We start from the raw sequence: 57,671 nt of genomic DNA, 5'->3' as shown, positions 1-57,671 counted from the left end.
GGACATGGGTCCGGTGGTCGCCATTGCATCCGCGCTCGGCTTCCTTGCCGCCGGCTGGATCGTCTACGACTCGCTGTGCCGCGTGCTGGGCAACAAGGACAAGGTGCTCGGCATCTGCGTCGGCGTCTATGTGCTGATCGCGGCATGGCTTGCGTGCCACATCTTCGCCGGCCGTGCGGCGTATCTGATTGTCGGCGCGATGCTCGCGACGATCATGTCGGCCAACGTGTTCTTCGTGATCATTCCCGGTCAGCGCAAGATGGTCGACGCGATGCTGAAAGGCGACACGCCGAATCCGATCTACGGCAAGCGCGGCAAGCAGCGTTCGGTGCACAACACGTACTTCACGCTGCCGGTGGTATTCGCGATGCTGTCGAACCACTATGCGATGACCTACACGAACCAGTACAACTGGCTCGTGCTCGCGATGATCATGATGGCGGGCGCACTGATTCGTCAGTTCTTTGTGATGCGCCATCGTGGCCAGGTGCTCTGGTATCTGCCGCTGGCCGGGATCGCGCTGATGTTCGGCGCCCTCTTCTGGACCATGCCGAAACCGGTCGTGCCGCAGGCGGAAGCCGCCAATGCGCCGGCGCTGAAGGTCGCCGACATTGCGCCGATCCTGCAGCAGCGTTGCGCCGCGTGCCACTCCGCGCATCCGACCTTGATGGGCAGCGCACCGTCGGGGGTGATGTTCGATACGCCGGATGAGATCTCGCAGAATGCGCAGCGTCTGTATCAGCAGGCGGTCACGCTGAAGGCGATGCCGTTGGGGAACGTGACGCATATGACCGATGACGAGCGCCAGAAGATTGCGGCGTGGTTTCAGGGTGGGGCGCTGAAGTAATTGGTTAAGGCTGGCCGTTGCGGCAGTCGGCCGGTGTGGTTGGTTGGGAGCAGGTGTGGAGCGGGTTTTTCGCGCGAGCGGGAAACCCGTTTTTCGTTATGCGGGGCAGTGCTTTTAACCGCTGCTCCCGTCAAGGTGACGGCCGGCAAATGTAGCTTTACGACGAGAGCATCAAGACACGTGCAAATTGTATCTCAAGGGCTACAAAAATCCGATTTTTGCGATTTTTTGTAGCCCTTGAGATACAAAATTGAATCAGCATTTTGTGCCTTCTGGGCTACAATAAACATCCAATTCCCGGATTCTGATGCCTTGGAGCCACAAAATGACCACCCTCGCCGATGTCTCGGACATGTTGAAGGAGGTGCGTCGCGAAGCCAGCCTGTCACAGGAGGAACTGGCACGGCGCGCCGGCGTTGCACGCACTACAGTCGCACGAATGGAAACGCTCGCGAAAAATGACATGAGCGTATCCGTACTCGTGCGCTTACTCGAGGCGGCAGGCTACGATCTCAAGGTTATTGCGCACGGCCATGGCCGGACGCTTGAAGACATTCTTGCCGAGCAACGCGCAGCGCCAGGGCCTAACCAATGAAGCTCGATGTTCAGGTTCAAGGCAGGAAGGTTGCCACGCTCTTTCGTGAGCGCGATGACTATGTCCTTCAATATGAGCGGGACGCAGCCCCCAACGATTTCGTCAGTCTGACGATGCCCGTGCGTCAGGAAGCATGGCGCTGGCCACGCGACCTGCATCCGTTCTTTCGTCAGAATCTGCCCGAAGGCTATTTGCTGAGCCTGATTCGGGAACAATTTGGCCCCTTGCTCGACGGCACCGACCTGTCGCTGCTCGCGGTAGTCGGTGCAATGGGGATCGGACGTGTTACCGTGACACCCGAAGGCGTCGCGCCCGGAACCGAGTTGCAGGCATTGGATGTCAAAGATGTCATTCATGGCGACAACACGGTAGAGCATTTCGCCGCGCTGGTTCGCGATTATGCGCGTGCCGCCATCTCGGGCGCTGTGCCCAAATTCATTGCTCCGCAAAGAAGCTCCACTGACCGCCCCGCCTTCGACGGTCCGCTTGGCAAACCCACAATTCGAACAAGCCGATACATTGTCAAAGGTTCGGACGAGAATACGCCGTTCCTCGGGTTCAACGAGTTCTATTCGATGCGCGTGCTCGAACGTCTCGGTGTGGCGCCCGTAGCACGTACACAGATGTCCGACGATGGCCGGGCACTTGTCGTCGAACGTTTCGACGTGAACGAGGAAGGCTTTCCGGTCCACGGTGTCGAGGACATGTGCGGATTGCTCGGCCTACCGCCACATGAGAAATACAACTCGACTACAGAGAAAGTGCTTAATGTCGCGAAAGCCTATTTGCTAGACCGGAACAGCATGCGGCAACAGCTGGAACAATTAGGCTGGCATCTGCTCAGCAACTATCTGGTCCGTAACGCGGATTGCCACACCAAGAACATTGCTCTTTTCTATACGTCTGTCGACGATGTCGCGTTCACGCCGGTCTATGACATAGTGACCACGCAAGCCTATCCGCGCTTCGCGGCAAATCCTCCCGGATTGCCGGTCGATGGCCGTAAAACATGGGCGGCAGGCAAAGCGCTTGAGCGCTTTTTCAACGCCCGGGTCGGCATCGCACCACCAAAATATAGGGCGATGGTGGAGGCCTTATGCGACTCTGCGGTAGCAGTCGGCAACGAACTAATCGAGGCAGCAAAAAACGAGCCGCAATGGCGCGGGGTAGCAAAACAGATGCTGCACGCATGGAACGATGGCATGGAGTCGCTTCGCACCCCGAAGAAAAGCATTCAGTTCAAGAGCCTCATGCCCGTGATCGAAGCAGCCGGTTTTTCCGCGCCAGAGCCTCCGGAACGGTCACGCGAAATCATCGGACAGTCGCCGCTACTTGGTAAACGCGGGCGCACGAAAAGCTGACACTCAATAAAAAACGCCCAAGGCAAATGCCCCGGGCGCTTCGTTCTACCTGCGACTAACCTGCTCGCAACCGGCGCGTCACACGCTACACGATCAAACCATCACCGCGCTCAACGCATCCTCAGTCAACCACAGCGACTCCGCAAGGTCCTGCTCGTTGAGATTGAGCCCATCGCCGCCGCGATCCACCACGATGAAATCGCTCACCTCGCCGAGCGCGATCAGCGGATGGTGCCACACGCCCTTCGCGTAGTTCACGCCTTGCCAGCCGCTCGTGACGAACGCACGAACCTGCGCTGGATCGAGTTCGCCGGCCGGCGCCACCACCACGAGGTAAGGCTTGTCGTTCAGCGGCACAAATGCCTGGCTGCCAAGCGGATGGCGTTCGAGCATCTTCACCTCGAACGGCAGCACGCGCGGCTGACCACGAAACAGGTTCACCAACGTGCGGCCGCCCTCGTCCGTGACGTCCACTTTCGCGAGATCGTGATAGCGGATCGTCGTACCGAGGTTGATCGGAATCTGCTTCGCGCCTTCGAGTTCGATCACGTCGCCGAACGGGGCGAACGCTTCTCTGGTCAACGGTTCGATGGCGAGCGTTTTCATTATGCGAGCGTACCCCACAGACGCAGACGCGAAACCCCGCCATCCGGAATGATGTTAAAGCGCACATGCGTCACTGGACCGAGCGCCACCACTTCGCTTTCGAAGTAATGCTGCTTGTCCATCTGCAGTTTCTGTTCGTCCAGCAGCACCGGCCAGAACATGGCTTGCGTGATCAGCGAGCTGTCGGTGCCGCCCGTCACGTAGGCGGCCTGGATCGAGCAGCGGTCCGGATAGTTGCCCTTGAAGTGCGCGGTATCCACTTCGATCTTTTTGATCACACCCGGTTGCGCCAAAGCGACGATCGCCCAGTCGTTGCCCGGCTCGCGACGGCGGCGCGTTTCCCAGCCGTCGCCCATGTTCACGCCACGGCCCGGCATCAGGATGGTCGACGCCGCGCCGAAGTGCTGGTTGTTCGCGGCGACCAGATACGCGCCGTTCTCCATTGCCGCCAGATCGAACTGCTCGGTGCGGCTCGCGCCGGCCCAGTCCACTTGCGGCTGGCCGTAGACACGCAGACGGGCAATGCCGCCGTCCGGGTAGATGTTGACGCGCAGGTGCGTGTAAGCGTTGGTGTCGCGGACTTCGTGATAGTGGTGGCTATTGCCCTGCAGCGTGGTCGACGGGACGATTTCGGTCCACTGGGTCGACTGACTCGGCTGGCCGTCCACGATCCGCGCCGCTTCCACCGAAGCCGCTGGCGGGAAGTTACCCGTAAAGTGACTCGTATCGAGGTCGAGCCCCTTGATGACGCCCGGACGCGCCAGCTTCACCACGCACCAGTCGTAACCAGTCGTGCGTTTGCGGCGCGTTTCCCAGCCGTCCATCCACTTGCCGTGATCGTCGTACTTGCCCGGAATGAAAACGGCGGGTTCCGGATTCAGCATCCGTTCCTTCGGCGCGAAGAAATCGTCGCTAGCCTCGAGCGCCTGCGCGCCGAGACGCGGGTCCGCCAGGTTCACATAGCGGCGCGTGAAATCCGGTGCGTTGGGGTCGAGAATCGGGAGTGCCATCGTTGTCTTCCTTCCTGTCTGATAGTGCAAAAAAACGCTTCGTTTCGAGAGTCACGCCATGCACGAATGCTCGCGCGTGGTCGCTGATGTTGACGCGCGCTTACGCGTCGATCAGGTCGTCGAGCCTGAAGCGTGCGATACGGTAGATCTGGTCGAGGCTCGCGCGCAATTCGTCGGCGCGGCTGTTGTTCACGCGTGCTTCGAAGTTGGCGATGATGCCGTGGCGGTCATAACCGCGCACCGCGAGGATGAACGGGAAACCGAATTTCTCGCGATACGCGGCGTTCAGTGCGACCAGCTTGTCGAACTCCGCCTGAGTACATTGCGACAGGCCCGCGCCGCTTTGCTCGCGGGTCGACTCCGCTGTCAATTCGCCGCGCACGGCGGCCTTGCCGGCCAGCTCCGGGTGGGCATTGATCAGCGCGAGCTGCTTCGCCTCGCCGGCGGTCTCGACGATGTTGGACATCGTGCGATGCAGTGCGTCGATGCTCGCGAAGGGACGCTGCCCGGCCGCGACCTCCGCGACCCACGGCGAATGCTCGAAAATGCCCGACAGCGCCGCGACGAAGGCGTCGGTCGAGATGCGGTTCAGTTGATCCAGAGTGTATTGCATCGCCTTCATGCCGCAGCCTCGCGGTTGTTTTGCTGGTAAGGATGGTGTTCGCGCCAGTGCCGTGCAATGTCGACGCGCCGCGTCACCCAGACGCGATCGTGCTGTTCGATATGGTCAAGGAAGCGCTGCAGCGCGCGGAAACGGCCCGGGCGGCCCAGCAGACGGCAGTGCATGCCGATCGAGAGCATCTTCGGCGCTTCGTCGCCCTCTTCGTAGAGCACGTCGAACGCGTCGCGCAGGTAGGTGAAGAAGTGATCGGCGGTATTGAAGCCTTGCGGGCTCGCAAAGCGCATGTCGTTGGTGTCGAGCGTGTAAGGCACGATCAGTTGCGGCGTCTTCGCGCCGCCGCTGACTTCGACGTCCATCCAGAACGGCAGGTCGTCACCGTAGTAATCCGAATCGTACAGAAAGCCGCCGTACTCGGCGACGAGGCGATGGGTATTGGGACTGTCGCGGCCGGTGTACCAGCCGAGCGGCCGCTCGCCGGTCACGCGTTCGATCGCCGCCATGCCGAGGCGCATGTGTTCCGCCTCTTGCTCCGGCGAGGCGTCCTGGTAGTGAATCCAGCGGTAGCCGTGGCAGGCGATCTCATGGCCCAGTTCGACAAACGCGCGGGCGAGATCCGGATGACGTTCGATGGCCATGCCGACGCCGAATACCGTCAACGGCAGGCCGCGCCTTTCGAATTCGCGCAGGATGCGCCAGACACCGGCGCGCGAGCCGTATTCGTAGATCGACTCCATGCTCATGTGGCGCGCCGGATAGGCAGCCGCGCCGACGATCTCCGAAAGGAACTGCTCCGAGCCCGGGTCGCCGTGCAGCACGCAGTTTTCGCCGCCCTCTTCATAATTGAGCACGAATTGCACCGCGACGCGCGCCTGTCCGGGCCAGTTTGCCTGCACCGGGTGACGACCGTAGCCGATCAGATCGCGTGGATAGTTCGAGTCGAGTGGCATGGTTTGACGAATGCGTGGTGACAAAAACGGGGTGAAGAAACCTGAAACGCGCCTGAATCTCGCACCGACGCGGGCGGAAACTGCCGGCAATGCCCTTTGAGTCGCCCAGCGTCTGGTGGAGCCAGTGTAGCGAAAACGCCCGGGTGCGCCCATACACCCGGCCAGATAGTGCGTGTCAGACGGGATGTATGTGCGGGGCCGGCCGGCGGGGGGTTCCGGCCTCGGTGGATTGGCGCCTGGTTGGCGCTTAGCTGGTGTTTACCCGGCTTTTTAAAGTCCGAAGCGCGACGGCGGCCGGACCGCATGCGCCTCCGTCGGACTAAACGCTTCGAAGGCGCCGTCATAGCGCTTCAGGAGCGGCCGCGCGTAGTCGCCGCGCTTGGCCGTGCCCAACCGCAACGTGACCAGCGCCTCCACCCATTTCACCGCCGCGCTCACGCCTTCGACCACCGGCACGCCCAGTTCGGCCTGAATCCGCGCGCACAGCTCGGCCATCCCCGCGCAACCCAGCACGATCGCCTCCGAGCCGTCCTCGTCGAGCGCCCGGCGGCACTCGTCGAGAATGATCCGGCGGGCGTCCGAGCCGGGCTGGTCGAGTTCGAGCACGGCCACGTCGGTCGCGCGCACGTTGTTGCAGAACCGCGTCATGCCGTAGCGCTCGGCCAGATGCCAGGCCATGCCGCAGGTCCGCGAGAGCGTCGTGACCACCGAAAACGACGGGGCCAGCACGCTCGCCATGTGCATCGCCGCTTCTGCAATGCCGATCACCGGCCCTCGCGCCAGTTCGCGGGCCGCGTACAACCCGGGGTCGCCGAAGCAGGCAATCACGTAGCCGTCGCAGCCGTCACGCTCGCCCGCGGCAACCTCCGCGAGCAAACCTGGGGTGGCGAGCGCTTCGTCGTAATAGCCTTCGATCGACGGCGGCCCCATGGTCGGGCTGACCGCGATCACCTCGGTGCCGGGGGCGACCACCTCCCTTGCACAGCGCCCCATCGCATCGGTCATCCGCTGCGTCGTGTTCGGGTTGATCAGTTTGATACGCATCTCGAGCTCCTGTTGCGGCCTGCCTGGCGGAAAGTCAGCGCAGGGTCAGCATGCGGTAGAACACGGCACCAAGCGCGGCGCCGATAAACCACGAGAAATTCGCCATGCCGTCCAGCGCCGGCACCATCACGCAGATCACCGCGATCAGCGCCGCAGGCAACAAGGCGGCGACGGCCTTGTAGTTCACGCCGTTGCGGTACCAGTACGTCCCCGTTTCGGAGACGGTGTAAAGATCGTCCAGCACAATTTTTTGTCGTTTCACGAGGTAGAAATCGACGATCAGGACACCATACAAAGGTCCGATGAAGCTCCCGAGCACGTCGAGCGTGTAGTGAATCACCGCTGGGTTGTTGAACAGGTTCCACGGCGTGATGAAAACCGATGCGACTGCCGCCAGCATCCCGCCCATGCGCCAACTGATTAGGCGCGGCGCGACGTTCGAGAAGTCGAAGGCCGGCGAGACGAAGTTAGCCACGATATTGATCCCGATCGTCGCAATCGTAAAGGTCAGCGCGCCGAGAATCACCGCGCTCGGATAGTCGATCCGGCCGACCGTTTCCACCGGGTCCGTGATCAACTGGCCGAACACGGGCAGCGTGGCGGCGGTCGTCACCACGGTCACCAGCGAGAAAGCCAGGAAGTTGACCGGCAGGCCCCAGAAATTGCCCCGCTTGACGCTGCTAAAGCTCTTGCCGTAGCGCGAGAAGTCGCCAAAATTCAGCATCGGCCCCGAGAAATAGGACACCACCAGCGAGATCGCCGTGATCATCACCGGCACGACGCCGAGCCCGTGATATTTGACGCCGCCAAGGTTGATGCCGATGTTTTGCCAGCCGGCGCGCCACACCATATAGCCCGCGAGGATGAACATCACCACGTACACGGCCGGGCCGGCGAAATCGATAAACTTCTTGATCGTCTCCATGCCGTGCCAGAACACCAGTGCCTGCAGCACCCACAGCAACATGAAACCACCCCAGCCGAGCGCGGAAAGGCCCATCAGGCCATGCCGGTGCACGTCCGCATAGGGTAGCAATTGGGGGAAGAACTTGAGCACGACGATCACCAGCGCGCTCGACGCGAGGTAGGTCTGAATCCCGTACCACGCAACGGCGATCAGGCCGCGAATCACGGCTGGAATGTTCGCGCCGAGCACGCCGAAAGTTGCGCGGCACGTGACCGGATAAGGCACGCCGTTCTGCTGGCTCGGCCTCGCGATCAGATTGCACAACACGTTGACGATGGAAATGCCGACCAGTAGCGCGATCAGCACCTGCCAACTGGTGAGGCCAAGGGCGAACAGACTACCGGCGAATACGTAACCGCCGACGCTGTGCACATCCGACATCCAGAACGCAAAAATGTTGTAGGCGCTCCACGTCTGGTGGCGCAGCGGTGCTAGATCTTCGTTATAGAGGCGTTCGCTGTAGCCGGCGGGCACATCGGGATCTCCCGAAGAGCCTTCGCCGCTGAAGCCTGGATTGGCGGGAATAGCGGGATTATGCGGTGCTGCACTGAACTGGGCCATGACTGCTCCTTGGGTGTAGGGACTGGCGATTGCGCATCGACGGGCACTGCATCCGTCACGCGCAGCCCCTTCCCGGTCGGGATGGATCTTGCAGGCATGACGGCACCGCGGTTGTCTCTGTCCCTAGCCGTACACTCATCTGCACAACTAAGCACTTTTTGTTATCGCTTCGCCACTAGCCGCGTCCTTGCGCCGAAGCGTTCTCGCTCATGCATGGTCCATGAGGACGGCCGCATGCAGGCCGTGCGGGCGAATTTCGCCACACCGCCGGTTTGCGATGATTCGTCAGTTCACATTCAGTGCTGCGCGCACATGCGCGCATTCATTACGAGCGTATTGCTTGCGTGCGCTTGCGCGCGTCGAGCGACGCACGCGGCAGGGTCAATCAAGACGCCGCTTGTACCGGCGACGTACCGAACACTTCGTGCAGATCCGCTGCGCCGCGTGCCGGCCGGTCCAGCATCTTCAGTTCGACGCTTTGCAGATGGCGCGACATCAGGGCCGCCGCCTCCTTCGCATCGCCGGCGTCGAGCGCGGCAAGAATTGCTTCGTGGTCTTCGAACGAGCATGGGCTGCGGCCCAACGACTCGTACAAAGCCGAAATCAGGGTTGAGCGCGCAACCAGTCCGTTCAGGCAGTCGCACAAGACAGTATTGCCCGTGAGCGACGCCAGCTCGGTATGGAACTCACCCGAAAGCCGGATCCAGGCCGAAAAATCGCGTGTTTCAAATGCCTTGCGCTCGCGGCCGATCATGCTGCCAAGATGCTTCAGGCGGCGCGGTCCATGCCCGGAGCAGATCCGTTCCACTACCGCCAGCTCGATGATGCGGCGCATCTCGAACACCTCATGGACCTCCTGCAGCGACGGACTCGCGACGAAAGCGCCGCGGTTCGGCTCGAGATCGACGAGCCGGTCTGTCGCAAGTATCGCGAGCGCCTGGCGGATCGGGCCGCGCTTGACGCCGAATACTTCGCACAACTGCGCTTCAGTCAGTTTGGCCCCAGGCGCCAACCGATGCTCGAGGATCGCGGCACGAATGCGCTCGGCAATCGCGTCGGGTTTAGAACCATTCGAGGTGGCTAAGGAGAGGGTCGACATGATGTGCGTTCCGTTATGTTGCCCATCTTAGAATGGACACAATGATTGTCAACAATTTCAATATTGAATTTTCGACAATCGTGGTTCGACACACCGAGGCGCGTGGCTGCATTTTCCCGTAGATGGCCGCCGGGCTCAGTCGTGGCGAGAATTCATGCAGATCGCCCACCTTTTTTCTGAGCTATTTTGTCAACAAAATCCATGTCACTAACGCCGCTCTGGTGTTCCTCGAGGCTTGCCAAATCTGGCCGCTAGTTGCGTTTGCAGTCACAAAAAAAGCGGGCAACGCCCGCTTCTCCCCTTCTCCGCTCCCCTCGTTATCTGAGGTGCGGATAGCCGGACACGGTCAGCTTAAAGCCATGCGCATCGGAGACGAGATGCGCGTCCGCCCCGACAGGCAACGTCAACAGATTAGGAATATGGCCGAACTGCAATCCCGTGATCACAGGAATACCGATCACCGAGCGCACGTGCTCGATCATCGCATTCAGATCGTAGCCGTTGTCATACTCGAACGGCTTACCCTCGGACAAGTCGCCGATCAGCAGAGCCTGCTGCCGCTCGAGGATGCCCGCCTGATGCAGTTGATACAGCATCCGTTCCATCCTGAACGGCTGTTCGTTGATGTCCTCGACAAACAGGATGCCGCCCTCGACCGGCGGCATATAAGGCGTACCGACCAGCGAGGCCAACACGGCCAGATTGCCGCCCCACAGCATGCCGCTGACGTCGACGCTCTGCACCTGGGGCGCGCTTGCCGTGACGGTGAAAGCCGGCTTGGTCAGCGCGTTCCAGAAGTGCTGCATGGTGAATTCGCTGAGTTCCTCCGCGCCGAAATCGCCCAGCAGCATCGGGCCGCCGAACGTCTTCAGCCCGGCTCGCGAGAGCAGCGCCAACTGGATCGCCGTGAAATCGCTGTGACCGACCAGCGCGACGGGCTGGTCGGTCAGCCGGCGTTGCAGGCCCTCGTAGTCGAGCCCGTGCAGGATACGCACGGCGCCGTAACCGCCGCGCACCGCGAGCACGACATCCGGCAGCTTGCGTGACGGATCGGCCAGCCGGTTCAGCTCGGCGGCACGCTCGCCGTCGGTGCCGGCAAAGCGCTGAAAGCGGCGCTCGGTTGCGTTGACGCCCTCGACGCGATGTCCTTGCGCGTGCAACCGATGCAGCGCACGGCGAATCGCCTCCGCGTCATGTGGATAGCCCGAAGGCGCAATCAGTTCGAAAGTGCGATGGGCAATCATGATCGCCAGTGAGGAGGGTGATGGTTCTTAGAGTGGTTCGGCTGCCGGGGGTTCGCCGCGGGCCGCCTCCCGGGCTGCGCGCAACGCGCGCCGCCGCTCGGCAAAGAAAGACTTGAGCGCCGCGGCGCACTCGCTCTCCAGCGCACCGCCCACCACCGTGGTGTGATGATTGAGCTGCGGATTGGCGAACGCGTCCACCACGCTGCCACACGCGCCCGTCTTGGGATCGCGGGCGCCGAACACGACCCGCGCGATGCGCGCATGCATGATGGCGCCGGCGCACATCAGACAAGGCTCGAGCGTCACGTACAGCTCGCAGCCGGGCAAGCGGTAATTTTCGAGCGCCTGTGCGGCAGCGCGCAGCGCGACCATCTCGGCATGCGCGGATGGGTCGTGTGCAGCGATCGGATGATTGAAGCCTTTCGCGATGACTTCGTCGCCGCGGACCAGCACTGCGCCCACAGGCACTTCGCCGGCCGCGCGTGCCTCTTCGGCAGCGGCCTGGGCCAGCTTCATGAAATGGAGATCGCGTTCCGTGAAGGCGACGGGAACGGCTTGCGATGCGTCAGGCAGCGGTGCGCTGTTCGCGCTGAGCTGCTCGCTCACTGCGGCCCCGGCTGACCGGCGGCTGCGCCGGGCGCGCCGCCCAGGTGGCCGGCAGCGTCTGCGGTACGCTCGGAGAGGCGCTCCGCAATCCGCCGGCAGTACTCGCGCGGCAAGACCAGCGGACCGCCGCGCAATGATTCGAGTGCCATGTCGAGCGCCAGCATGCGCGCCTGGAGGCGGCAACGGGTGGCGCGCTCGCTGACCGCATTCAGTTCGTCCTGCAGGTCGCACAGCGCCCGCAGTTGTTCGGCGGCGGGCGGCACGAAACCCGCGTCCTTCAGGATCCGGTTAGCGACGCGCACTTCCTGAGGCACCTGACTATCGTCCTCCTGCGCAAGCGCAACACCCGCTCCCGGCAAATCGTCGAACTCACCGCGCGCTGCCGCGGCGGCTATACGTTGTTCAACTAACGCATCAAGCAATCTCATCTGCAGTCCACTACGTTGCGGCCCACGCATTCTATCAGGGAGCCAGGTGTAAGGATCGACCATAAGGCTGACAATCCCCTCTGATTTTCGGATTCCGGGTATTTGAGGGTCGCAGGGTGCCGCGTCAGGGTAGTGGCTCTTGCGGCAGCTTCGCAGAGCCAAATTTTACGATTTGCTTTCGAATAGTGTCGGTCGCGCTCTCGGGCTGTGGCGTGTTTTGCGAAGATGATGGCGACGGTTTCGCAGGCTGTTACTCGACCGGCGTACACTTGCGCCCCGCCCGCGTAAATTTTTGTATCGGGTGCGCGAACCGCTGTAATCTGCATCTCGCACGCGCCCACTATGCTTCGGGCGCGCGGTGACGCATCGCCGCGCGCCCATCCCGCAGGACTATGACTCCAGATCCAGACCACTCACCCGGGCAGCGCAGTCAAGCAGCAGCCGGCCATGACTCCTCCCAGGCTTTCCCGCGCGACCCGGCCCGGCATCGGGCGCTCGCCGAGGCGAGACGTGCAGCCGGCGACGAGCTCGGCGCAGTCGCCCATCTGATCGCCGCCCACACGCTGGACGCTTATGCGAGCGGCGCTGCCGATGCCCGCGCCTCGAACCTCTGCGACGTCGCAACCGGTTACTTCATGAAAGGCGATCAGGAGATCGCCGCGGCATGGTACGAACTGGTCCTGACGCTCGACCCGAATCTTGCAAGCGCCTGCCAGAACCTCGCTGCGATCCACGCCAGCGCGGGACGCACCGCCGAGGCCAACGTCTGGCGCGAACGCGCTTACCGGCTGCAGCGCGTGTTCGTTGAGCAGGCGCCTGGCCAGACGCGCCGCGTACTGGTGCTGTGCGCAGCCCGCGCCTCGGGCAACGTGCCGTTCGACGCGCTGTTGCCCGGCGCGCTCAACTGCCGGATCAAATACGCCATCGACTATGCGGACGACGCCGAAGACGCCCAGCTCCCGCCGTTCGATCTGGTGTTCAATGCAATCGGTGAACCGGATGTCGCCGCGCCGCTCGCCGCCCGGCTCGAACGCTTCATCTCCGGTCTGAAGTCGCACCCTGTGGCCCACCGTGCCCAGGCGCTGCTCAACCCTCCCGCCGCTGTCGAGCGAACCGCGCGCAACCGGATTCCCGCCTTGCTGGACGATCTGCACGACGTGCAAGTCGCGCAGTGCATCCGCATCGACGCTGCCCCGGCCTCGCCCGAAGCGCTCGCCGCCCTGCTGGCCGAAAGCGGCGTCGCGTTGCCGGTGTTGGCCCGCCCTGCCGCGACTCACGGCGGCGAGGGACTCATTCGCTGCGACGACCTTATTGAACTGCTGGCGAGGCTGCGCGATTGCGAAGGTCCGCAATACCTGAGCGCGTTTTGCGACACCCGCTCCGCCGACGGCTACTACCGCAAGTACCGGATGATTTTCGTCGACCGCGAGCCGTTTCCTTATCATCTGGCCATCTCGCCGCACTGGATGGTCCACTATTTCTCCGCCGACATGGAAGCCCATGCATGGAAGCTGGACGAGGAGCGGCGTTTCCTGGAAGATCCCGCCGCCGCGCTGGGCAAGCGCGCATTGCAGGCGCTTGCCGCGATCGGTCGCCGCCTCGAACTCGACTACGCCGGCATCGACTTCACGCTGCTGCCCGACGGGCAGGTTTTCGTCTTCGAGGCCAACGCCACCATGCTTGCGCACTACGAGCGCAGCACGGGAGCGCTGGCCCACAAGAATCCTTTTGTCCAACATATCGTCGACGCGTTCGAACGGTTGATGAAGCGTCGCACGGCGGCTGAATGAACAATGCAATGAATTTTTCCGGCGGCCCTGGCGCCCTGCCGGCCACGGTGTTGCGCGAGACGCGCGAGGCCATCGAGGCGTTGCCCGAGACCGGTCTTTCGGTGCTGGGGATGAGCCACCGCTCGGCGTGGTTCCGTGGCGTGCTCGACGAAGCCGAGCACAATCTGCGCACGCTGCTCGGCATCCCCGAGCACTATCACGTGCTGTTCATGCAGGGCGGCAGCAGCCTGCAATTCTCGATGCTGCCGATGAATTTCCTGCGCGCGAGCGGCCGCCACGCCGAGTACATCGTGTCGGGTTACTGGAGCGCCAAAGCGCCGGTGGAAGCGCGTCTCGAAGGCGACACGCGGGTGGTATGGGATGGCCGTGGCGACGGCTATCGGCGCCTGCCGGCAGCGCACGAACTGCAACTCTCGCCGCAGGCGGCGTATCTGCATTACGTGTCCAACGAGACCGTCGAAGGACTCGAATTCGCCGATACACCCGGCTTGCACAACGTCCCGCTGGTGTGCGACATGTCGTCGAACCTGCTGGCCGCGCCAATCGATATCGAGCGCTACGCGATGATCTACGCGCATGCGCAGAAGAACCTCGGGCCGGCCGGTGTCACGGTGGTGATCCTGCGCGACGAGTTCGCGCAGCGCGCTAACCAAGGCTTGCCCACCCTGCTCGATTACCGCACCCATATTGCTGCACGCTCGGTCTACAACACGCCGCCCGTGTTCGCCATCTATGTACTGATGCTGGTGACGCGCTGGCTGCGCGACGAGGTGGGCGGCGTGACGAAGATGGCCGACATCAACCGCGCCAAATCCGCCCGGCTATACGGCGCGCTCGATTCAGATTCCGCGTTCTACAGCGTGCATGGCGCACGCGACTGCCGTTCGACGATGAATGTGGCGTTCCGCCTCCCGGACCCGCAACTGGAGGCGCGCTTTCTCGAGGCCGCCGCGCGCGAAGGCTTTCACGGCCTCGAAGGGCACCGCTCGATCGGCGGCCTGCGCGCATCGCTCTACAACGCCGTGACGCTGGAGGCGGTCACGGCGCTAGCGGACTGGCTGGGCGAGTTTCGCCGTCGCGAAGGCTAGGCGGTGCGCCGTCAATGGGCCGACAGGTGCTGGTCGAGGAACGGCACGAAACCATTCTGCGTCGTGACGATCTTCTTGACGCATTCATCGTAGTCCGAACCCATCGAGCGGTCCGGGCCATACATGCCACGGCACTGGGCGTACAGCGTGATGGTCGCGCCATTGCCGTTCGCCACCCGGTTCGCCGAATAGACCGCATGACCCGAGCGGCCCGGCACGTCGGATTCGATCGCCACGGCGTCCGCGCGCACCACCGGCTCTTCCGAATGCTGCGTCACATAGTTCTTCGTCAACTGCCAGGCCTGATCGCATTGCGCCTGATCGCGGCAGGTGACCGTGGCATCCGTCTGAGCCGCCTCCAGAAGACGTTCTGAGCGGGCAAAGTCGTTGTCTCGTTGCGCCTGTTTATCGGCGGAGGACGCGCAAGCGGTGAGCGTAAGCGCAGCGAGGACAGCGAGCGCGGCGGCAAGAGTCGTTTTCACTGGATGAAGATCCTGAGTCGAAGTCGACGGAGATTATAGACAAGTGCGGGACCGGTTCACAGTTGCCCTGATGAGCACGCGATAGCGCTGGCGCGAGTGGCCTGCGTATCGGCGATGCGGGTTCTAAAGATTAGTGTGGTGTGAACGAGGCTGCCAAGGTGGTGGATCCAGGTCGCGCTGTCGAGTAGCCGCGCGCAGGGCTCGTTTGTGGCCCGGCGGCGCGCTATCTGCGCCTCACCTGCGCAAAAGCAAGCGCGATGGAGCCGCGTGCGGAAATCCCGTGCGGCTCGAAGCTGGCCGCTTGCGGGTCGGCTTGACCCAGCGGCGCGTAAAGATCCGGACGGCGAGCCTTCAGCCATTGCTGCCCCGCGCTCGCGCCCGCGAGGCGAGGATCCAGACTGGCCGTAACCAGAGCGCCGTCCGCGCCGGCCCCCTCGGCCAGAATGGCGCCGCACGGATCGACGATCATGCCGGTTCCCGGCGCCGCCTCGTTGTCGACGCTATCCACTCCGTCGCTGAGTACGGCAAACATACCGTTGTCGGCCGCCCGTGCGGGTACCCAGGCTCGCAGCCAGTCCGCTGCATTGTGCCCAACCGGCACGCCTGCCGTGGCACCCGAGCCTGTTACAGCCGCCCTGCCCGCTTTTTCTGCCGAGGCCGGGCGATGCGCCCACTGTTCCGCCGACACCGGCTGCATCGCGCGACCGCCACCGCGCTGCGCGGCGTAGCTACGATGCGGCGCGACCAGCAGCGTGGCCCCCATGAGCGCCGTCATTCGCACATTCTCGATCAGATAGGTATCGCCACCAATCAGGATTCCGATGCGAATCCCCCACACTGTATCGAAGACCGTAAAGCGGTCGCCGCTCACAATGCGCCGATGCTCGAACGCATGCAATTTGCGGTGGCAATGCCGGATGCCGCCCGGCATGCAGACCACGTAGCTATTGAACAGGCGTCCATCCGCTGCCCGCTCGATCATCCCTACACCGGCGGCCACTCCTGTGCGCTCGACGGCCTCGGCCACCGCGCCGAGCGTGGGCCCGTCGAGCGGTTCAGCGAGCGACTCGAGTTCGTCGCGATGCAGCTTCGCGAGGCTCCCATAACCGGCAAGACAGGTCTCCGGAAACACGACGAGACCGATCTCGTCACGAGCCGCACGCGCGAGCCAGCCGGCAATGCGAGCGGAGTTTTGTGCCGCCTCGCCGCGACACGAGCGCAGCGGGACGGAGGCAACGCGGAGCGAGGGAACTGGCAAGGATGACATTGCACAACCTGTTGGAGAAAACAGTCCCATTGGACCGCCCGCCATTCGATAAGTAAAATGAAGATTCTTATCTGTTCGATTACTCATTGGAATGGAACTGAAACTCTTACGCGCCTTTCTCGCCGTAGCCGAACTCCGCCACTTCGGCCACGCCGCCGAGGTGCTGTCGATGAGCCAGCCGGCCCTCAGCAAGCAGATCGCCGCGCTGGAAGAAAGTCTTGGCGCGCGGCTTTTCGAGCGTGGCCGGCATGGCGCCGAACTCACCGCCTTCGGCGCCGGCTTTCTTCCCGACGCCCAGACACTGGTGCGCGACGCGGATGAGATTCATGCACGGGCGCGCGATGCGAGCAGCGGAACGCGCGGTTATTTGCGCGTCGGTCTCGGTCTTTCCACCTTGACGCTCGCACCGCAATTGATTGCCGAGTTCCGCCGCCGGAATCCAAACGTGAGCGTCACGCTGAACGACCTGTCATCGGCCGAGCAAAGCCGCCGGCTGCTTGCCGGCAAGCTCGACGTCGGTTTCATGCGCCTGCCGGCGGACGCGGGGCTGGAGGCGTTCCCGGTGCTGGACGAAACGCTCGGCCTGGCGATACCGAAACATGCGCGCTGGAAACGCATCCCGGCCAACCTCGATGAATTGAACGAGCTGGGATTCGTCGGCGTCACGCGCGGCCGTGGCCCAGGACTGGCTGCGCAGATCGATCGCTGGTGCAGCCTGCACGGTTTTGTGCCACGTGTGATCCAGGAGACCGATGATATCCAGACGGTGCTTGCGGCGGTGGCGGCGGGCGTCGGTGCCGCGTTCCTGCCCTCGCGCACGCAATACCTGCTGCGCGATGCGCGCGTGTTGCCCTTGCGCGGTGAGGGCGCTCAATGGCAGGTCGGCCTCGCGTGGCAGGTTGGGAAGGACAATGCGGTAGTGACACGCTTTATCGAGTTCGCGCGGGCGGCGGCAAAATACCCTGCCTGAAGGAAAGACAAGCGTGTGCAGGACCAGGGGCTGAACCCGCTCGTGCCGCGTGCAACCTCCTCGCCTGAAACTATCGAAGCACCGCGGTTTTAGGGCTTTTCACGCGCTGTGCGGCGCTACGGCGTGCCTTCAGTTTCTTGAACCAGATGACGAGGCCGGTCGCGCTAAGCAACGCCACCATCACGCCCATGAAGCTGACGAGAATGCGTCCCGGCAAACCCAGAATACGTCCTGAATGCAGGGGAAACTGCGCCTGCATGAAGATATCGCCGGCGCTTCCTCGCCCCGGCACGGAACCGCCTACCTGGCGCCCGGTCCACGCGTCCCAGTAGGTCCACGCATTGCCGAGGTGGCCGTCTGCGTATTCGCCGCCCGGCTTGAAGTAGCCCACCCCGTACAGGTTGAGCGCGGCGACTTCAAAGGTCGCGCCCGGCGCGGCGCTTAACTGCATCTTCTGTCCAGCGGCCGCCGCCAACGCGACGATGCGCTCACGGCTCAACTTCGCGGCACCGGCCGGATGCGGCGCAAGCAGTTCAGGGTTGCTCTCGGGCTCGGGCGTCAGATTCGAAAAGAGCGACACGAGCGGACGCATGACTGGCCGCTCGAGGTTCATCCCGATCGACGTCAAGGCAATCACGCCCAGCAGCCCCCACACCCAGACTCCACCCGAACGATGCAGGTCGAACACCAGCGCATAACCGCCGCGCTGGACCCGGAACGCAAACGACTTGCGCCATGTCTTGTAGCTCGGAAACGCCAGCACCAGCGCAATCACGCTATCGAACAGCCAGACGATCGCAACGATCCCCAGCAACCAAACGCCGATGGCGATACCGCTGCCGGTGGTGGGCAGATAAAGCGTGTAGTGGAACTCGTAAAGGAACGGTATCAGGTTGAGTCGCTTGAGCGACAACGCGCCCCATTCGCGGCGGGCCTGAATGCTTCCGGTCGCGGGATCCACCGCGATCTGGTTGAAGCCCAGTTCGTAAGGCTGGCCCGTGGTGGGATCGGGCCGGCCCTGGACGCGCATCAGCAGGGTTCGGCCGGGCACCACGCCTAGCGGCAGATAGGTCACTTGCAGGCGCGGGTTGGCAGCTTCGACCCGGTTGGCGAGTTCCAGTGACGACAACGCGGGCGCAGCAGAACGGGCGTAATAGAACTCGGGGTTCAAGGCCGCATCGAGCTCCAGGTTCCACGCGATGATCGCGCCCGTGAGACCGGACACGAACAGGAACAGCGCCGTGCCGATGCCGAACCAGCGATGCAGGCGGACGAATATCGATCTCATAGGCCTAGCGATGCAGGCATGCAGACGCCGCGCGGCGTCTGCCCCCTTCCCTCAGGCGACGTCGGCGCCTGCATCTAGAACTGCATCGTCGCGCTCACCACGGCGGTGCGCGTCGGCGATGGCGAAACGTAGTAGCCCCAGGCAGTGGTCCAGTAGCGGCGGTTGAACAGATTGTTGATGCCCGCGCGCAAGGTCAGGTCCTTGCCGGCGATCCGCGTGTCGTATCTGCCGCTCAGGTCGTAGGTCACATACGCGGGCACGAACTGGGTATTCGCGGCATCGACGGCCATGTCGCCCACATACTTGCCGCCAAAGGCGAGCGTGAGCGCCTTCAGGTACGACGGGTTGTATTCGATGCGGCCCGTCGCCGTGAAGCGGGGCGCGCCGTAGATGCGCTTGCCTTCGATACTCGGGTCGTCGATGTCGACGGCCTTGGTATCGAGCCACATCACGCCGCCGAGAATGCGCCACTCATTGGTGAGCGCGAGCCAGCCGCTGGCATCGACGCCGGTGTAGCGTTTGGTGCCGCTCTGCACGAAGACGTTGGCGGTATTGGTGTAGTTGTATCCCTGGTCGACGCGGAACAGCGCCAGATTGGCGCCCCACTTCCTGTGATCCGTCTTGAAGCCGACTTCATATTGCTTGCTGCGCAACGGACCATACGTGGCCGGGTAATTGAGGTTGGTGTTGGAGGCGGAACCGCCCTGCTCCAGCGACTCGACATAGCTCGCATAAAGTGTGGAGTACGGATCGGTTTTGAACATCAGCGCGACGGTCGGCGTGACGGGGTCCGCACTGTATTGCGACGTCACCGCGCTGCTCGGCGCGTAGACGTCCTGGCGGAACTGCGTGTAGCGCAGCCCGAGCAACGCGGAGAAGCGCGAGGTGAACTGTACGGTGTCGCTGGCGTAAAGCGCGGCCTGGGTGGTGCGCGACTGGCGGTATAGGTTCTCGCCAATCCCGACCTCGGCATTGCTTAGCAACGAGCTGCCGTATAGATTGCCGGTGCCGAGCGAATAGCCGCTGTTCCAGCCTTCGCTGTTGTCGTATTCGCTGGTCTGGGACTGGAAGCCCGCACCGATAACGACATCGTGCCTGATAGCGCCGGTATTGAACTGCCCCTGCACCATCGCATCGACGTTCTGATAGAAGTAGCGTGTCAACGCGGCATACAGCGTGTTCGAATAGTCGCCTGCGCTATCGGTCACGTAGATCAGGCTATCGGAGTTGGTGCGGTTTTCCTTGGCGAAGCGGTACTTCAGGCTCGCGTGCCAGTTCTCCGAGAGACGATAGTCGAGGCCCGTGCCGAACGAGGCCATCTCCGTCTCGTAGTAGTTCTGCGGCTGCGCGAGGTCCCGGTTGATCGAGCTCGCATCGGGAATACCCAGCCCCGTGCCGAACATCAGGCCAAACAGCGTGCCGTTGGTTTTGCGCTTCTGATAGAACGCGTCGGCACTCCAGGTGAGATCCGGGGTGATACGGAAGTCGAACGCCAGCGACGCCACCTGACGGCGCACGTGACCGTTCGGCTCGGCGGTATTGCCGTCTTCGTTCACCAGATTCAAGCGGTAGCCAAAGCGGTTGTCGTTGCCGAAACGGCCGCCGAGATCCACCTTTTCGCTGAACACGCCGGCCGACTCGTAGCCGACCGAAATGCTGCGGTACGGATCGTCGGTCGGTCGCTTCAGGACATAGTTGACGATCCCGCCCGGCGAGCCGAAGCCATACATGAACCCCGACAGGCCTTTGAGCAGTTGCACCTGCTCGAATGGTTCGAGCGGCAGGTCGGTGTCCCACGACGGGAAACTCTGGCCGTCCACCTTGATGCCGTTCAGGGTGTCGATCGGGAGGCCGCGCACGCTGAACATCGAGTTTTCGCTGACGCGGTTGCTGCTGCTGACCGATGCTGCCGGGTCGTACTTGAAGAGATCGTTGGCGCTCGACGCCATCAGGTCCTCGGCCTCTTCGCTCGTTACCACGTGAGTGGAGAACGGCGTGTCGACCTGCTTGCGCGAACCTAGCGCCCCGGCGCTGACGGTGTCGGTTTGGGTAGCCGGGTCTGCTGTTGCTGTAACGCTGACGGCAGGCAATGTGAGCGCGTCCGTCGCGGCGCTTTGAGCCCAGCCGGGTGTCGACAGCGTCGAGAGCGAAAGGCCGGCACTTGCAAACAGCGCGGCACTGAGAAGCGAGGGGGTGCGGCTCACGCCACGGGCAATGACGGGATGACTGGCGGTAGGCAGGTTCTGCATCTTGTTCGGATTTAGCGCAGACGCAGGCATACGCCCGTGCAGCAAGGCCTGCGCGGGACGGGAGCACTCGTAGCGGTGGTGGTTAAGCGGAATGTATATTTACTGACGCGAATGATAATGCGACTAATTCGCATCTGCAACACAAATCTTGCGAGGAACTTTCGGAACCTGAAAGGGCTTCAGGTCGCGCAGGCTGAGCTAGTTGCGCCGGAGCCCGTGAGCGGGATCGGCTCCGCGGGATTCGCTTCGCGATAACCTGCTAGTTGCACCAGAGCCGCCCGCACCACGTCGGCACGGGCGATCTTGCGTCAAGAGGACAAGCAGTCAGGCACGCGCTGTGTTCTCTGCACTACTGAGCGGTTGAGCCGGGTACGCTATGCGCGTCGAAGGCACAGCACAGTAGGCTGGTTTTGCTTTCATTCCCGGTGTGATTGCGCAGTAAGCAGGTTTCGCTTCCATCCCCGGTGTGATTGCGCAGTAAGCGGGCTTCGCTTCCATCCCCGGTGTGATTGCACAGTAGGCAGGCTTCGCCTCCACTCCCGGTGTGATTGCGCAGTAAGCAGGCTTCGCTTCCATCCCCGGTGTGATTGCACAGTAGGCAGGCTTCGCCTCCATCCCAGGTGTGATTGCACAGTAAGCAGCCTTCGCATCCACACCCGCCAGCGTGGCGCCAAACTCGCGCGCCATCAATTCACCCGTTGCAGCCGCCAGTTCCCACAGATGGGCTTCATCCTCGGCCCCGTCGATACCCACATAAGGGTTGTGGTGCAGCACAAAGCCGAAGATACGCTCGCAGTCCGACGCGTAGCGCCTCGTATCGAGAATATGGGCGTGCCAGAACTGATCGACCTCCTCGCCCGGTACGATCGCGACCGTGGGGTATTTCGCCGACAGTTTCAGGAATTGCCGGTATCCAAGCTCGGCACGCGCCACCGTCTCGGGAGTCCACCCACCGTCGCGCCGATGAAGCAACTTCGCCTTGATCCGGTCAAATTCGAGTTCGTCAATCGCCTGCCAGACTCCTGCTACATCCCGTGTTTGCTGTTGCATGGCAAAACTCCTTTCACGTGTGGTGAGCGCGTCTACAGCGTCATGTTCAGACGCGCACGTCTTGCGGCTCCTGCTCTTCGGCAAGGCCGCGGTCCAACCGGCGACTCAGGAAAGCGGTCATGTCGCCGGCGGGAATTGGACGGCTGAAGAAGTACCCCTGGACTTCATCGCAGCCTTCATTGCGCAGGAAATCGATGTGTGCCTGAGTCTCGGCGCCTTCGGCCACGACCTCCAGGCCGAGACTGTGTCCGAGGGCGATCACTGCGCTGGCGATCTGCGCGTCGCTCTCGCTGTCGGGCACGTCGCGAATAAACGACCGGTCTATCTTCACCACGTCGATCGGGAAGTGGTTCAGATAGGCTAACGATGAATACCCCGTGCCGAAATCGTCGATTGACAGGCGAACGCCGGTTCTTTTCAGACTCGTGAGCCAGCCGGCCGCCTGTTCGGGATGGCGCATGACCATACTCTCGGTAAGCTCCAGTTCGAGCAGATCACCGGGCAGTTGCGCATGCTCGAGCGCCGCGACAATCTCGGTGTGCAGATGTGGATCGGTGAACTGCCGCGCCGACAGATTGACGGACACACGAATCGGTCCGAGGCCATGCGCGAGCCACTCGGCATTCTGCCGGCACGCCTCGCGCAACACCCACGCGCCGATCGGAACAATCGCGCCGGTTTCTTCGGCCAGCGGAATGAAATCCGTTGGCATCACCAGGCCAACCGTGGGGTGACGCCAGCGGATCAGCGCCTCGACCCCGGTACAGCGGTTTGAGCGCAAGGAGATGCGTGGCTGGTAGTACAGCACGAACTCGCCGTTGTCGAGCGCAAATCGCAGATCGGACTCCATATCGATCCGGCGCTGCAACGATGTGCTCATCTCGCGAACGTATAGCTGATGCGTATTCTTGCCTCGTTGCTTGGCGCCATACATGGCGATGTCGGCATGCTTGAGCAGCGTCTGGGCGTCGTCGCCATCGCCGGGAAACGAACTGATGCCGATACTGGCGGTTACCGCCAACTGCCTTCCGCTCACCACAAACGGTTCGGCAAGCGCTGCCCGGACCGCATCGATCGAACGGGTGACGTCAACCTGCTCGTCCCGCTGTCCCTCGACGAGCACGATGAATTCGTCGCCGCCAAGCCGGGCGATCATTCCGGTTTGCGTCACCTGCTGGCGCAGCCGGTCGGCAACGGCACGCAGCAGCAGATCGCCCGCGTTGTGTCCCAGAGAATCGTTGACGTCCTTGAACTGATCCAGATCGATAAACAGGACGTAGAGAACGGTCTCGTCGCGGCGTGCGCGCAGCAGCGCATCTTCGAGCTGATCCCTGAACATCAGGCGGTTCGGCAGACCGGTCAGCACGTCGTGATTCGCGATGAAGCGCAGATTCTCTTCGGCCTGGCGCCGCAACAGGAAGTGGCTCGCCTGGATCGCGATCGAGCGCGCCATTGCCAGCGCATGGGGTTCTGTCTGGCGCCTGTCCCGCGCGTAGAATTCGGCCATACCGAGCGTCGTCGAACCGGCACGAAGCGGGAAGCTGAACACCGTGGTAATACCCGCCGCGGCGAGCCATTCGGCGTGCGCGAGCCGAGCCAAAGTATTCTGTTCCGAGCTCCAGCAAGGTTCCGTCGCACCGCCTGCAGCCGGCGCCGCCTCGCTATCCCGCCGCGACAGCAGCCAGTGCTCGAGCGCTGGTACTTGCGTGCAGTAGGTGACGCAAAGCGATTGCCGTTGACCGTGTTCGGTCGGCCAGAACGCTCCCGCCTCCCACCCCATCCCCTCCACCAGCACCTCTATCAGTTGCCTGAAAACGTCGAACTCGCTCGTCGCCGTCGCCAGTTGCAGAGTGATGGCATGCTCCTGCTGCTGCGCGCGCTCCGCCGACTTGCGCTGCGTGATTTCCAGCGCGGTCCCACGCAGCGCCCGCTGATCGGGCGCACCATACGCGTGCCCGATCAGGTGCAGCCATCCTCGTCGGCCCCGCGAGGACCGGTAGCGGCATTCGACCTGGAACGGGGCGCCCGTACGCAGCGTCCGGTTCGCGCGAGCCACGAGCTTCGCGCGGTCCGCCGGGTCGATCAGGCACATCAGCGATGCCGGGGTCGGCGCCCCGCTTCGCCAGCCGAGCAGGCGAATCATCTCATTCGACAGAAGGACCATCTTGCCGTCGGGACTGACCCGCCAGTCACCCAGATGCGCAATACGCTGCGCCTCGGCACGGGCGATTTCGCTCTCCCTCAGCGTATGCGTGATGCGTTCGGCCAGCCTGACGGCGCGCACACGCGAACTCGACAACGCGTAGCCCAGCGCGCTCAGCAGGACGCTGATGACCGTGCCCGCGAGCGCGGCCAGGATCGGCAAACGGCGTTGCGTACCGCTCAACACGGCCGGATCGGCGGCGAAAACGATCAGCCAGCGCCGCCCGCCGAACGGTTGCACGGCGCTCGCCGACAATTGCCGGCCGCCGGCTGCTGCCATCTCAGGCGCACCACTGGACGACGGCGATGGACGGGCGGCAGACGCGCCGGCCGCGCTTGCGATATTGCCGCGTGTCATGTCGCCAACGCCTGCGATGCTATCGAACAGCATCGTGGACGGCGCTGGGGATACGGCTGGAGCTTCGAGCACGCCGGCGTCATAGATACGAAAGCGAATCACGCGGAGCGTCTCTTCGCCAAGCAGCCCCGCCATCAGATCCTTGACGCGGATACCCGCCCCGACCGAACCGATATACGCCCGTCGGCGCTCATCGACGGTATCGTGCGACATGCCCTTGCGGTAGACCGGCAGGCGCAAAGCGATGCCGATATGCGGGTTGCTGCCCTCCGCAAAAATCAGACGCCCGCTGCTGACAGGTTGGCCCGTGTCGCGTGATCGTTCGAGGGCCGCCAGCCGCCGTGGCTCTACACCCAGGTCGAGGCCGAGCGACGGCAGATTGGGCGCCAGCGGCTCGACGTAGGACAGGACAAAATATGCGGGACGCTGGCCAGGAGGGCGGATCGCGAAGCTGACGCCGGCATCGCGCAGGATCGGGTCGCGCCGCTGTACGGCAATGAACTGCTCCAGGTCGGCAGCGTGTACGCATGGGGCATAGTTCAGGGTCTGAAACCCGGGGTAGCGCTCGGGAAGATTCAGGCCATTCACGAAGTCGCGAAACTCGCTGCGCGATACATCGTCGCCCGCACTGAACAGCGCCTGCATCGTAACCAGCACATCGGAATACAGGCGCACACGCGTGTCTATTCTCTGCTGGACATCGCGGGTATCGTTGTCGAATCGAAGTTTTGCCTCGCGCTGGATCAACTGCGCGGTGACCGTATACACCACGACCGTTGCCGCGAGCCCAAGCAGCAGCATGCCCAATGCCAGGCCAATCGCATAACCACGTTGAGCTGGGCGCAGCAACCGCCCCCACGTCTGGCGCATATCCGTCCCCCGGAATACGGCACTCACAACGATCGCGGTTTGCCGATCAGGCGTTCACGCCAGCGCCCCGGAAACCTCTACGTGCAAATTGCAGACATCTTCACAAAGCGATCTGACAACCTGTCTCGATCAATTACGACTATGTCGGCTTTGCACTAAAACCGTGAAATTCGCATGGAATTGTTCGAGACCGGCAGTCTTACGGACACTTAAATATCTGCTTTACATAAACCGCGGTAAGTTCATCCGCTCTTTTTAGCAGCGACAGAACAGTCCGGAATAATCGCCTTCACCATCTTTAGTTTGCGTGCATTTAGCTTAGACGATGCCAGTCTTTTGCCTAGCTATCAGGAACCCTATTCGGGAATTACATGATCAACGTGTAATTGCCGGCGCCGTCAATATTGTGGAGTCCAGACCGTGGGACGGTCCGAGACAATGCTAAAACGTGTGCCGCAGACCGAGTGACACGATCATCTGGGTATTCGTGCTCGAGGGCGAGAGCAGGAACAGCTCGGCCGTCACACCCGAACTGGCGCGCAGATAGACAGCATTGAGATACAGGTCGGTGCGAGTGGACAGAATATAGTCCGCGCCAACGGCGATCTGATTCCAGTGATCCTGATTGAGTTTCGAGAATGCATAGCTGGCGGCCAGCATGACGGCCGCGTTCACCTTGTACTGGGCGTTGCCTTCTGCCGTGCGCAGGACGGCCGATTGCCCATTGTTCTGGAAGTCCACCAGCGTAAAGAGGCCTTGCAGCGAGACTGCGCCAAGCTGATAGCCCGCCGCCACGCCTGACACGATCAGCTTGTCGAAGATTACCGTCTTGGCAAGCGTGCCCAATGACCCTGAGCCGGACAATGGCGTGCCCAGTACCGAGGTTCCGATACCGAAGGTGGCCCGGTAGTTGTGGATGGCGGTGTAGGCAGCCGCCAGATGCAGCGGGCCTCGCGCATAGCTCGCGCCGAAGCTGCTCGCGCTGTTGCGGACAAAATCCCCCGGTTGGCCGCCGAATGCATAAAGCGCGCCGAGCTGCAGGCCATTCAGGGTCGGGGTCACGTACTTGACTGCGTTGTCGATGCGCTCGCCGCCGAGCCGGTCGAGATCGCCCAGATGGAAGGCGAATACGCTTGGAATCAGGCTGCCGGCGGAGAACGTCGTCAGGTTCGTCGTCATGAAGTCATACTGGCGGCCCAACGAGAGGGTTCCCATCCGGTCGCTCGCCAGACCGACAAACGCCTGTCGGCCAAATTCCAGACCGCCCTGCCCCAACGTGCCGTTGTTGATGCTGAAGCCGTTTTCGAGCCTGAATATCGCCTGATATCCGCCGCCAAGGTCCTCTACGCCACGAAAGCCCCAACGGTCGTTGCGAGCCACACCGCTGGATTGAGCCCAGGTATGACCGCCGTTTATGTTGTTCGTGTACGTGAGTGCGCCATCCACGATGCCATACAGTTGGACGCTACTCTGCGCACGGGCCTCGTTGACCGGTAACACGGCGCCGACCAGCATGGCGCCCAGGATCGAACATGACGCGAGCCGGTTGGGCCTGGACGACCCAACTGGACGCGCCCCAGGATATCGGGTGAGCCATTGCCTGGGTCGCGTTAAACGGTTCATGGCCTCAGCCGTGCGAGGTGCGAGAATCTGTCGTAGTCGCTCCGATCTGCCTTTCCTCATCGTGCGATATGCGTACTTCATGCTCGGCAATAAAAGACATCAGCACGCGCGCATATAGCGACTGCTTATCAGGGATTGCCTTGTATTCGTTCAGCAAGTCAGCAATTTCGCTCATGATTTCCTACGTTCGCCGCATTCGCTGAGCCAAGCGGGAGTTTCCTCGGGATAACTTCTCGCGATAGTAGATCGACGAAAACCGATCGTAGTGGCAGCGGCGGAATAGACCACTGAATTGGCTGAACCGGCTGAATGGGCTGAATGGGCTGAATACGACAGTCAGATCAGCCTTTCCGCCGGCGCGGGCTCCCCCGCCCGCGCCCAGATGCATGATGAAAATACGGCGGCTAACTCCCTTGCAGGCGAATGTCACGCGAGGACGCGCCTACGTACACCGTCCCACCAGGCACAAACCGCCAGCCATTGCGCGATGTGTCCCACACGCTCTGCATGCGTGGCGTGACGGCGATGCGCACATGACGTGTCTCGCCGGGGTTCATGGCGATCTTTTCCCATCCGACGAGACGTCGCGGCGGCTCGCCACTGTATGGCACGCCAAGGTACACCTGCGGCACTTCCGCGCCCGCTACGCGACCGTCGTTGCGCACGCTGAACGACACGTCGAGCGCGCCGTCAGGACGATGAGCGACGGAAAGCCCCGAGTACGAGAAATGCGTGTACGACAGCCCGTATCCGAACTCGAACATCGGCGCGATGTTTTTCGCGTCATACCAGCGGTAACCCATGTCCAGCTTTTCCGCGTAGACGGGATTCGCTTCGTACGTACCGTTCTGCCCCCACGTTGGCGTGTCCTGATCGTGCATCGGGAAGGTAACCGGCAGCTTGCCCGATGGATTGACCTTGCCGAACAGGACATTCGCGATCGCATTACCGCCGCCTTCGCCCGGATACCAGGCTTCCACGATTGCCGCCACGCTGTCCTTCCACGGCATCAGGACCGGGTTGCCACTTTCCACGACGACGATCGTGCGAGGATTGGCGCTCGCCACCGCTTCGACGAGCGCGTCCTGGTTCGACGGATTCGCGAGCGCCAGGCTTTGCAGATCGCCAAAGTCTTCACCGGCTGGCTGGGCAACGACGACAATGGCCACGTCCGAGCGGGCCGCAAGCGCTGCCGCCTGCTGGATCTGCTGTTGCGTGTAGGCGCTGAACGGCGCCTGCTGATCGCTGTTGCCGGCAAAGCTGACCTGCGCCGACGGCACGAGCGCCTGAATCGCCGCCACGATGGGCGTGTTCAGCTTCAGCCACGGATTGGTCCACCAACTGCATCCTGTCGACGTGCCGAAGGTCAAGCCACCGCAACCTGCAAACGCGCCCGTGACCGGATCACGCGTATTACCCGAGCCGCCGCCGGTCAGCACGGCCGCATCGGCGTGCGCGCCGATCACCGCAATCCGGGAAAGCGAAGCGGCCGAGAGCGGTAGCTGATTGTTATCGTTCTTCAGCAACACCATCGACTGCTCGGCGACCGCCTGCGCGAATGCGTTCGCGCCCGCGAAGTCGATCGTGGCGCCGCCCTTCGGAGGATCGTCCATGACGCCCGTGCGGATCATGACGTATAGCTTGCGCTCCACCATGTCATCGAGACGCGCGGTGGAAACCGAGCCATTCGCGATCGCCTGCTGTACTGCGGCCGGCGTCAGATAGACGGTCGAGCCGACGTCCTCTTCCTCGTCAAGGCCAGCATTGATCGCGTTCGCCGTGCTATGGGTTGCTCCCCAGTCCGACTGCACCTGTCCTTCAAAGTGCCAGTCGTTCTTCAGCACGTCACTGAGCAGATGCGAGTTCTCGCACGCATAGGTGCCATTGAGTTCGTTGTAGCTGCACATTACGCTGCCGGGCCGGGCGCGTTTGGCGGCGATTTCGAACGGCAACAGATAGATCTCGCGCAGCGTGCGCTCGTCGATCTGGCTGTTGCCGCCCATCCGGTTGTATTCCTGCTCGTTGCCGGCGAAGTGCTTGATCGTGGCGATGACCTTCTGACTCTGCGTGCCGTCGGTGCGCTCGGCGAGCATCTCCCCGGCCAGCAGCGGATCTTCGCCAAGAAACTCGAACAGCCGGCCGGCGCGTGGCTCGCGCGCGAGATTGGTGCCTCCGCCAAGTCCCATTCCGAAGCCCTGTTCGCGCAGTTCTATGGCGATCCGCTTGCCGAACGCGGAAGACAGATGCCGATCCCAGCTCGCCGCCACGCCGATTGTCGACGGGAAGGTCGTGCTTGGCTGGCTTGTGCTGCCGGAGCCTGTCGACGAGTCGACCATGTTCAAATCGGGAATGCCAAGGCGCGGTACGCCTTGAATGTAGCCGGCGCCGCCTCCCGGCACGCTCGACATTGCGTATTCCGAATGAATAAACTGCAGCTTTTCGCTGAGCGTCATTTTGCTGACGAGGGAGTGGGCACGCTGATGCGCGGCCGCCGAATCGAACGCGTTCAGCACCGCCGAAGTGGGTGGGAAATCGAGGGAAAAATCGGGCACGCCCGCGCGGGCAGCGACGCACACAGTCGCCGCTAACGCGACGACCGGCCATAGTTTCATCTGCATATCTGTCTCTCCGAAATTCTGCTTTTTGTTGGGCAAGGGAAAGCGGAGCGCGTCGGATCGGTTCACAGCGGACGCGAGAGCCGGCGACGCAGGGTGACTGCGAAGACGTGTGCTTGCCAGCGGGGGAATCGGGTCAGCCGGATTGGCTGTGAGTGATTCTCCATGTAAGACAATGTAAAAATGTAGTCCGACTACAGCATCAGTACTTTTACTAATACGGCGCGTTTTTATGCTCAATGATTTTAATTCGGCAAAGAATACTGGAATTTCATGCCACTTAACGCATAGTGTGTAATTTTTCCTGCGTGCTGTAACTTTCCGCCCTCGAAGGTTGTGAGTCTCGCCTGAGCCGAGGTTCGAAAGTCAGTGCACGAGCGTGGACGAACGTCCGTTGATCGCGTGCGCCGTGCAAAGGCGGCGCTTGTTTGTATCGCAATAAGGAAGGAAGAAGCAGATCCGATACGATACGGACTGCTTAGATAACTAACGGATGGAATCTATCAGCGATAGTGTTGGCGATGCCATCGTCTTGCCTCTGCCCCTTGCGGATCATGTGCACGGCATCGATGCCGCTGAGGGCCACTATGCCTGTGGCGGCAGTAGTGCCAAAAGCAAACGCCGCAATTCCAGGCATTCCCGCGGCGTCAGCCTTGCCGTGAGAACGCGCTCGACTTCCTCGACACGCGGACGCAAACTCGCAAGCTGCTTCTTGCCGGTCGCGGTGAGGAACAGCACATAACTGCGCTTGTCGACGGGATCGTCGGAGCGCTCGATCAGGCCATTGCGAACCATGCGCGCGACGAGATCGGCAATCGTCGAACGGTCCACGTCGAGTTCATCGCCAAGTTGCCGCTGATTGACGCCGGGTTGTTTTTGCAAAATCTCGAGCGCCGCGTACTGGACGCTCGTGATCTCCGTGGAGACTTCGTTCAGCCATACCGCTACGTGGCGCTGCTGGGCGCGGCGCACGAGGCTGCCCGTAAACCTCGAAAGCACTTCCGGGTCGTCGTGTTTGATCGGCAATTTCGCAGTGTCCGAGTGGGTTAGTTCGTGCGGAATATCGGCCTGAAGAAGGCGTTCAGTTCCGCGTATGCATCCAGAGGCAAAACGTGCGCGACATATTGGTCCGGGCGGACCACGACGAGCGCACCCCGCTCGCGGTCGATGCCGCGTTCGTCGAAGATATCAGTCGCTGCATCGCTCGTAAATGCTTTCTCGTAGTCGATGAGGCCGTAGCGTCCCTTGCGCGGCAGCAGGAGCGCAGGCAGGTCTTCGAGACGGACTTCACGATGGGGCTGCTGCAGCACCGCGCGCAGATCGAGAATGCAGTCGGGATCGGCGTCCTTTGGTGTGGTGAGCCGCAAAATAGAATCGGGCGACGTGGCGAGATGTTCGCACAGTGCATGAAGCGCACTGCCGTTCGCGTCCGAGAAAGCGTATAGACGCCAGCGGCCGTCGGCGCGTGCCGCGTGTCCAAGATGCACGGGCTTTGCGTCCGCGACGCGAACGACAGGCGATGAGTGAAAGCGCGCGCCGATCGGAAAACCCTGGGCGAGTGCCTGGTGAGTTGCTTCTCCGGTCAGTACGCCCGGCCGATAACGGGTCGCGACACCTGCCGTATATCGACCCGCTCGAACGAAATACGCCTGCAACTCGGCCGGATCGACACCGCCCGCCTCGGGCCGGTTGGGATCTTTCGGCGGAGCGGCCATCATCGCAGACCATTCCTTGTCGAAATCGATCAGCTCCTGCGCAATCGGCTGGCGCTCATCGGAATAGGTACGCAGCAAATCGGCATCGCTGCGTCCCAGCAGGACCGCGCCGAGTTTCCAGCCGAGATTGAAGCCGTCCTGCATCGACACGTTCATGCCTTGGCCGGCCTTCGCGCTATGTGTATGACAGGCATCGCCGGCGATGAACACGCGAGGGTCGCGAGGCGCCCCGTCGGCCGCGAGCGCATCGTCGAAGCGATCGGTCAGGCGCTGCCCTACTTCATAAACCGAGAACCAAGCGACTTCCTTCACATCGAGTGTATAGGGATGCAGGATCCGTTGCGCCGTCTCGATGATGCGATCGACCGTGGTCTGCTTGAGGCTGTCGCGATTCTGCGGTTTGACCTCGCCGAGATCGACGTAGAAGCGAACAAGGTATCCGCCCTCTCGTGGAATGATGAGCAGATTGCCCTTGCTCGCCGACTGAATCGCCGCTTTGAGCCGTATATCCGGAAAGTCGGTGACGGCCAGCGCGTCCATCACGCCCCACGCGTGATTGGCCGCATCGCCGCGCAGCGTTTGTCCGATCGCCGTACGCACGCGACTGCGGGCGCCGTCACAACCCACGACATAGCGCGCCCGCACAGTCACTTCCTCGTCGAGCAGTGCTTCATCTGTGCGGCGCAACGTAACGCGAACCGGATATTCACCGGCATCGTCGCGTTGGACATCAACGACTTCGAGACCGTAATCCGGTTCGAGCCGTTGCGCCGAGCGACGCATCACATCGAGCAAATAGTCCTGCACGCGGGCCTGATTGACGATGACATGCGGAAACTCCGACATACCTGATTCGGTGTCCTGAACGCGACCGGTACGCCTGATCGCACCGTGATCATGTACATCGGGTCGCCAGAACACCGTTTCATTGACCCAGTATGCTTCGTTTAACAAACGGTCGCTGAGTCCGAAAGCATTGAACATCTCGACGGTGCGGCACGCGACACCGTCCGCCTGCCCCATCTGCAACGGTCCGCCGCGACGCTCGACGATGCGCGTGCTGAGCCTCGGGAATTGCGACAGTTGCGCCGCCAGCACGAGCCCCGCAGGCCCGCTGCCGACGATCAACACGTCAACCGCATCGGGCATCTCGACGCGAGGCACGCCATCGGCGGCGGGCTCGATCGTCGGGTCGCCGACGCGGAAACCGTTGAGATGAAATTGCATGATGTCTTCCTCCACTCTGTGTCCGTAAGCGTGACGCCGAATATACTCCGTACACCAACCATTTCAAAGCACTTGATGCGCTCATGGATGTTTACCCTGGTTTCAGAGGAGCTAGCCCGTCAACGCGGTGTGCCGTGCGCCGGCGGTACGCGACGCTTCCTCTTCTGCGCCGGACGAGCGCCGTTGGTGTCGGCATAATCGCGGATCACCTCGATCAATGCGCGCAGCGCGGCGGGAATGTGACGCCGGCCAGGATAGTACAGACATAGTCCGTCTAGCGCCGGCGTCCAGTCTTCGAGCACCCGCACCAGCGTGCCGGCCTCCAGATCCGCCCTGACGTTCCATTCGGCAAGGTACGCAAGGCCGAGACCTGCACGCGCCGCGGCCAGCATCAGGCTCGCATCGTTGAGTGTCATGGCACCGCTACCGTCGATGCGCAAGGTCTCGCCGTGTCGTTCGAATTCCCACTGGTAGATCGATCCGCTCGGCATCCGGCTGCGGATGCACTGATGCGCACTAAGGTCCGAGGGCGTGCGCGGAGGTTTGTGCCGCGCAAAATACGCCGGACTGCCGACGACGGCAAAGCGCTGCCTGTCGCCAAACGGCACGGCGATCATGTCCTGCGGCACGATTTCGATCAGACGGATGCCTGCGTCGAACCCTTCGACGACGATATCGATCAGGCGTCCCTCAGTGACGATGTCGAGCTTCACATCGGGGTAGCGCTCCAGAAATGCGATGAAGACCGGCATCACCTGATGCGCCGCTCCGAGCGACGTATTGATGCGCAAAGTGCCGGACGGCGTGTCGCGAAAGCTACCGGCCTGTTCGAGCGCGACCTGAATGGTCGAGAGTGCGGGCGCGACACTGCTGACGAATTGGGCCCCGGCTTCCGAAAGCGACACGCTGCGGGTCGTCCGGTTGAACAGCCGCACACCGATGCGCGCCTCGAGTGCGGCAACGGCATGACTCAGCGCGGATGTCGACACGCTCAATTCGTTTGCCGCGGCGCGAAAACTGCGATGACGCGCGACGGCCAGAATGGCTTCCAGTTCAGCAAGGCCAGACGTTTTCATTGTCCTATATCGTTCAACAGGTCATCCTCGATTGTACGGCTAGTCAGGTCAATGGAGACGAATTATCTTGCCTGATCGACACCTCTCTTCCGGACAAACCATGCAGATCATCGACCAGATCTATATCGACGGAGCCTTCGTAACGCCGCACGGCGACGAGTTCTTCGACCTTTTCAATCCTTCGACCGAACAGATCGTTGGCCGCGTGCGTCTTGCGGATGCCGAGGACGCACGCAACGCCATCCTTGCAGCGAAGCGCGCATTTCCGGCGTTCTCGCGCACCGACAAGTCCGAACGCGTGGAGATGCTCAGGCGCATGCATGCGGCTGTGGTCGCAAAGGAGGACGAACTGTTCGAAGCCATCATTGTGGAATACGGCGCGCCCGTATCGCGCGGTCGCTGGATGGCCCGCCATGCTAGCGACGTGCTCCTGCAAACGGCGAATACACTCGAGAACTATTCGTTCGTGCGTCGCGCCGGCACGGCCGAAGTGGTCATGCACCCGCTCGGCGTTGCCGGTTTGATTACGCCGTGGAACAGCGATGCGGGTTTTATCTGCGGCAAGCTTGCAGCGGCGCTCGCCGCAGGCTGCACGGCCGTGATCAAACCCAGCGAGATGAGCGCCATCCAGACGCGGGTAGTCACCGAGGCGCTGCATGAAGCGGGGCTTCCGAAGGGGGTCTTCAACATCGTCACGGGGCGCGGCGAAACGGTCGGTGCGGAGATCAGCTCTCATCCCGACGTCGCAAAACTATCGTTCACGGGATCGACGGCCGTGGGCAAAACGATCCTGCGCACGGCCGCGGAATCGCTCAAGCGCGTGACGCTGGAACTCGGCGGCAAGTCTCCCACGATCGTGCTCGACGACGCCAACTTCGACGAAGCCATCCCACTCGTGCTTCAGGCGGGCTTCATGAACAGCGGCCAAGCGTGCATCGCCGGCACGCGAATTCTGGTGCCACAGGCAAGGCTGGCGGAATTCGAGGAGAAAATCGTCAACGCCGTTGCAGATATTCGCTCCGGCGACCCACGTGACCCGCACACGAGTATCGGCCCGATGGTGAGCCAGAAACAGTGGGACCGGGTGCAGCGCTATATCCGCATCGGCGTCGAAGAAGGCGCACGCCTGATTGCCGGTGGCGAGGGGCGTCCGCACGGTGTCGGCGCAGGCTGGTTCGTACGTCCAACCATCTTCAGCGATGTCCGCAACGATATGACGATCGCGCGCGAAGAGATATTCGGACCGGTGCTGTCGATCATCGCCTATCGCGATACGGAGGACGCAATCGCGATTGCCAACGATACGCCCTACGGCCTGCAGGCCTACGTCTGTTCGTCGGATCCCAAGCGGGCAAGCGCGGTGGCGTCACGGATCGAAGCGGGACGCGTGCTCGTCAACACGCTCGCGCATGAACCGGCGGCGCCCTTCGGCGGCTTCAAGCAATCCGGTATCGGCCGCGAATACGGGACGTTTGGACTCGAAGCGTTTCTCGAACCGAAGTCGCTGCTGGGTGTTGTCTGAGCGGCATCGATTGTCCGGCCGGTGCGGAGTCGGCCCGAGGCGCTTAGATAGTTGAACGAAAATTCACGCGCAGCGCTTCGGATGTGAGTCCGAATTGCACGCGAAACGCGCGCGAACGTAGCGAACCGGTGCATCCGCTCGCGCTTACGGTTTTGCTGTTAGGCGTGGTTACCTGCCGAAACGACTGGTGTTCAGTCAGTAGTGCTCCGGCGCTTCCGCGTTGCCGGCTGTGGGTGCCGGAGGTGCTGTCGTGACGCCATCACTGTCAGCAGCCGGCTGCGCGCCGGCGCCGCCTGGCTGCCCACGACGCAACAACACACCGCCCAGCACAGCCGCCACCGCTGCGAAGATCGCACCGAACAGAAACGCCACGTGATAACCGCTATTGAGCGCCGCCGTGGCGTCTACGGAAGCCCGCATTGCGTCGCTGCGCGCGGCAGCGAGACTGGCGAGCACCGCGAGGCCGAGTGCGCCGCCCATCATGAACGACGTATTGACGATACCGGAGGCGAGGCCTGCATCGCTCGGATCGACGTCGCTCATGGCAGCCAGCAGCAAGGGATTGAATGCCATGCCCGCGCCGACACCGAACAGGATCATGCCGGGCAGCACGTCGAGCATGAAGTTGCCGTTCACCGGCGCCCGTGAGAACAGCGCGAGACCGCACGCCGCAACGAGAATCCCGACGGCAAGCGGAAGGCGCAGACCGAAGCGCATGACCACGCGCGCCGACAGGCTCAGCGAAAAGAATCCCATGATCAGACTGGCCGGCAAAAACGCGAGGCCGACCTGCAAGGGCCGGTAGCCGAGCACACGCTGCAGATACAACGCGGAGATGAAGAACCACGCGAACATCGCCGCCGCCCAAAGGACGCCGACCCCATTGGCCGTCGCGACATTGCGCAGGCGGAACAGACCGAGCGGCATCAACGGATGCTGCGTGCGCGTTTCGATAACGAGAAACATGGCCAGCAACGCCAGCGCGGCGAACAGCAGGCCAAGCGTCTGCGCCGAGGTCCAGCCCGCTTGATTGCCGTTCACGACTGCGTACACGGCGAGCATCAGCGAAGCCGTCACCGTCACTGCGCCGACCACGTCGAGCCGTTCGCCATGAGCATGGCCGCGCGCCGACGGCAACAGCGCGACGCAAAGCGCATAGACGGCGATGCCAATGGGCAGGTTGACGAGAAAGATCCAGTGCCAGCTCAGCAGGTTCGTCAGCAGACCGCCGAGCAATACGCCGATGCTGCCGCCCGCCGAGCAGACAAAACCGTACACGCCCATCGCCTTGGCCCGTTCGCCGGTCTCGGTGAACAGATTCATGATCAGCGACAGCGAAACAGCGGAGACGACCGCGCCGCCCAACCCCTGCACGGCGCGTGCGCATACCAGCAGGATTTGCGAATTCGCCATGCCGCATGCGAGCGACGCCAGCGTGAACAGCGTGATGCCGCCGAGGAACAGCTTGCGGTGTCCGTAAAGATCGCCCAGCCGCCCGCCAAGCAGCAGGCAGCCGCCGAAGGTGAGCATGTAGGCATTGACCACCCACACCAGCGAGGTTTCGGTAAAGCCGAGGTCCGCGGCGATCGACGGCAATGCAACGTTCACGATCGTCGTGTCGAGCACGATCATGAGCACGCCGAGGCACAGAACGATCAGCGCTAGCCAGCGTTGGTTGCCGTGGATGGAATGAGTCATGCAGAGCGCTCCTTTGTGCGGGTCAAGCGGTTGCAGGCGGATACCGGACGTGCCGCCGCCCGGCACGACGCCGGAATTCCGGTCGGCAACACGTGGATGATAATGCGGACGACAGAGACCGGCTTGCCGCCGTCGAACCTGATCGTGCCCTTGCAGGTCGCTTCCGGGAACTTCGTCGCGTCGAAAAACGGGTCCGGCTGCAGGTTCTGGTCGAGCGTCGTGTTACTCGTGTGGACCGCCGCCCCTGAGCGGCCAGCTCCCTTTTACGTCGTAGCGCGTCTTGCCGAGCCAGCTATGAATCAGGACAAATTCACGTACGGTCCAGGTGATCGGTCCAATCGCGCGCGGATCGAATCTGCCTTCGTCGTACAGCAACGTGAGGTGCGGTGTGAAACGCGCACGCGACACACGCAGACCTGCTCCTCTGAGGACGTCCCCAAGTCCTTGCTGAAAGTCGCTCAATTCGTCCAGCCCGGCGCTCCCCGTCAGCACCAAAGGCCAATGCCCTGGCCGCCCGTTGAAGCTGGAGATCCGATCGAACGTCACGCCGAACGGCAGCACGTCGATGCTTGCCGCCGCGGCGCACGCACGCGCGACGATTACCTCCGGCATATATACGAAGTCGCCCAGGTGGTACAGCGTGATGTGCAGGCGCTCGGTTTGCAGCAGCCGGGCCTTGACATGCATCTCGGAGCGCAAGCATCCGGCCATTTCGGCAATGCGCGCAGCGGTGTCCGGATCGGGCATCGCAGCAAAGAACAGGCGATGCTCCGGAACCAGTTGGGGCGCCTCGAATCCTGGTAGCGTAAGTTGGGTCATGACGGCGTATGCGTTCTTGCGAGCAATCGAACCTGACTTTAGGACGGAGAAGACACCACCCATCTCCCTCAAACGGTTGAAGCGCCACTTGCCCACCTGGCCAAAAACCCCGCGACCTTTTCTTCGATGTGGCTCTCGACGGTTTGCAATCGAAGCAACGGGATGTTGCTTTTCCTCAGGATGCTGTCTTTCAAGGCATCCCGCTCGGCCTGGCGCACTGTGCCATGATACCCACCATCAACCTCGATCACGCCCAGCGGCGTTTTCCCAACCTTGAAATACAGCACGAAGTCGCAGCTGGCACGGTTTCTCATGAAATCCCGCTCCGGCGACGTCAATGCCTCGTTGGCCGATGAGACCAACTGGATCAGGGCAATCTGGGAGTGGAACGTCATCGCCCGACAAGCCTCCTGTGACAATGCATCACGCAGTATCTGCGCCACGATCTGCTCGGACTTGTATCGCGAATCACTTGGCCGCAACCTGGCATTGAGCCTTTCCAGAGATTGATCGTACTCCTTGTAGAGCAGGTCGAAGGCCGACACGACTGGGGCGCGGTGGATCTGCTTTTCATCCGCGTAGTATTCGATGTAACGCACCAGCGCGGCGATATGCCCGTTGTTTGTGGCAAAAACGTCGTCGCCCGTCACCAGGGTGAATTTGTTCCTGGCCCTCGATACCGCCACATTGACCAGGTGTGGATCATCCACAAAGCCGAGGCTTCGCTGGCTACCGTGCTTCTTGTCCAGCACGGTGGAAAAAACAATCTCGTCGCACTCCCGACCTTGGAACTTGTGCACGGTGTCCTTGACGAAATCGGCCGGCAAATGCGCGTGAGAAAGCCTGACCTGCGCGTTGTAAGGGGCGATGAATCCCCTGCCGTTCTCGCTGTCCCAGTCGCTCTTTCCATCCCATTTGAGCGTCTCGATCAGTGAATCCAACTCTCGCAGATTCGAGTTGTTTCGCGTGTGGTTTCCCTTGGCTGTAACGAGCAGCTTCAACGACTTTTCGCCGGCGTCTTGCGTCATCGGAACGAGCTGGTTATCGTAAAACTGCTGGTTGCAGAACTGGATGATTTTAGGGTGGCACCGGTAATGCTCTTTAAGCAGCGTCATTGGGATCGAATCATTGAAAACACCGACGCACGAATCGAGCAGGCTGTATTTGTCGCAATCGTAGAATTCAGCGGGCGGGGTGATGCCCAGATTCGCCGGGATATGCGGAAGCTGCTTCCTGTCGCCGACGATGATCAGGTTTCTGGCGCAGCCCAGCGCCAGTATCCCCGGGACGATGTCCTGCTGCGAGGCCTCGTCGATAATGACATAGTCGAGAATCGCGCCGCCGGCGATCGAGTTGATGATGGAATGCGTGCTGCTGCCGATGATCGGATAGCGCTTCACAAACTCATCGAACTTCTTTCGGTAATTTTCCGAGTCGAATGTTTTCTGATCCGGGACGGGGCGATGGAGAAAGTTTTTCAGATACGCCATCGACCAGGCGGTCAGATCATCCAGCGATGCCTTGAAGTTGCCGTGCTCCAATTCATCCCGATAAGCTGCCAATGCCGCTTCTTTATCCTGTAGTCTTTTCTCATAATAGTGAAGCTGCAAGGCATAGATCACGGACTTGCGCTTTTCCCAATCGCCGAACGGCTTCATGCGCAGGATCCTGAAATTCAGCAGCAGTTCGAGCCTGTCCTTGAGCTTGATGCGACTCTCGGCGAGATAAGCCAAATAGGCCATCAGGTCCGCGGCTTTTCTCGGGGACAGTTTGTACTTCTCCAGAGGAACTGGCGCTTCCGCGATGTTTTCGCGCTGCCATTGCAACAGGTATCGCCGTTCTATGGCTAACTCATCGATTTCGGCCCGTAGCCTCGCCACCGCGTTCTGTGCATGCAGATGCCGCTTCAGCTTCTGCAGGACGTCCTGGATACGCTGCATGTTAGGCGCAGGCGCGGGGGCTTCCGATGGAACGTTGGGTACATCTGCGAAGAAGTCCGTTCGATTCCCCGCACTGCCGAGCTTGGCGACCAGATAATCCAGTCCAGCCTTATCCAATTTTTCATAAACGTTTCCCACCGCAGCGTTGTTATTGGACAGAATAGCGACGGTGTTTCCGCGCAACACGATATTGGCGATGATGTTCAATATAGTTTGCGTTTTCCCTGTGCCGGGAGGCCCTTCGATCACACTGATTTGCGAGGTGAAGGCCCGCTCCACCGCCTTGAGCTGGCTTTCGTTGACGCCGAAAGGGTAGATAAAACTTTCCATCCGCTCTCGCGGTCGGTTGTGTCCCGTGCAGTACGCGTGCAGCGCGGTATCTTCGTGAGGCAGCACCCTTTCCAGTTGACGCACCACGTTGTCGGCAATGGGCTTGTCCTGCTGACTCGCCTGCTCTGCCCGCGCTTTTGCCACGGCAACGAAATAGCGGAATATCGCCTCGTCCTTGATCGTCGTCTCCGGGCTGAACGCAATACCATCTGCGTTCTTTAGGTAAATTTTCTGATTCCCGCGATACTGAATGGCGGCATACTTCCCGCCATAGATCACAGCCCTGTCGACGGCACTGAACACCACGCCCTCTTTTTTTGACAGGAGTTTTCCTTGCACCACCTCGGTGGGTTCAATTTTGCAATTGCTGAGCGGACTGAAATAAGACTTGCCGGAGGGAAAATGGCAAGTCAGCATCAACTCCCCCTGTTTAGAACCCCACCATATCTCCCAGTCGCTGATTTGCCTGGTTTTGTCTTCACCGTTCACCCAGATGGAAACCATATGCCCCTTATGCAAAAGTTGCTCAAAGCATAAAAATATGAAGCGTTTTCTATTCTAAACGCCACCGGTGGTCTCTCGTGGTCATAGCGGCCAATGGTTAGCGTTTCTCGCTGGCTGTTGCTGCGGTAGCCGTATCGAAAGGAAATAGTATTTCTCGGGAATACGTGACATACATACCGTCACAGTCGACGATCTTGTACAAAGTTGTACGAGGCGTGAGGTTGCGAAGCGCGAATTCAGTGAGCAGCGTGTGTCGCTCTCCTGGCCAGCTCCTCCCGTGTCGCGGCCGCTAACGAGTGCGAAGTCAACCGGTCGATGCAACGGATCGATGCAACCGGCGACACGCATCAATCAGCGGACACATTGGCGAACACCGCAAAACGCGAATTAGAAGCCGGTTTCAGGGCCTTATCAAAACAAAGCGCTTTCTTGCATAGAGCATAATGGCGGCTCTCTCAGGTTCTAGCTGGCCCTCGGAAGCGCTAGAATCTTTCAGCCGGCTTGCGCCGGCTTTTTTTATTCTGTTATCCGTGCGTTCAGCCACCAGCGCATACCGGCACCCTGTCTTGCTACCGTGCATCGGCGTCAGTGTTCCGGACTGTGCAGATCAGATCGGCTTCCGCCGCCACCGCACCATCCACCTCGGCGCGCGCCTTGAACTTCCAGATGCCGCGCATATGCCGTTCGAACGCCGCGTTCAGGATGAGTTGGTCGCCCGGCTCCACCACTCGCTTGAAGCGCGCGTTGTCAATGCCGACGAACAGGTACAGTGTATTGGCCGGATCGTGCGGCTCTTCCGAGAACGTCAGAAGCGCCGCCGTCTGCGCCAGCGCTTCGAGAATCAGCACGCCCGGCATCACCGGACGGCTCGGAAAGTGGCCCATGAAGTACGGCTCGTTGATCGACACGTTCTTCAGCGCCTTGATGCTCTTGTGCGGTTCCAGTTCGAGCACCCGATCGACCAGCAGGATCGGATACCGATGCGGCAGCAGCGTGAGAATCTTATGAATGTCGAGATTGATTTTTTCGGTGCTCATGGTGTTTCTACTCACGCATTGATCATGCGGCGATGAGTTTAAGCGCTGCTGCGCGTTCGTCATATTAGCTGTGGCCCCTACTCTTCGCCCATGAACGACTTCAGGCGCCCGGACCGTGCTGGGTGCCGCAGCTTGCGCAGTGCCTTGGCTTCAATCTGGCGGATCCGCTCGCGCGTCAGGTCAAACTGCTCTCCGAGTTCCTCCAGCGTGTGATCCCGTCCGCTCTCGATACCGAACCGCAGGCGCAGAATCTTTGCTTCGCGCGGCGTCAACGTGGTGAGCGCCTCGCTGACGACCTCGCGTATGCTGGTGCGCAGCGCAGCCTCATGAGGCAAAATGGCCGCGCTGTCTTCGATCAGGTCTCCTACCGAGGTGTCATCGTTTTCCCCGACGGGCGCGTCAAGAGAAACCGGCTCCCTGACGATCTTCAGCATGGCCCGAACCTTCTTTTCCGGCATTTCCATCCGTTGTGCCAGCACGGCAACGTCGGGTTCCCGTCCGGTCTCCTGCAGGATCTGATGCGAGACCCGCTTCAGTTTGTTAAGCGACTCGATCATGTGGACAGGGACCCGGATGGTGCGCGCCTGATCCGCAATGGACCGGGTGATGGCCTGCCGGATCCACCAGGTCGCATAGGTGGAGAACTTGTAGCCGCGACGGTATTCAAACTTTTCGACGGCTCGCATCAGGCCAATATTGCCTTCCTGTATCAAATCGAGAAACAGCAGACCGCGGTTCGTGTAGCGCTTGGCTAGCGAGATCACCAGCCGCAGATTCGCTTCGATCATTTCTCCTTTCGCGCGCAGCATTTTTGCTTCGCTCACGGTCATCGCGCGACAGGCATCCCTGAAGTCGTCAAGCGGCAGCACGACCCGCTGTTGCAGGGCAAGCAGTTTTTCCTGCTCCAGGCGGATCGCGGGCAGGTTTCGCTCCAGCATGTGACTGAACGGTTGCCCCGCTGCAACAAGTTGCTGCGGCCACGCCGCATTGGTCTCGTTGCCCCGGAAATGCTCGACAAACGTGTCGCGAGGCACGCCACACCGGTCAACCGCGATCCGGGCGATTTCGCTCTCAATCGTTCTGACTTCGTCGGCGGACAACCTCAATGCCCCGCACAAACGTTCGATCGTGGGCGCCGTGAAGCGGATGGTCATCAGTTCGGCCTCGATCGCCGCCTGTGCGGCGCGATAGCGCCCGGAACCATAGCCCTGCGTTTCGTATGCGTCGCGCAATTGCTCGAACCAGTCCGCCACCGCCGCAAACTTCGCAAGCGCGTCCCGCTTCAAGGCTTCATTGCGCAGACTGGAAGACCCGGCTTCGGCGCCTTCGTCATCTTCGTCGTCCAGATCCTCGGGAAAAACCGGCTCACCTTCGATGCTTTCGTCTGCAACCGCGGCGATGTCGTCGATCTCCACCGCAGCCAGGTCTATCACTCCATCGACGAACGCTTCAATGGCCGCTTCACCGCTGGCGACGGCGTCAGCAATTGCCAGTATGTCCGCAATCGTTGTCGGGCACGACAATATGGCGCGGATCATCTCGTTGCGCCCCTCTTCGATGCGTCGCGCCAAAGCAATTTCGCCTTGGCGGGTCAGGAGTTCAGTCGCGCCCATCTCGCGCATGTACATGCGCACGGGATCAGTGGTGCGGCCGAACTCTGCGTCCACGCCCGAGATTGCCGCCGCGGCTTCTTCTTCAGCCTGTTCGTCGGACGAAACCACGACCGCATGATCGTGCATTACCATCGACCCGGTGTCCGGTGCCTGCTCGAACACGGAGATACCCATGTCGCTGAAGGCCCTGATCACGTTCTCGATCGCCTCCGGTTGCGCAAGGCGGTCGGGCAGGCAATCGCTGATCTCGCCACGCGTGACAAACCCTCGGTCGCCACCGAGCTTGATCAGCGCGCGCAGGCCGAAGCGGCCGTCATCAACTTCTCCAGGATACTCGTTGGTTCGCGTGGCGCCGGCGTCGCGGGCACGCGTCTGCGCTTTGGTCCGGTGCGAGCGTGCCCTCGATGGTGCTGCTCCGGCCGCCGCATCGGTGCCGGGCGCGCCATCCGAAGTCGTGGAGCCCGCAGAATGCGTTCTGGGTCTGGTCAAGGCAGCCGTGGGTGAACCGTCCGCGATGTTTGTATTCTCCGGCACTGTGTCCAGTGTCTGCTTCTTCGCAGTCTTGTTCGTCACGCCGTCGCTCCTTTGCATATGACGTCAGGGTTGGGCGTGCTCATCCGGCGCCGCAAACCGTTGGCGTGATAATATCATTATCATTGTGTGCAAATTTTGTTAACGCAGAGACATCATGTCTCCCAGCTCAGGGCAAGCTGCGCGCCCTGCAGATCATCCCGGCAAAAAGCCGGCGCAGCCGATCATCGAGCAGCGTATTAAGTGTTATGGCTTGCGTGTGGTTTTCGGCATGCGGCATCGACCGGGGATGCTGCGCTTTTACGCTGTCGTCTGAAGCGTTCTGCGAAAAAGGGGGGTGCTGCGAACAGGACCTGGAAAGCGTTGCTGCTCGCCTTCGACCCGGCAAGCGCCGGTTGCTGCATGCCGTAAAGCAGAAAGTGCTTCCGCGTAGGCTGCATCAGGGGTGGTGGCTACGACGAGCAGATCAATGGCGTCCGCGCGGCTTCTCGCGGCTGACAGGATGTGGGAAACAGAGCTGTTCCGGTTTCAGCGCCAGCTAGCGCGTTTTACAACACGCGTTGTCGTTGCGCCCTTGGCAACCCTGCGTCGTCGTTAAAACTGCAGATGCCAGCCGCCTCGAGAGGCGGCGCCTAAAAAAACCGGTAAGTCATGGAGTTGCAACCCCGTGCAGGGTTTCCCGCGAGATTGCATCGTTGATGTGGCGCAGGGGTAACTCAGGCAGTGTTTCGACGTGGGCGCGCACCGATGGTGCTCTTTGTCTTGTAGGTGACGCCGTGCTGCTCAAGGTATTCGCGAATCAGTTGCCGCACCACCTGTGAAGGCGTCAGGTCCTGTGCTGCGCACAGTTTTTCGAAGGCTTCCTTTTTCACAGGATCGATTAGAATCGTGAGTCGAGCGCTTTTCGTTTCCATGACGAGGGCGATGTTCAAGTATGTTAATCCAATTATAATACATCATGTGAGCCCAGTCATCTGTGCGCTCGCTCAGATAGCCTGCGCAGGTGCAAGGGGTCCGCCCCGTGCCCGGGACAGACGGCTTCGCCAGTCAAATCTGGCCATATCGGTTCCAGTTAAATTTCTTGCCGTACTCAATGCGCGTAGCCGTGGCATGAAGATTCACCGTGTGTCTGGGGGCCAGCGCGCGTGCCCGGTCAAGCATGGCCGTAAAGGAAGGAAGTCCGTCAGTTCCTTTCCACGCAAAAACGGTGATGTTGTGATCACTCCCTTCGGACGGTGCGAGAGTCACCGCGCCCGCGAAAACCTCCCTGAGCGAGCGCAGGCAGCGATGGAAGTCAGGCTCGTCTGTTACGAGGTTGGCCACCAGCACCCCGTCGTCGCTCAAACGTCGACGGCAGGCTTCGTAGAACGTCTGGCTGCCGAGCTCGGGAGGCAGGCCATCAGCATTGAAGCCGTCGACCAGCAGTACATCGGGTCGGCGGTCCGGAACGGTCACGTACTGCGCGCCATCGGCGCAAACCACCCTGAATCGCTCGTCATCGCGCGGTACGTGAAACTGGTCACGCAGCGCGATCACGTCTGGATTGATTTCGACCGCAATAATGGTGGCGTCGGGCAGATGGCGATAGCAGTATTTCGCCAGCGAGCCGCCACCCAGACCGATCATCGAAATGCGGCGCGGGGATGGCCGGAACAGCAGGAAACCCATCATGGTCCGCGTGTAGCCGAGCGCAAGGAAACAGGGATCGCGCCGCAGCATCGTGCTCTGGACTCCGCGCGCGTCAAAATACAGTGAGACAACCTGCTCGTTCTGGATGAGCAGCGGCCTGTTCAGATTTCTCTTTCTTTTCCTGGACATGATCGAACGTGAGTGTTTACGTGGCCGGTTGCCGGCTGTGTCAGGTCGCCTTGCATGGATCACGCTCAGGAGGTTTCCTGACCACCCTGCTCCCCTTGTACGCAAACGACCCCAGCCATACATCCCCACCCGGTCCCGCTCAATGAATGGAACCGGCGACGACCTCGGCAAAGAAGGCTCGCAGCAGCGGATCCCACGTTTCATCCCGCAACGGAATGTCGACCGTGGCGAGCCGCTTCATCTCCGGATCCAGATACACCACGCGAATTGATTTTGGATGAGGTGGACTACGAAAGAACTGGCCGTCATCGTCCAGAAACAGACAGGGCTTTTGCCTGTACCGGGCTCCGAACAGCGACGTTGCATCCTGAACGTGACGCGCAGCTTCCTTCTGATAGACGAAGATGACATTGACACCGAACTCTTCCAGACGGTCACATATGTCGGAAAAGCGGTACAACATCTGGAATCCGCGTTCGCCCGCCTTGCCGACACCGACCACGATCAATCCGCGAACCCCCAGCACATCCCGCAAAAACCGGTGTGTGTAGTCATGGGACAGCAGGGCGACACTCGCGTCGATCACATCAACCTCCTTGTCAGGCGCCTGTAAGATATCCACGCTGCCTGATCTGATCACCCCTTGCCCATGGACCAGGCTATGGATGAAATTCGATTCAAATTTTAGCGTAAACAAATGATGATTTCATTATCATAATATGTGTGTAATATTTTTGGAATCAGCAGCTATTTTGCGAGCAACCCGCTAGCGGTCAAGCCGGTAGACCTGGCCGCGCAGGTCGTCAATCAGCGGCACGATCGCCAGCACGATCAACAGTCCTGCGAGAGGAATGGTGGCCGCATAGCCGATGTATTTGAATCCCAGCGCCCCGCTGAGGCCGCCGACGAAGAACATGACCAGCATCGTGCCGTGCACTTTCAGCTTGCCCCGGTTGGCCAGCACCACCGGCTCTGCAGGCTCGCCCCTGGAGGAGTTCCAGTAAAAGAGCTTGCCAAGTTCGATGCCGATATCCGTCACGATGCCCGTCATATGGGTCGTACGGATCTCCGCGCCCGAGAGCTTCGTGATCATCGCGTTTTGAAGCCCCATGATGAAGCAGAGGAGCACGACTGTCGCGGGCACGAACAGGGTCTCCCACAACGCCAGATGACTGCCGATCAGCCCGAAGCACAGGAGCAGCCCAGCCTCGATCAGCAGGGGCGAAGCGTACTGACTGTTCAGCCGCCTGCGTCGCCCCCAATTGACAAGCACGGCAGAACAGGCTGCCCCCAGCAGAAACGAGATCAGCGATCCGGCGCCCGCAAGGACGAGCGGGAGATCACCCAGCGCGGCCTGATCTGCGATCGCGGACACTACGCCGCTCATATGGGACGTGTACTGCTTCACCGCGAGAAAACCACCCGCGTTGGTCGCACCTGCCACGAACGCCAGCGAAAAACCAAGCTGCCGGTCGGCCCCGACAGTCCGGTCTTTCCCAGTCAGGTTGCGGAGATAGTGTGCTGGCATCAGGTGTCGACTCGTGTATTCGCGTGTCCGCACCGCGCTTCGGCGCCAGAGCGAACCGATACCTCAAGCGGGTTTCTGAAATTCCACGCGCAAAGTGAAGCCCGCGTCCCCGACGCCCTGAACGAAAGCGACACGTTCTTCGTGCGCCCCGATAGCGCATCACATGTGGAAGCGGGTAAATAAAGCTGCTAGGATGATAACGTAATTACCATAAACTGGTAACCTGATACTCCTGCCGGCAAGCCCTCTGCCGGAAAACGAGGCGTCGGCTGCATCGCGTCACGGACGCAGCGGTAACGATGCAGGACCGGCGCCGTCCGTGGCAGTGAGTCGACAAGGCCCGACAGCCAGCGGGATGGCGAGCGCCATATTGAGGAGAAATGTCATGCCGTATGACGACTCTCTTGAAGAGCACCGGACAGCGGGCATCTCGCTGCGTAACGGCATGCGCGAGCGTGTCAGGCTCGTCACCTCCGCACTCGCCGAACGTTGCTACCCACTCGAACGCTGGACTCATGAAGCGCGCACGCGGTGGGACGACCCTCCAGAACTTCAGCAACTGAGACTGGCGCAGGCGAGCTTCCATGCCGTCGCGCTAGTGGTCACCCTTTCCGTCACGAACGGACGTCTCGCCGACGCGGCCGCCTTGCTCGAACCGGACGCCCTGTTCGAAACCGCGGCACGCAGGCTCGCTCACGCCGTCTCGCGTTTCGAAATTCACCTTGAAGCAGAGGCAGCGCTCGCTCCGAAGTCACCGATACATGAAGGTCGCCGCGACTCATCGGTCGCTGCGTGGCTTGGGCTCACGGAAACTGACTTGCACTAGCAGGAGAGCATTGGATTGCCAGCCGATTACAACAATCAGGTCATCCATTACGTGCTACTGGTGGTCGCGGGCTGGCTCGTCGTCGGAGCTCTGGGACTCGCAAATCTGCGCCGCACACGCGTGGTGGCGCATGGCCTGTTTCCGGTCAGTGCGGTGTTCGGCCTGCTTCTGTGCGGACTGGGTCTGTCCGGCGTGTTCTCGGGTCCCCAGCAAGCCGTCCTGCCTTGCGGGCTGCCGGACCTGCCGTTTCATCTGAGACTCGACAGCCTGTCAGCCTATTTCCTCTCGGTACTCGGCGTCGTGAGCACAGGCGTGAGCGCGTTCTCCGCGGGTTATTTCCGCAAGGGCGAGGGCACACCCCCCGGATTGCTGTGCTTCGAATATCACGTGTGCCTCGCGAGCATGGCGGTACTGCTGCTGGCAGACGACGCGTATTGCTTCATGGTTGCGTGGGAAACGATGACGGTGTCGGCCACCTTCCTCGTGATGACCAATCACCGCATCGCCGAAATCCGCCGGGCCGCCTGGCTCTACTTCCTGATCTCGCACGTCGGCGCGCTGGCGCTCCTGCTGTGTTTTGGCCTGCTACAGGCCAATACCGGCGACTATACGTTCGCCAACATGCGTCAGCAGCATCTGGACGTGTTCTGGGCATCCACCGCGTTTCTGCTGGCGCTGTTCGGTTTCGGCACCAAAGCGGGCATTTTTCCGCTGCATGTCTGGCTACCCGAGGCTCATCCGGCTGCACCTTCGCCCGTCTCGGCCCTGATGAGCGGCTTCGTCCTGAAAGCCGGCCTCTACGGCGTGCTGCGCACGGTGTTCGATCTGCTGCACGTGCAGATTGCGTGGTGGGGCGTGCTCATGCTGATACTCGGACTCTTCACCGCGCTGTTCGGCGTGGTGTTCAGCGCCATCCAGACGGACATGAAGCGGCTGCTTGCGTACTCGTCGATCGACAACATCGGCCTGATGTTCGTCAGCATGGGGCTCGCGATCCTGTTTCGCGCCTACGGTATGACCGCGCTCGCCGCCTTGTCGCTGACGGCCCTGCTCTATCAGATCGCGAGCCACGCCACCTTCAAGAGCCTGCTGTTTCTCGGTACGGGTTCCGTGCTTCATGCCACAGCCGAACGCAATCTCGGACGCCTCGGTGGCCTGATCCGTTTCATGCCATGGACCGCGTGGGCCGCGCTCGTCGGCGCGCTTTCCAGTGCGGGGCTGCCGCCGTTGAGCGGCTTCGTCTCCGAATGGCTGTTGCTGCAAAGCTTCCTGTTCACGCCGGGCTTGCCCGATCCGTTCCTCAACATGGTGGTGCCGCTTGTCGCCGCGCTGATCGCGCTGGTGGCCGCGCTCGCTGGCTACACCATGGTCAAGTTCTTCGGCATCGTCTTTCTCGGCCAGCCGCGCGAGGCGAAGCTCGCCGAAGCACACGACGCCAGTGCGTGGGAGCGGGCCGGTTTCGTCTGGCTGGCTGCGCTGTGCGTGCTGCTCGGACTGTTGCCGGTGCAGCTCGTGGCCGTGCTGGACCGCGTCACAGAGCGGCTGGTGGGCGCCGGCATCGGAGCCGCCGTCGCAAGGAACGGCTGGCTGCTGCTCGCCCCCACGAGCGTAGACCGGGCGAGCTACATGCCCGCGGTGTTCCTGTTGTTCTTCGTTGCCTTTTGCGGGCTCGCATGGGTGCTGGTGCGGCGTCTTTACCATGGACGCCTGCGGCGGGCCGCGCCCTGGGCCTGCGGCTATCCGTTTGTCAACGCACGCATGCAGGACACGGCCGAAGGGTTCGGACAACCGATCCGCGAAATCTTCGCGCCGCTGTTCAGGATCGAACGGCGGTTGCCTTCGCCGTTCGACAGCCAGCCCACGTATCGCGTGAGCGTGACCGATCGCGCGTGGGCGCTGATCTATGAGCCGATCGAGCGGCTGGTCAAGCGCATCGCGGCGCTGGCCGGCTTGCTCCAGACGGGCCGCATCGCGGTCTACCTGATGCACAGCTTCGTCGTGCTGATCGTGCTGCTGATGCTGGTGAGACGATGATCACGTTCTCCGGATTGCTCTCCCAGGGGCTCGAAATCCTGCTCGCGCTCGCAGCGGCGCCCTTGCTAAGCGGTTGGGTCAACATGTGCCGCGCGCGCTTGCAGAACCGCCGTCCGCCAAGTATCTGGCAGCCGTACCGAATGCTGCACAAGCTGTTCAACAAGGAGTCGGTCGTCGCCGCGCAGGCGAGTCCAATTTTCCGCGGCGCGCCGTATGTCGTCTGGGCCTGCATGACGCTCGCTTGCGCGATCGTCCCCACGCTTTCAACCGACCTGCCGCTGTCGCCGGCCGCGGACGCGATCGCCCTCGTGGGCCTGTTCGCACTCGCCCGCGTGATGATCTCGCTGGCCGCGATGGATATCGGCACCGCGTTCGGCACGCTCGGTGCGCGCCGCGAGATGCTGGTCGGCTTCCTCGCGGAGCCGGCCTTGCTGATGGTGCTGTTTTCGGCATCGCTGATTACGCAGTCCACCCTGCTGACCCGCATCGTCGCCACGCTCAGTCATCGCGAGCTGGCGATCTATCCGAGCCTCGCGTTCGCAGGGATCGCGTTCACGATGGTGTCGCTCGCCGAAAACGCGCGCCTGCCGGTCGACAACCCGACCACCCACCTCGAACTCACGATGATCCACGAGGCGCTGATCCTCGAATATTCCGGCCGGCATCTCGCGCTGATGGAATGGGCCGCGAGCCTCAAACTGTTCGCGTACTCGTGCATCGGCCTCGCCTTGTTCATTCCGTGGGGCATCGCCGAGGCCGGCAATCCGACGGCGCTGCTGCTCGCGATACCGGCGCTCTTCGTCAAGCTATTGATCGGTGGCGCGGCGCTCGCGGTCGTCGAAACGAGCAACGCAAAGATGCGCATTTTCCGCGTGCCGGAGTTCCTCGCGACGGCGTTCCTGCTGGCCGTCATCGGCATGCTGGTTCACTTTCTGCTGGGGGCGTGAATGCACGGCTTCGCGACGCAGATCATCAACTTCCTGGCCGCGATCCTGCTGTTGCTGTCGTTTGCAATGCTCAGCCAGCGCCGGATCCTCTCGCTGATCCACCTCTATACGCTGCAGGGCCTGTCACTCGTGTCGGCGAATGTCATCCTCGGATACGTCACCGCCGACGTGCACCTCTATATCTCCGCAGCACTCACGCTGGTGCTCAAGGTCGGCCTGATTCCCTGGATACTTTACAGACTCGTGCAGCGCCTGAACGTCAAGACGGACGTGGAGTCGCTCCTCAACATTCCCGCCACGCTGCTGATCGGCATCGTGCTCGTGATCGTCGCGTTCAATGTCGCGTCGCCGGTCAGCCAGCTCGCCTCATCGGTCGCACGCGGCACGCTCGGCATCGCACTCGCCTGCGTGCTGCTGTCGTTCATGATGATGATCACGCGCGCGAAGGCGATACCGCAGGTGATCGGCTTCCTGTCGATGGAAAACGGCCTGTTTTTTGCCGCTGCCGCGGCAACCAACGGCATGCCGATGATCGTCGAACTCGGCATTGGGCTCGATGTGCTGGTGGGTATTCTGATCCTCGGCGTGTTCATGTTCCAGATTCGCGAGCAGTTCGACAGCCTCGACATTCACCACCTCGAGAAACTCAAAGATGACTGAGGCCTGGGTACTACTGCTGGTTTTCGGGATCCCGCTCTTCGCCGGCATCTGTCTCGCGCTCGTGGGACAGCACCACATCGCGGCGGAACTCAACGTCAGCTTCAGTTTCCTCACCTTCGCGGCCGCCGCGCTGCTCGCCGTGCAAACCGTGGCGCACGGACCCGCGTTCGCGCTGGGCAAGCTGTTCTTCGTCGATCCGCTCAACGTGTTTCTGGTCGCGCTGACGGCCTTCGTCGGCTGGACCACGTCGATCTTTTCGCGGCCGTACATGCGCATCGAGCGCGACCGCGGCAAGATGACCGGCCCGCGCATGCGGCTCTACCACTGCATGTACCAACTGTTCATCTTCGCGATGCTGCTCGCGCTGCTGACCAACAACATGGGCATCCTCTGGGTGGCCATGGAGGCCGCCACGCTCGCCACGGTGCTGCTGGTCAGCGTCTATCGCACCGCGGCCAGTCTCGAGGCCGCATGGAAGTATTTCATTCTGTGCGGCGTCGGTATCGCGCAGGCGCTGTTCGGCACGATCCTGCTTTATCTCGCCGCGAGCCGGCAGCTCGGCGGCGGCGATGCGCTGCTCTGGACCAGTCTGAACGCGGTCAAGGGCAGTCTCGACCCGACCATCATTTCGCTCGCGTTCGTGTTCCTGCTGGTCGGCTATGGCACCAAGATCGGCCTCGTACCCATGCACAACTGGCTGCCCGATGCGCATGCCGAGGGCCCCACGCCGATTTCGGCCGTGCTGTCCGGCCTGCTGCTCAACGTCGCGCTCTACGCCGTGCTGCGCTGCAAGGTCCTGGCCGACGGCGCACTCCAGAACGGCTTGCCGGGACGCCTGCTGGTCGGCTTCGGACTGGTCTCGGTGCTGGTCGCAACCTTTTCGCTGTTCCGGCAAAAAGACGTCAAGCGGCTCTTTTCGTATTCGTCGATCGAACACATGAGCCTGATGACGTTCGCCTTCGGCCTCGGCGGTCCGATCGCGACCTTTGCCGGCCTGCTGCACATGACGGTGCATTCGCTGGTGAAGTCGGCCATCTTCTTCACCGTCGGGCATGCGGCCCAGAAGGCCGGCACCCAGGTGATCGACGACATCCGGGGTTTGTTGCGCGTAAGCCCAACCGTCGGGTGGGGCATGATGCTCGGGACGCTCGCGATCCTGGGCATGCCGCCATTCGGCGTCTTCGCGAGCGAGTTCCTGATCCTGACCACGGCGATGAGCAAACTCCCATGGGCCACGCCGTTTCTGCTGCTCGGGCTGGCCGTGGCGTTCGCGGCCATCTTCGTGCGCGTGCAAGGCATGGTGTTCGGCGACACCACGGCCAAGGTGCTCGAGCATCCGCCGGCGCTGCTACCGGTGTTCGTCCATCTCGGCGTCAGCTTGATGCTGGGACTCTACATTCCGCCTTATCTTGCGACGTGGTATCGGCAGGCGGCGGCCATGATCGCGGGGTGACAGATGCGCATCGAGACATTCGGGTTTCCCAACCAAGTCCGCCTGTCGGCGAATGCAGGCAGGTCTTCGGCGTTTCTCGCGCGGGTCGATGCCGACACATGGACCAGAACCGCCACAACGGTGCGCGAGACGGGTGGCCGGCTGGTCTCCCTGTGGGGCACCGAAGAGACGGCAGGCGTATTCGTGATCTCCGCCGCGTATGCGCTGGAAGACGGCATCCTGTGGCTTCAGTTGCCCGCGGGTGACGGGCATGAGAGCGGGTACGGCTACCCGGATCTGTCGGCCGTCTTTCCCTGCGCGACGCGCATGCAACGCGCCGTCTACGATCTGCTCGGACTGCGTGCGATCGGCGCCGAAGATACGCGGCCGTGGCTGAATCATGGCAACTGGCCAACCGATTACTTTCCGTTGCAGAGAGTGTCCTCAGGGACCGAGCGGTTTCAATCCCAGGAAGCGGACTATCCGTTCGTCCATGTCGATGGTGACGGTGTCCACGAGATTGCCGTTGGTCCGATCCACGCAGGCGTGATCGAGCCCGGACACTTCCGCTTCTCGGTCGTCGGGGAGAAAGTGCTGCGGCTCGAGGAGCGGCTGGGCTATGCGCACCGGGGCATCGAACGGCTGTTCAAGCAGATGCCCGCGCTCGACGGATACCGTCTCGCAGGACGCATCTCCGGAGACACCACGGTCGCCTTCGCCTGGGCCTATTGCATGGCGGTCGAGCGCGCGTTGGATGGAAGAATTCCGCCACGCGCGCAATGGTTGCGTGCGCTGTTGCTCGAGCGCGAGCGCATTGCCAACCATCTGGGCGATCTCGGAGCGCTGGGCAACGACGCGGGGTTCGCGTATGGCCTCGCACAGTTTTCCCGCCTGAAGGAAGACTGGCTGCGCCTGAACGACCGGGTCTTCGGACACCGCTATCTGATGGATCGGATCGTTCCCGGGGGCATGGCAACGGACATCGATCCGCACGGCATCACCGCGATGCTGACGCAATGCGAGCAGATCGACAGCCAGGTTCGCGTGATGCAAACCATTTACGACGATCAGTCGGGGCTGCAGGACCGCTTCGCCGGCGCGGGCATCGTTTCTGCGAAGGTGGCGGAGCACTTCGGTGTGTGCGGGCTGGTCGGACGTGCAAGCGGACGGAAACTCGATGTGCGCGTCGATCATCCGTACGCACCCTACCATGAGGTTCAGGTGCAGGCAGTCAGTGACGACCGGGGAGATGTGGCATCCCGGGTCGCGGTGCGGTTCGACGAGATCTACGAATCGCTTCGCTTGATCCGCGCGCTCCTGTCCGACCTGCCGGGCGGCGCCATCGTCACGCCGCTTGAACACGCAGGCGCGCCATCCCGTGGGGTGGGATGGATCGAGGGCTGGCGGGGCGATGTGTTCATCGCGGTCGAAACCGGGGCTGACGGGACCATTTTGAGCTGTCACTGCCATGACCCGTCGTGGCATAACTGGCCGGCCCTGGAACACGCGATCATCGGCAATATCGTTCCCGATTTCCCGCTGATCAACAAGTCATTCAATCTGAGCTACGCGGGACACGACCTGTAATGTGGCAACTTCTCAAACAGATCGCGACAACCGGCACACCGGATAAGCAGGTGCCGGAAAGCGATGACGCATGGCGTACCGAGAGCCAGCAGATCCAGCACGACATACTCGACGTACTGGGCCGGGCGCTGTGCATTCGCGAGATCGACGCGGGCTCCTGCAACGGATGCGAGCTGGAAATCCACGCGCTCAACAATCCGTACTACAACATCGAAGGTCTGGGTATCAGGTTCGTCGCGAGTCCCCGCCATGCCGACATGCTGCTGGTCACCGGCCCGCTGACACTGAACATGCGGGAAGCGGTACGGCGGGCGTACGAGGCGACGCCCCATCCGAAGCTCGTCGTCGCAGTTGGCGAATGCGCCTGCACCGGTGGCATGTTCAAGGAAAGCTATGCCGTCTGTGGAGCGCTCTCGACACTTCTTCCTGTCGACGTCACGGTACCGGGTTGTCCGCCGCCGCCCATCGATATCCTGAGAGGCATTCTCGCCGCGCTTCGTGGGAAGCGCGCGATGCCCGCTCCGCAGTGACCGACTCAACTACGCATCAACGACAAGGCGAAGGTCGTCATTGACACACTGTCAACCAACCCGGCATTTATTTCCGCGGAATCATTCCGTAAATTTGCTGCAGTCAATTCAACACGGAGAAGCAAATGAAGATTGCGGTAGTAGGTTACGGAAATGTTGGCGCGGCAATGGTGAAACGGCTGACTGCTGCGGGTCACGAAGTCGAAGTGACTGGCCGCAAGCTCGAAGGAGCTGAAAAAGTCGCCGCGGAATTTGGCGCGAAAAGCGCTTCATTGAGCTCCGTTGCGAAAAACGCCGAACTCATCATACTGGCCGTGCCATATGGCAATGTGGCAGCGGCGCTCGCTGAAGCAGGCTCGCTCAGCGGCAAGGTGCTCGTCGACGTGACCAACCCGCTGACGGATGACTACATGGGCCTGACCATAGGCCACACGACGTCGGCAGCGGAAGAAATCGCGAAGCTGACGGACGCCTCTGTCGTCAAGGCATTCAACACGCTGTTCGCTCAAGTTCTGGATGCCGGCGCAGCCTTTCCGTCACAGAAGGCGTCGGTGTTCGTCGCGAGCGACGACAAGGCCGCGAAGGAGAAGGTCGCATCCATGGCGGGATCGATGAGCTTCGACGTGATCGACGCGGGCGGCCTCAAGAATGCGCGCTACCTCGAAGCGGTGGCCGGTCTTAACATCTACCTGGGCTATGGCGCGGGTCTGGGCGTTCAGATCGCGCCGACCTGGATCACGCGCTAATCGCCTCTCGCACGCACCAATCTGCCTGGCCGCTTGCGCCTCCCGGCGCAAGCGGCCTTTTTACGCTTAGCCCTGCCCTTCCCTCACACTCCGTTGACAATCCCGCCTGCCTTGCGACATTCGCGCGGCGTCATGTCGAACTTTGCGCGAAAGCGCCGGCTGAAATGCGCGGCATCGTTGAATCCCCAGCGAAAGCAGATTTCCGATACCGATAACGTCCAGTGTGCCGGGCTCGTCAATTCCTGACGGCAGCGCTCAAGACGTCGATCGCGGACATATTCCCTGAAACTCGTGCCCGCGTGCTCGAACAGCTTCTGCACGTAGCGCGACGACACACGTTGCTGTTCGGTGATCGTGTTGAGCGACAGCTCGGCATCGCCGAGTTGCTGATCGATCGACTGACAGATGCGCAAAAAATGCTCGGAGCGCTTGCGGTCGCCGAGCGTATGCATCGCATGTTCGCTTGCAAGACACGCGATCATGAACTCCGACAGTGCGACCTCGATAGGATGGATATCCGCGGCGTCGAGCCCCTCCAGTTCGTCGCCGACGGCGGCCAGCATGGCCGCCAGCACACGCGTGAGGCTCGTGTTGGCGGGCAGCACGCCACAGGTCAGCCGGCGTGGATCGACCAGCCCCGGACGCAACAGCGTCGTCGGCACACGCACATAAAGCAACCGGAAATCGGCGCACAGTTCGAGGGTCGAATCGCGGCCGCAAGGTCCGTAGAGCATGTCGCCGCGCGCAACGGGAACCCGCTCGCCAGCAGCAAGGAATGTCGAACGTCCTTCCAGCAGCAAGGCGAGCCACAGCGCCGGCTGTTGATCGCGAAAGCTGCCCGAGATGGTGAGCGGTGTCGCACGCAAGCGCGAGAATTCGATACCCGTCGGCGAGACGATCCCGTGTACGTCGCCCTCGAAGCCTTCGTTGATCCGCGCCGCGTCGTGCGGCAGGCACGCTGCGTTCATCGCATCACGCCACACTTGCGGGCGCTGCTCCGTCGAAATCGACTGCGTGGAAAAGTGCCAGGACTTTAGCGCCATACTCCGCTCCCCACCCTTTGATCTATGTCAACGAATGCAAATGTCGGACCAGCTCACGATGGCGTCGCAATCACATGTTTGTCACAACTTTGCCCCGAGATCGGGTATGCGCCACCCTTCACTGGTGCACGCCGCACCGCAACGATGATCCTCACGCCTGCTCCGGCGGTACCGCCCACGGCGCATCGCTCCACTGCTCCGCCAGATAGTCCACCGTGACGCGCGTTTTGGCAGGCAGTTGAATCCGGCTCGGATAGACGGCGTAAACGCCTATGGGCGGTGGCGTGAAGTCTTCCAGCACGGGCACGAGCCGTCCGCGCGCGAGACTATCCCTTACCAGAAACAACGGCTGAAGCACGAGCCCGACGCCCGCTTCGGCTGCTGCCACACAGGTTTCGCCGTTGTTGGCGCTCATGACGGGACGCGGGTGTCCGACGTACTCGCGTGCCGTCGTCCGCTCGCGCAGCCGCCAGTCGTGGCGCTCGCTAAAGTACCCGTACGCGATCGATTGATGCGCGGACAGATCGGCCGGTTCGAGCGGCACGCCGCGCCGCTCCAGATAAGACGGCGACGCGCAGATGACGAGCGGCGTGCTGGCGAGTCTGCGATGCACGAGCGACGATTCCACCGGACGTGCGATGCGAATCGCCAGGTCGAAGCCTTCCGCGACGATATCGACGAGCGCGTCCGAAAGCGAGATGACGGGTCGCACTTCTGGC

48 protein-coding genes and 1 pseudogene (2 of these 49 only partly in view) are annotated in these 57,671 nt (G+C 61.8%); 15 read left to right on the top strand and 34 right to left on the bottom strand.

All coding sequences use genetic code 11. The features are described from left to right. The 3 genes from AC1ECK_RS11925 to AC1ECK_RS11915 form a co-directional block, all read left to right on the top strand. Positions 1–847, top strand: partial view of a urate hydroxylase PuuD gene (locus AC1ECK_RS11925; RefSeq protein ID WP_480319181.1) — the 3' portion only. 347 nt of this gene lie to the left of the window's left edge; the window shows 847 of its 1,194 coding nt (coding positions 348–1,194); its start codon lies off the left edge, out of view; its stop codon occupies positions 845–847. 325 nt (positions 848–1,172) lie between these two features. Continuing rightward, positions 1,173–1,442 carry a helix-turn-helix transcriptional regulator gene (locus AC1ECK_RS11920; protein WP_480319178.1) on the top strand — a complete coding sequence of 90 codons (270 nt, stop codon included), beginning with the start codon at positions 1,173–1,175 and terminating at the stop codon, positions 1,440–1,442. Further along, positions 1,439–2,803, top strand: a complete 1,365-nt coding sequence (locus AC1ECK_RS11915; RefSeq protein ID WP_480319175.1) for a type II toxin-antitoxin system HipA family toxin — start codon at positions 1,439–1,441, stop codon at positions 2,801–2,803. Before AC1ECK_RS11920 ends, AC1ECK_RS11915 begins: the two co-directional genes overlap by 4 nt. A 93-nt stretch (positions 2,804–2,896) precedes the next feature. Here the strand turns inward: AC1ECK_RS11915 and AC1ECK_RS11910 are convergent, their stop codons facing one another. The 10 genes from AC1ECK_RS11910 to AC1ECK_RS11865 form a co-directional block, all read right to left on the bottom strand. Beyond that, on the bottom strand, positions 2,897–3,409 hold the full coding sequence (locus AC1ECK_RS11910; RefSeq protein WP_480319173.1) for an ureidoglycolate lyase: 513 nt from the start codon (positions 3,407–3,409) through the stop codon (positions 2,897–2,899). Beyond that, on the bottom strand, positions 3,409–4,419 hold the full coding sequence (gene alc / locus AC1ECK_RS11905; protein ID WP_480319170.1) for an allantoicase: 1,011 nt from the start codon (positions 4,417–4,419) through the stop codon (positions 3,409–3,411). The genes AC1ECK_RS11910 and alc overlap by 1 nt, the downstream gene beginning before the upstream one ends. A 100-nt stretch (positions 4,420–4,519) precedes the next feature. Beyond that, positions 4,520–5,041, bottom strand: coding sequence for a 2-oxo-4-hydroxy-4-carboxy-5-ureidoimidazoline decarboxylase (uraD, locus tag AC1ECK_RS11900; RefSeq protein ID WP_480319168.1), 522 nt, complete (start codon positions 5,039–5,041; stop codon positions 4,520–4,522). Then, a complete protein-coding gene (gene puuE, locus AC1ECK_RS11895; protein ID WP_480319166.1) occupies positions 5,038–5,988 on the bottom strand; it encodes an allantoinase PuuE in 951 nt (316 codons plus the stop codon). Before puuE ends, uraD begins: the two co-directional genes overlap by 4 nt. A 270-nt stretch (positions 5,989–6,258) precedes the next feature. Then, complete coding sequence (locus tag AC1ECK_RS11890) at positions 6,259–7,032, bottom strand: aspartate/glutamate racemase family protein (RefSeq protein ID WP_480319164.1); 774 nt, start codon at positions 7,030–7,032, stop codon at positions 6,259–6,261. 34 nt (positions 7,033–7,066) lie between these two features. Beyond that, positions 7,067–8,560, bottom strand: a complete 1,494-nt coding sequence (locus tag AC1ECK_RS11885) for an NCS1 family nucleobase:cation symporter-1 (protein WP_480319162.1) — start codon at positions 8,558–8,560, stop codon at positions 7,067–7,069. A gap of 385 nt (positions 8,561–8,945) precedes the next feature. After that, complete coding sequence (locus AC1ECK_RS11880; protein WP_480319160.1) at positions 8,946–9,659, bottom strand: GntR family transcriptional regulator; 714 nt, start codon at positions 9,657–9,659, stop codon at positions 8,946–8,948. A 317-nt stretch (positions 9,660–9,976) separates the two neighbouring features. After that, positions 9,977–10,903, bottom strand: coding sequence for a muramoyltetrapeptide carboxypeptidase (ldcA, locus tag AC1ECK_RS11875; RefSeq protein ID WP_480319158.1), 927 nt, complete (start codon positions 10,901–10,903; stop codon positions 9,977–9,979). Between the two features lie 27 nt (positions 10,904–10,930). Further along, complete coding sequence (gene tadA / locus AC1ECK_RS11870) at positions 10,931–11,476, bottom strand: tRNA adenosine(34) deaminase TadA (protein ID WP_480319460.1); 546 nt, start codon at positions 11,474–11,476, stop codon at positions 10,931–10,933. A gap of 29 nt (positions 11,477–11,505) precedes the next feature. Next, positions 11,506–11,937, bottom strand: a complete 432-nt coding sequence (locus AC1ECK_RS11865; protein ID WP_480319156.1) for a DnaJ family domain-containing protein — start codon at positions 11,935–11,937, stop codon at positions 11,506–11,508. Positions 11,938–12,329: 392 nt separating this feature from the next. On the opposite strand from AC1ECK_RS11865, the gene AC1ECK_RS11860 reads away from it, so the two are divergent. After that, complete coding sequence (locus tag AC1ECK_RS11860; protein WP_480319154.1) at positions 12,330–13,727, top strand: ATP-grasp domain-containing protein; 1,398 nt, start codon at positions 12,330–12,332, stop codon at positions 13,725–13,727. After that, positions 13,724–14,815 carry a phosphoserine transaminase gene (locus AC1ECK_RS11855; protein WP_480319152.1) on the top strand — a complete coding sequence of 364 codons (1,092 nt, stop codon included), beginning with the start codon at positions 13,724–13,726 and terminating at the stop codon, positions 14,813–14,815. Before AC1ECK_RS11860 ends, AC1ECK_RS11855 begins: the two co-directional genes overlap by 4 nt. Before the next feature lie 11 nt (positions 14,816–14,826). Here AC1ECK_RS11855 and AC1ECK_RS11850 read toward each other — a convergent pair whose 3' ends face one another. Together AC1ECK_RS11850 and AC1ECK_RS11845 are read right to left on the bottom strand one after the other, a co-directional pair. Beyond that, on the bottom strand, positions 14,827–15,297 hold the full coding sequence (locus AC1ECK_RS11850; protein ID WP_480319150.1) for a hypothetical protein: 471 nt from the start codon (positions 15,295–15,297) through the stop codon (positions 14,827–14,829). A gap of 223 nt (positions 15,298–15,520) precedes the next feature. Continuing rightward, positions 15,521–16,564, bottom strand: coding sequence for a nitrilase-related carbon-nitrogen hydrolase (locus tag AC1ECK_RS11845; protein ID WP_480319148.1), 1,044 nt, complete (start codon positions 16,562–16,564; stop codon positions 15,521–15,523). A gap of 91 nt (positions 16,565–16,655) precedes the next feature. On the opposite strand from AC1ECK_RS11845, the gene AC1ECK_RS11840 reads away from it, so the two are divergent. After that, on the top strand, positions 16,656–17,534 hold the full coding sequence (locus tag AC1ECK_RS11840) for a LysR family transcriptional regulator (protein ID WP_480319146.1): 879 nt from the start codon (positions 16,656–16,658) through the stop codon (positions 17,532–17,534). A 70-nt stretch (positions 17,535–17,604) separates the two neighbouring features. On the opposite strand, the gene AC1ECK_RS11835 is transcribed toward AC1ECK_RS11840, so the two are convergent. The 10 genes from AC1ECK_RS11835 to AC1ECK_RS11790 form a co-directional block, all read right to left on the bottom strand. Continuing rightward, positions 17,605–18,822: a PepSY-associated TM helix domain-containing protein gene (locus AC1ECK_RS11835; RefSeq protein ID WP_480319144.1), complete on the bottom strand. Its 1,218-nt coding sequence runs from the start codon at positions 18,820–18,822 to the stop codon at positions 17,605–17,607. 74 nt (positions 18,823–18,896) lie between these two features. Next, positions 18,897–21,071: a TonB-dependent siderophore receptor gene (locus AC1ECK_RS11830; protein WP_480319459.1), complete on the bottom strand. Its 2,175-nt coding sequence runs from the start codon at positions 21,069–21,071 to the stop codon at positions 18,897–18,899. A gap of 324 nt (positions 21,072–21,395) precedes the next feature. After that, entirely contained in the window at positions 21,396–22,121 is a 726-nt protein-coding gene (locus AC1ECK_RS11825; RefSeq protein WP_480319142.1) for a glycine-rich domain-containing protein, read from the bottom strand. A gap of 46 nt (positions 22,122–22,167) precedes the next feature. Continuing rightward, positions 22,168–25,551 carry a bifunctional diguanylate cyclase/phosphodiesterase gene (locus AC1ECK_RS11820; RefSeq protein ID WP_480319140.1) on the bottom strand — a complete coding sequence of 1,128 codons (3,384 nt, stop codon included), beginning with the start codon at positions 25,549–25,551 and terminating at the stop codon, positions 22,168–22,170. A 441-nt stretch (positions 25,552–25,992) separates the two neighbouring features. After that, positions 25,993–27,066 (bottom strand): porin, encoded by a 1,074-nt coding sequence (locus tag AC1ECK_RS11815; protein WP_480319138.1) that lies wholly within the window; start codon positions 27,064–27,066, stop codon positions 25,993–25,995. Between the two features lie 112 nt (positions 27,067–27,178). Then, positions 27,179–27,349, bottom strand: coding sequence for a hypothetical protein (locus tag AC1ECK_RS11810; protein ID WP_480319136.1), 171 nt, complete (start codon positions 27,347–27,349; stop codon positions 27,179–27,181). A gap of 229 nt (positions 27,350–27,578) precedes the next feature. Beyond that, positions 27,579–29,792: a beta-glucosidase family protein gene (locus AC1ECK_RS11805; RefSeq protein WP_480319134.1), complete on the bottom strand. Its 2,214-nt coding sequence runs from the start codon at positions 29,790–29,792 to the stop codon at positions 27,579–27,581. Between the two features lie 582 nt (positions 29,793–30,374). Then, positions 30,375–30,815, bottom strand: a complete 441-nt coding sequence (locus AC1ECK_RS11800; protein WP_480319132.1) for a MarR family winged helix-turn-helix transcriptional regulator — start codon at positions 30,813–30,815, stop codon at positions 30,375–30,377. 20 nt (positions 30,816–30,835) lie between these two features. Beyond that, positions 30,836–32,731: an FAD-binding monooxygenase gene (locus AC1ECK_RS11795; protein WP_480319130.1), complete on the bottom strand. Its 1,896-nt coding sequence runs from the start codon at positions 32,729–32,731 to the stop codon at positions 30,836–30,838. 119 nt (positions 32,732–32,850) lie between these two features. Next, positions 32,851–33,807 carry a LysR family transcriptional regulator gene (locus AC1ECK_RS11790; protein ID WP_480319128.1) on the bottom strand — a complete coding sequence of 319 codons (957 nt, stop codon included), beginning with the start codon at positions 33,805–33,807 and terminating at the stop codon, positions 32,851–32,853. Positions 33,808–33,907: 100 nt separating this feature from the next. Here AC1ECK_RS11790 and AC1ECK_RS11785 point away from each other — a divergent pair, with 100 nt between their 5' ends. Continuing rightward, complete coding sequence (locus AC1ECK_RS11785; protein WP_480319126.1) at positions 33,908–35,329, top strand: aldehyde dehydrogenase family protein; 1,422 nt, start codon at positions 33,908–33,910, stop codon at positions 35,327–35,329. A 195-nt stretch (positions 35,330–35,524) separates the two neighbouring features. Here AC1ECK_RS11785 and AC1ECK_RS11780 read toward each other — a convergent pair whose 3' ends face one another. The 10 genes and pseudogenes from AC1ECK_RS11780 to AC1ECK_RS11735 form a co-directional block, all read right to left on the bottom strand. Further along, on the bottom strand, positions 35,525–37,027 hold the full coding sequence (locus AC1ECK_RS11780) for a DHA2 family efflux MFS transporter permease subunit (RefSeq protein WP_480319124.1): 1,503 nt from the start codon (positions 37,025–37,027) through the stop codon (positions 35,525–35,527). A gap of 222 nt (positions 37,028–37,249) precedes the next feature. After that, complete coding sequence (locus AC1ECK_RS11775; RefSeq protein WP_480319122.1) at positions 37,250–37,846, bottom strand: 2'-5' RNA ligase family protein; 597 nt, start codon at positions 37,844–37,846, stop codon at positions 37,250–37,252. A gap of 68 nt (positions 37,847–37,914) precedes the next feature. Beyond that, positions 37,915–40,620 (bottom strand): AAA domain-containing protein, encoded by a 2,706-nt coding sequence (locus tag AC1ECK_RS11770; protein WP_480319120.1) that lies wholly within the window; start codon positions 40,618–40,620, stop codon positions 37,915–37,917. Positions 40,621–40,703: 83 nt separating this feature from the next. Continuing rightward, a pseudogene (locus AC1ECK_RS11765) lies at positions 40,704–40,867 on the bottom strand (Arm DNA-binding domain-containing protein); the annotation flags it as partial. 322 nt (positions 40,868–41,189) lie between these two features. Beyond that, positions 41,190–41,657: a 3-hydroxyacyl-ACP dehydratase FabZ gene (gene fabZ / locus AC1ECK_RS11760; RefSeq protein ID WP_480319118.1), complete on the bottom strand. Its 468-nt coding sequence runs from the start codon at positions 41,655–41,657 to the stop codon at positions 41,190–41,192. 77 nt (positions 41,658–41,734) lie between these two features. Further along, positions 41,735–43,843 carry an RNA polymerase sigma factor RpoD gene (rpoD, locus tag AC1ECK_RS11755; RefSeq protein ID WP_480319116.1) on the bottom strand — a complete coding sequence of 703 codons (2,109 nt, stop codon included), beginning with the start codon at positions 43,841–43,843 and terminating at the stop codon, positions 41,735–41,737. A gap of 674 nt (positions 43,844–44,517) precedes the next feature. After that, a complete protein-coding gene (locus AC1ECK_RS11750; protein WP_480319458.1) occupies positions 44,518–44,715 on the bottom strand; it encodes a ribbon-helix-helix protein, CopG family in 198 nt (65 codons plus the stop codon). Positions 44,716–44,848: 133 nt separating this feature from the next. Next, the gene (locus tag AC1ECK_RS11745; protein ID WP_480319114.1) at positions 44,849–45,619 is read right to left on the bottom strand and encodes a fused MFS/spermidine synthase; all 771 of its coding nucleotides are present in this window, start codon (positions 45,617–45,619) and stop codon (positions 44,849–44,851) included. A gap of 139 nt (positions 45,620–45,758) precedes the next feature. Then, a complete protein-coding gene (locus AC1ECK_RS11740) occupies positions 45,759–46,205 on the bottom strand; it encodes a hypothetical protein (RefSeq protein WP_480319457.1) in 447 nt (148 codons plus the stop codon). 180 nt (positions 46,206–46,385) lie between these two features. Then, positions 46,386–47,147, bottom strand: a complete 762-nt coding sequence (locus AC1ECK_RS11735) for a YoaK family protein (protein ID WP_480319112.1) — start codon at positions 47,145–47,147, stop codon at positions 46,386–46,388. A gap of 385 nt (positions 47,148–47,532) precedes the next feature. Here AC1ECK_RS11735 and AC1ECK_RS11730 point away from each other — a divergent pair, with 385 nt between their 5' ends. The 8 genes from AC1ECK_RS11730 to AC1ECK_RS11695 all read left to right on the top strand — a co-directional run bounded on the left by AC1ECK_RS11730 (position 47,533) and on the right by AC1ECK_RS11695 (position 55,909). Continuing rightward, positions 47,533–47,973 carry a hypothetical protein gene (locus AC1ECK_RS11730; RefSeq protein ID WP_480319110.1) on the top strand — a complete coding sequence of 147 codons (441 nt, stop codon included), beginning with the start codon at positions 47,533–47,535 and terminating at the stop codon, positions 47,971–47,973. 15 nt (positions 47,974–47,988) lie between these two features. After that, positions 47,989–50,007 (top strand): hydrogenase 4 subunit B, encoded by a 2,019-nt coding sequence (hyfB, locus tag AC1ECK_RS11725; protein ID WP_480319108.1) that lies wholly within the window; start codon positions 47,989–47,991, stop codon positions 50,005–50,007. After that, entirely contained in the window at positions 50,004–50,954 is a 951-nt protein-coding gene (locus tag AC1ECK_RS11720) for a respiratory chain complex I subunit 1 family protein (protein ID WP_480319106.1), read from the top strand. Before hyfB ends, AC1ECK_RS11720 begins: the two co-directional genes overlap by 4 nt. Further along, positions 50,955–51,614, top strand: a complete 660-nt coding sequence (locus tag AC1ECK_RS11715) for a formate hydrogenlyase (protein ID WP_480319103.1) — start codon at positions 50,955–50,957, stop codon at positions 51,612–51,614. Beyond that, the gene (locus AC1ECK_RS11710; protein WP_480319101.1) at positions 51,607–53,067 is read left to right on the top strand and encodes a hydrogenase 4 subunit F; all 1,461 of its coding nucleotides are present in this window, start codon (positions 51,607–51,609) and stop codon (positions 53,065–53,067) included. The genes AC1ECK_RS11715 and AC1ECK_RS11710 overlap by 8 nt, the downstream gene beginning before the upstream one ends. A gap of 3 nt (positions 53,068–53,070) precedes the next feature. Then, positions 53,071–54,633 (top strand): hydrogenase large subunit, encoded by a 1,563-nt coding sequence (locus AC1ECK_RS11705; RefSeq protein ID WP_480319097.1) that lies wholly within the window; start codon positions 53,071–53,073, stop codon positions 54,631–54,633. Then, positions 54,633–55,163 carry an NADH-quinone oxidoreductase subunit B family protein gene (locus AC1ECK_RS11700; RefSeq protein WP_480319095.1) on the top strand — a complete coding sequence of 177 codons (531 nt, stop codon included), beginning with the start codon at positions 54,633–54,635 and terminating at the stop codon, positions 55,161–55,163. Before AC1ECK_RS11705 ends, AC1ECK_RS11700 begins: the two co-directional genes overlap by 1 nt. Positions 55,164–55,255: 92 nt before the next feature. Beyond that, a complete protein-coding gene (locus AC1ECK_RS11695) occupies positions 55,256–55,909 on the top strand; it encodes an NADPH-dependent F420 reductase (protein ID WP_480319456.1) in 654 nt (217 codons plus the stop codon). A gap of 83 nt (positions 55,910–55,992) precedes the next feature. Here the strand turns inward: AC1ECK_RS11695 and AC1ECK_RS11690 are convergent, their stop codons facing one another. Both AC1ECK_RS11690 and AC1ECK_RS11685 read right to left on the bottom strand, forming a co-directional pair. Further along, positions 55,993–56,952, bottom strand: a complete 960-nt coding sequence (locus AC1ECK_RS11690; protein WP_480319093.1) for a helix-turn-helix domain-containing protein — start codon at positions 56,950–56,952, stop codon at positions 55,993–55,995. A 151-nt stretch (positions 56,953–57,103) separates the two neighbouring features. Then, positions 57,104–57,671, bottom strand: the 3' portion of a protein-coding gene (locus AC1ECK_RS11685) for a LysR family transcriptional regulator (RefSeq protein WP_480319091.1). It continues 353 nt past the right edge of the window; only the last 568 of its 921 coding nucleotides appear in the window; its start codon lies off the right edge, out of view; its stop codon occupies positions 57,104–57,106.

This window comes from Paraburkholderia sp. SSBN10T (assembly GCF_056619545.1).
Note: the sequence above shows the minus strand (reverse complement) of the source record. Positions and strands in the feature narration are given on the sequence as shown.

Excerpts from the sequence above, each read along its gene's own strand:
- AC1ECK_RS11880 (WP_480319160.1), bottom strand. The coding sequence starts at position 9,659 with ATGTCGACCCTCTCCTTAGCCACCTCGAATGGTTCTAAACCCGACGCG.
- AC1ECK_RS11920 (WP_480319178.1), top strand. The coding sequence starts at position 1,173 with ATGACCACCCTCGCCGATGTCTCGGACATGTTGAAGGAGGTGCGTCGC.
- AC1ECK_RS11890 (WP_480319164.1), bottom strand. The coding sequence starts at position 7,032 with ATGCGTATCAAACTGATCAACCCGAACACGACGCAGCGGATGACCGAT.
- AC1ECK_RS11830 (WP_480319459.1), bottom strand. The coding sequence starts at position 21,071 with ATGCAGAACCTGCCTACCGCCAGTCATCCCGTCATTGCCCGTGGCGTG.
- AC1ECK_RS11780 (WP_480319124.1), bottom strand. The coding sequence starts at position 37,027 with ATGACTCATTCCATCCACGGCAACCAACGCTGGCTAGCGCTGATCGTT.
- AC1ECK_RS11820 (WP_480319140.1), bottom strand. The coding sequence starts at position 25,551 with ATGCGCCAGACGTGGGGGCGGTTGCTGCGCCCAGCTCAACGTGGTTAT.
- AC1ECK_RS11805 (WP_480319134.1), bottom strand. The coding sequence starts at position 29,792 with ATGCAGATGAAACTATGGCCGGTCGTCGCGTTAGCGGCGACTGTGTGC.
- AC1ECK_RS11785 (WP_480319126.1), top strand. The coding sequence starts at position 33,908 with ATGCAGATCATCGACCAGATCTATATCGACGGAGCCTTCGTAACGCCG.
- AC1ECK_RS11720 (WP_480319106.1), top strand. The coding sequence starts at position 50,004 with ATGATCACGTTCTCCGGATTGCTCTCCCAGGGGCTCGAAATCCTGCTC.
- AC1ECK_RS11910 (WP_480319173.1), bottom strand. The coding sequence starts at position 3,409 with ATGAAAACGCTCGCCATCGAACCGTTGACCAGAGAAGCGTTCGCCCCG.
- ldcA (WP_480319158.1), bottom strand. The coding sequence starts at position 10,903 with ATGATTGCCCATCGCACTTTCGAACTGATTGCGCCTTCGGGCTATCCA.
- AC1ECK_RS11700 (WP_480319095.1), top strand. The coding sequence starts at position 54,633 with ATGTGGCAACTTCTCAAACAGATCGCGACAACCGGCACACCGGATAAG.
- AC1ECK_RS11825 (WP_480319142.1), bottom strand. The coding sequence starts at position 22,121 with ATGCAACAGCAAACACGGGATGTAGCAGGAGTCTGGCAGGCGATTGAC.
- AC1ECK_RS11775 (WP_480319122.1), bottom strand. The coding sequence starts at position 37,846 with ATGACCCAACTTACGCTACCAGGATTCGAGGCGCCCCAACTGGTTCCG.
- AC1ECK_RS11770 (WP_480319120.1), bottom strand. The coding sequence starts at position 40,620 with ATGGTTTCCATCTGGGTGAACGGTGAAGACAAAACCAGGCAAATCAGC.
- AC1ECK_RS11730 (WP_480319110.1), top strand. The coding sequence starts at position 47,533 with ATGCCGTATGACGACTCTCTTGAAGAGCACCGGACAGCGGGCATCTCG.
- AC1ECK_RS11840 (WP_480319146.1), top strand. The coding sequence starts at position 16,656 with ATGGAACTGAAACTCTTACGCGCCTTTCTCGCCGTAGCCGAACTCCGC.
- AC1ECK_RS11790 (WP_480319128.1), bottom strand. The coding sequence starts at position 33,807 with ATGAAAACGTCTGGCCTTGCTGAACTGGAAGCCATTCTGGCCGTCGCG.
- puuE (WP_480319166.1), bottom strand. The coding sequence starts at position 5,988 with ATGCCACTCGACTCGAACTATCCACGCGATCTGATCGGCTACGGTCGT.
- AC1ECK_RS11810 (WP_480319136.1), bottom strand. The coding sequence starts at position 27,349 with ATGAGCGAAATTGCTGACTTGCTGAACGAATACAAGGCAATCCCTGAT.
- AC1ECK_RS11705 (WP_480319097.1), top strand. The coding sequence starts at position 53,071 with ATGCGCATCGAGACATTCGGGTTTCCCAACCAAGTCCGCCTGTCGGCG.
- AC1ECK_RS11915 (WP_480319175.1), top strand. The coding sequence starts at position 1,439 with ATGAAGCTCGATGTTCAGGTTCAAGGCAGGAAGGTTGCCACGCTCTTT.
- AC1ECK_RS11690 (WP_480319093.1), bottom strand. The coding sequence starts at position 56,952 with ATGGCGCTAAAGTCCTGGCACTTTTCCACGCAGTCGATTTCGACGGAG.
- AC1ECK_RS11795 (WP_480319130.1), bottom strand. The coding sequence starts at position 32,731 with ATGCAATTTCATCTCAACGGTTTCCGCGTCGGCGACCCGACGATCGAG.
- AC1ECK_RS11865 (WP_480319156.1), bottom strand. The coding sequence starts at position 11,937 with ATGAGATTGCTTGATGCGTTAGTTGAACAACGTATAGCCGCCGCGGCA.
- AC1ECK_RS11885 (WP_480319162.1), bottom strand. The coding sequence starts at position 8,560 with ATGGCCCAGTTCAGTGCAGCACCGCATAATCCCGCTATTCCCGCCAAT.
- AC1ECK_RS11750 (WP_480319458.1), bottom strand. The coding sequence starts at position 44,715 with ATGGAAACGAAAAGCGCTCGACTCACGATTCTAATCGATCCTGTGAAA.
- AC1ECK_RS11835 (WP_480319144.1), bottom strand. The coding sequence starts at position 18,822 with ATGAGATCGATATTCGTCCGCCTGCATCGCTGGTTCGGCATCGGCACG.
- AC1ECK_RS11735 (WP_480319112.1), bottom strand. The coding sequence starts at position 47,147 with ATGCCAGCACACTATCTCCGCAACCTGACTGGGAAAGACCGGACTGTC.
- AC1ECK_RS11815 (WP_480319138.1), bottom strand. The coding sequence starts at position 27,066 with ATGCTGGTCGGCGCCGTGTTACCGGTCAACGAGGCCCGTGCGCAGAGT.
- AC1ECK_RS11715 (WP_480319103.1), top strand. The coding sequence starts at position 50,955 with ATGCACGGCTTCGCGACGCAGATCATCAACTTCCTGGCCGCGATCCTG.
- AC1ECK_RS11845 (WP_480319148.1), bottom strand. The coding sequence starts at position 16,564 with ATGTCATCCTTGCCAGTTCCCTCGCTCCGCGTTGCCTCCGTCCCGCTG.
- uraD (WP_480319168.1), bottom strand. The coding sequence starts at position 5,041 with ATGAAGGCGATGCAATACACTCTGGATCAACTGAACCGCATCTCGACC.
- fabZ (WP_480319118.1), bottom strand. The coding sequence starts at position 41,657 with ATGAGCACCGAAAAAATCAATCTCGACATTCATAAGATTCTCACGCTG.
- alc (WP_480319170.1), bottom strand. The coding sequence starts at position 4,419 with ATGGCACTCCCGATTCTCGACCCCAACGCACCGGATTTCACGCGCCGC.
- AC1ECK_RS11855 (WP_480319152.1), top strand. The coding sequence starts at position 13,724 with ATGAACAATGCAATGAATTTTTCCGGCGGCCCTGGCGCCCTGCCGGCC.
- AC1ECK_RS11745 (WP_480319114.1), bottom strand. The coding sequence starts at position 45,619 with ATGTCCAGGAAAAGAAAGAGAAATCTGAACAGGCCGCTGCTCATCCAG.
- AC1ECK_RS11710 (WP_480319101.1), top strand. The coding sequence starts at position 51,607 with ATGACTGAGGCCTGGGTACTACTGCTGGTTTTCGGGATCCCGCTCTTC.
- AC1ECK_RS11860 (WP_480319154.1), top strand. The coding sequence starts at position 12,330 with ATGACTCCAGATCCAGACCACTCACCCGGGCAGCGCAGTCAAGCAGCA.